This window comes from Frateuria edaphi (assembly GCF_021117405.1).
GTDB lineage: Bacteria > Pseudomonadota > Gammaproteobacteria > Xanthomonadales > Rhodanobacteraceae > Frateuria_A > Frateuria_A edaphi.
On record NZ_CP088251.1, the window covers coordinates 3,367,480 to 3,424,621 of the forward strand.

At 66.8% G+C, this 57,142-nt stretch carries 48 protein-coding genes and 1 pseudogene (1 of these 49 cut by a window edge); 26 read left to right on the plus strand and 23 right to left on the minus strand.

Features of this window, described 5'->3' with window-relative positions:
* The 6 genes from LQ772_RS15640 to LQ772_RS15665 form a co-directional block, all read left to right on the plus strand.
* A protein-coding gene (locus LQ772_RS15640; protein ID WP_231322104.1) for a ubiquinone biosynthesis accessory factor UbiJ crosses the window boundary here: on the plus strand, window positions 1-182 show its final stretch. The gene continues 469 nt to the left of window position 1, outside the view; only the last 182 of its 651 coding nucleotides appear in the window; its start codon lies off the left edge, out of view; its stop codon occupies window positions 180-182.
* The gene (gene ubiB / locus LQ772_RS15645; RefSeq protein ID WP_231322106.1) at window positions 179-1,825 is read left to right on the plus strand and encodes a ubiquinone biosynthesis regulatory protein kinase UbiB; all 1,647 of its coding nucleotides are present in this window, start codon (window positions 179-181) and stop codon (window positions 1,823-1,825) included. The genes LQ772_RS15640 and ubiB overlap by 4 nt, the downstream gene beginning before the upstream one ends.
* Before the next feature lie 145 nt (window positions 1,826-1,970).
* Entirely contained in the window at window positions 1,971-2,669 is a 699-nt protein-coding gene (locus tag LQ772_RS15650; protein ID WP_231322108.1) for a pseudouridine synthase, read from the plus strand.
* Between the two features lie 74 nt (window positions 2,670-2,743).
* Window positions 2,744-3,166: an alternative ribosome rescue aminoacyl-tRNA hydrolase ArfB gene (gene arfB, locus LQ772_RS15655; RefSeq protein WP_231322111.1), complete on the plus strand. Its 423-nt coding sequence runs from the start codon at window positions 2,744-2,746 to the stop codon at window positions 3,164-3,166.
* Window positions 3,163-3,780: a 1-acyl-sn-glycerol-3-phosphate acyltransferase gene (locus LQ772_RS15660; protein ID WP_231322113.1), complete on the plus strand. Its 618-nt coding sequence runs from the start codon at window positions 3,163-3,165 to the stop codon at window positions 3,778-3,780. Before arfB ends, LQ772_RS15660 begins: the two co-directional genes overlap by 4 nt.
* A complete protein-coding gene (locus tag LQ772_RS15665) occupies window positions 3,780-4,415 on the plus strand; it encodes a LysE family translocator (protein WP_231322115.1) in 636 nt (211 codons plus the stop codon). The genes LQ772_RS15660 and LQ772_RS15665 overlap by 1 nt, the downstream gene beginning before the upstream one ends.
* A 4-nt stretch (window positions 4,416-4,419) precedes the next feature.
* Here LQ772_RS15665 and LQ772_RS15670 read toward each other — a convergent pair whose 3' ends face one another.
* Complete coding sequence (locus tag LQ772_RS15670) at window positions 4,420-5,376, minus strand: LysR family transcriptional regulator (RefSeq protein ID WP_425600855.1); 957 nt, start codon at window positions 5,374-5,376, stop codon at window positions 4,420-4,422.
* A gap of 209 nt (window positions 5,377-5,585) precedes the next feature.
* On the opposite strand from LQ772_RS15670, the gene aceB reads away from it, so the two are divergent.
* Both aceB and aceA read left to right on the plus strand, forming a co-directional pair.
* Window positions 5,586-7,205, plus strand: a complete 1,620-nt coding sequence (gene aceB, locus LQ772_RS15675; RefSeq protein WP_231322121.1) for a malate synthase A — start codon at window positions 5,586-5,588, stop codon at window positions 7,203-7,205.
* 94 nt (window positions 7,206-7,299) lie between these two features.
* Window positions 7,300-8,595, plus strand: a complete 1,296-nt coding sequence (gene aceA / locus LQ772_RS15680; protein WP_231322124.1) for an isocitrate lyase — start codon at window positions 7,300-7,302, stop codon at window positions 8,593-8,595.
* Window positions 8,596-8,720: 125 nt separating this feature from the next.
* Here aceA and LQ772_RS15685 read toward each other — a convergent pair whose 3' ends face one another.
* The 3 genes from LQ772_RS15685 to LQ772_RS15695 all read right to left on the minus strand — a co-directional run bounded on the left by LQ772_RS15685 (window position 8,721) and on the right by LQ772_RS15695 (window position 12,867).
* Window positions 8,721-10,514 (minus strand): cation:proton antiporter, encoded by a 1,794-nt coding sequence (locus tag LQ772_RS15685; protein ID WP_231322126.1) that lies wholly within the window; start codon window positions 10,512-10,514, stop codon window positions 8,721-8,723.
* Window positions 10,515-10,852: 338 nt separating this feature from the next.
* A complete protein-coding gene (locus LQ772_RS15690; protein WP_231322129.1) occupies window positions 10,853-12,355 on the minus strand; it encodes a YifB family Mg chelatase-like AAA ATPase in 1,503 nt (500 codons plus the stop codon).
* 257 nt (window positions 12,356-12,612) lie between these two features.
* Window positions 12,613-12,867: an accessory factor UbiK family protein gene (locus LQ772_RS15695; protein WP_231322131.1), complete on the minus strand. Its 255-nt coding sequence runs from the start codon at window positions 12,865-12,867 to the stop codon at window positions 12,613-12,615.
* 173 nt (window positions 12,868-13,040) lie between these two features.
* Between LQ772_RS15695 and glnK the strand changes: the two genes are divergently transcribed.
* Window positions 13,041-13,379, plus strand: a complete 339-nt coding sequence (gene glnK, locus LQ772_RS15700; RefSeq protein WP_231322133.1) for a P-II family nitrogen regulator — start codon at window positions 13,041-13,043, stop codon at window positions 13,377-13,379.
* 71 nt (window positions 13,380-13,450) lie between these two features.
* Here glnK and LQ772_RS15705 read toward each other — a convergent pair whose 3' ends face one another.
* Together LQ772_RS15705 and gpmA are read right to left on the minus strand one after the other, a co-directional pair.
* Window positions 13,451-13,972 carry a CcdC protein domain-containing protein gene (locus LQ772_RS15705; RefSeq protein ID WP_231322134.1) on the minus strand — a complete coding sequence of 174 codons (522 nt, stop codon included), beginning with the start codon at window positions 13,970-13,972 and terminating at the stop codon, window positions 13,451-13,453.
* Window positions 13,973-14,073: 101 nt separating this feature from the next.
* Complete coding sequence (gene gpmA / locus LQ772_RS15710) at window positions 14,074-14,817, minus strand: 2,3-diphosphoglycerate-dependent phosphoglycerate mutase (RefSeq protein ID WP_231322136.1); 744 nt, start codon at window positions 14,815-14,817, stop codon at window positions 14,074-14,076.
* A 140-nt stretch (window positions 14,818-14,957) separates the two neighbouring features.
* On the opposite strand from gpmA, the gene LQ772_RS15715 reads away from it, so the two are divergent.
* Complete coding sequence (locus LQ772_RS15715; protein ID WP_231322138.1) at window positions 14,958-15,602, plus strand: DUF4097 family beta strand repeat-containing protein; 645 nt, start codon at window positions 14,958-14,960, stop codon at window positions 15,600-15,602.
* 66 nt (window positions 15,603-15,668) lie between these two features.
* Here LQ772_RS15715 and hemF read toward each other — a convergent pair whose 3' ends face one another.
* From hemF to LQ772_RS15730, 3 genes are all read right to left on the minus strand, one after another.
* Window positions 15,669-16,586 (minus strand): oxygen-dependent coproporphyrinogen oxidase, encoded by a 918-nt coding sequence (hemF, locus tag LQ772_RS15720; protein WP_231322140.1) that lies wholly within the window; start codon window positions 16,584-16,586, stop codon window positions 15,669-15,671.
* An 86-nt stretch (window positions 16,587-16,672) separates the two neighbouring features.
* Window positions 16,673-17,086, minus strand: coding sequence for a hypothetical protein (locus LQ772_RS15725; protein ID WP_231322141.1), 414 nt, complete (start codon window positions 17,084-17,086; stop codon window positions 16,673-16,675).
* A gap of 83 nt (window positions 17,087-17,169) precedes the next feature.
* Window positions 17,170-17,871 (minus strand): YdcF family protein, encoded by a 702-nt coding sequence (locus tag LQ772_RS15730; RefSeq protein WP_231322143.1) that lies wholly within the window; start codon window positions 17,869-17,871, stop codon window positions 17,170-17,172.
* A gap of 190 nt (window positions 17,872-18,061) precedes the next feature.
* Here LQ772_RS15730 and LQ772_RS15735 point away from each other — a divergent pair, with 190 nt between their 5' ends.
* The 4 genes from LQ772_RS15735 to LQ772_RS15750 all read left to right on the plus strand — a co-directional run bounded on the left by LQ772_RS15735 (window position 18,062) and on the right by LQ772_RS15750 (window position 22,555).
* On the plus strand, window positions 18,062-19,267 hold the full coding sequence (locus LQ772_RS15735; RefSeq protein ID WP_231322145.1) for a beta-ketoacyl-[acyl-carrier-protein] synthase family protein: 1,206 nt from the start codon (window positions 18,062-18,064) through the stop codon (window positions 19,265-19,267).
* On the plus strand, window positions 19,264-20,061 hold the full coding sequence (locus LQ772_RS15740; RefSeq protein ID WP_231322148.1) for a beta-ketoacyl synthase chain length factor: 798 nt from the start codon (window positions 19,264-19,266) through the stop codon (window positions 20,059-20,061). Before LQ772_RS15735 ends, LQ772_RS15740 begins: the two co-directional genes overlap by 4 nt.
* The gene (locus tag LQ772_RS15745; RefSeq protein ID WP_231322150.1) at window positions 20,058-20,855 is read left to right on the plus strand and encodes a glycosyltransferase family 2 protein; all 798 of its coding nucleotides are present in this window, start codon (window positions 20,058-20,060) and stop codon (window positions 20,853-20,855) included. Before LQ772_RS15740 ends, LQ772_RS15745 begins: the two co-directional genes overlap by 4 nt.
* Window positions 20,856-20,941: 86 nt before the next feature.
* The gene (locus LQ772_RS15750; RefSeq protein WP_231322153.1) at window positions 20,942-22,555 is read left to right on the plus strand and encodes an NAD(P)/FAD-dependent oxidoreductase; all 1,614 of its coding nucleotides are present in this window, start codon (window positions 20,942-20,944) and stop codon (window positions 22,553-22,555) included.
* Window positions 22,556-22,626: 71 nt separating this feature from the next.
* On the opposite strand, the gene LQ772_RS15755 is transcribed toward LQ772_RS15750, so the two are convergent.
* Window positions 22,627-24,951: a S9 family peptidase gene (locus tag LQ772_RS15755; protein ID WP_231322155.1), complete on the minus strand. Its 2,325-nt coding sequence runs from the start codon at window positions 24,949-24,951 to the stop codon at window positions 22,627-22,629.
* A 141-nt stretch (window positions 24,952-25,092) separates the two neighbouring features.
* On the opposite strand from LQ772_RS15755, the gene LQ772_RS15760 reads away from it, so the two are divergent.
* Window positions 25,093-25,836 (plus strand): glutathione S-transferase family protein, encoded by a 744-nt coding sequence (locus tag LQ772_RS15760; RefSeq protein WP_231322158.1) that lies wholly within the window; start codon window positions 25,093-25,095, stop codon window positions 25,834-25,836.
* A gap of 30 nt (window positions 25,837-25,866) precedes the next feature.
* Here the strand turns inward: LQ772_RS15760 and LQ772_RS15765 are convergent, their stop codons facing one another.
* Window positions 25,867-26,781: a LysR family transcriptional regulator gene (locus LQ772_RS15765; protein WP_231322161.1), complete on the minus strand. Its 915-nt coding sequence runs from the start codon at window positions 26,779-26,781 to the stop codon at window positions 25,867-25,869.
* Window positions 26,782-26,898: 117 nt separating this feature from the next.
* Between LQ772_RS15765 and LQ772_RS15770 the strand changes: the two genes are divergently transcribed.
* The 3 genes from LQ772_RS15770 (at window position 26,899) to LQ772_RS15780 (ending at window position 29,497) form a co-directional block, all read left to right on the plus strand.
* The gene (locus LQ772_RS15770) at window positions 26,899-27,891 is read left to right on the plus strand and encodes an aldo/keto reductase (protein WP_231322162.1); all 993 of its coding nucleotides are present in this window, start codon (window positions 26,899-26,901) and stop codon (window positions 27,889-27,891) included.
* 85 nt (window positions 27,892-27,976) lie between these two features.
* Window positions 27,977-28,801, plus strand: coding sequence for an NADPH-dependent 7-cyano-7-deazaguanine reductase QueF (gene queF, locus LQ772_RS15775; protein ID WP_231322164.1), 825 nt, complete (start codon window positions 27,977-27,979; stop codon window positions 28,799-28,801).
* A 102-nt stretch (window positions 28,802-28,903) separates the two neighbouring features.
* The gene (locus LQ772_RS15780) at window positions 28,904-29,497 is read left to right on the plus strand and encodes a hypothetical protein (RefSeq protein WP_231322167.1); all 594 of its coding nucleotides are present in this window, start codon (window positions 28,904-28,906) and stop codon (window positions 29,495-29,497) included.
* 177 nt (window positions 29,498-29,674) lie between these two features.
* On the opposite strand, the gene LQ772_RS15785 is transcribed toward LQ772_RS15780, so the two are convergent.
* Entirely contained in the window at window positions 29,675-30,121 is a 447-nt protein-coding gene (locus LQ772_RS15785) for a PA2169 family four-helix-bundle protein (RefSeq protein ID WP_231322169.1), read from the minus strand.
* 151 nt (window positions 30,122-30,272) lie between these two features.
* On the opposite strand from LQ772_RS15785, the gene LQ772_RS15790 reads away from it, so the two are divergent.
* Window positions 30,273-30,821 (plus strand): DUF488 domain-containing protein, encoded by a 549-nt coding sequence (locus LQ772_RS15790; RefSeq protein ID WP_231322172.1) that lies wholly within the window; start codon window positions 30,273-30,275, stop codon window positions 30,819-30,821.
* Here the strand turns inward: LQ772_RS15790 and LQ772_RS15795 are convergent.
* A complete protein-coding gene (locus tag LQ772_RS15795; protein ID WP_231322174.1) occupies window positions 30,818-31,771 on the minus strand; it encodes an alpha/beta hydrolase in 954 nt (317 codons plus the stop codon). The two genes, LQ772_RS15790 and LQ772_RS15795, sit on opposite strands and share 4 nt — an antisense overlap.
* Window positions 31,772-31,789: 18 nt before the next feature.
* Window positions 31,790-32,467: a hypothetical protein gene (locus tag LQ772_RS15800; protein ID WP_231322177.1), complete on the minus strand. Its 678-nt coding sequence runs from the start codon at window positions 32,465-32,467 to the stop codon at window positions 31,790-31,792.
* A 191-nt stretch (window positions 32,468-32,658) separates the two neighbouring features.
* Here LQ772_RS15800 and ompR point away from each other — a divergent pair, with 191 nt between their 5' ends.
* The 3 genes from ompR (at window position 32,659) to LQ772_RS15815 (ending at window position 37,016) form a co-directional block, all read left to right on the plus strand.
* Window positions 32,659-33,375, plus strand: coding sequence for an osmolarity response regulator transcription factor OmpR (gene ompR, locus LQ772_RS15805; protein ID WP_231322178.1), 717 nt, complete (start codon window positions 32,659-32,661; stop codon window positions 33,373-33,375).
* Window positions 33,372-34,661 (plus strand): ATP-binding protein, encoded by a 1,290-nt coding sequence (locus tag LQ772_RS15810; RefSeq protein ID WP_231322180.1) that lies wholly within the window; start codon window positions 33,372-33,374, stop codon window positions 34,659-34,661. Before ompR ends, LQ772_RS15810 begins: the two co-directional genes overlap by 4 nt.
* 141 nt (window positions 34,662-34,802) lie before the next feature.
* Window positions 34,803-37,016 (plus strand): ATP-binding protein, encoded by a 2,214-nt coding sequence (locus LQ772_RS15815; protein WP_231322182.1) that lies wholly within the window; start codon window positions 34,803-34,805, stop codon window positions 37,014-37,016.
* Window positions 37,017-37,640: 624 nt separating this feature from the next.
* Here LQ772_RS15815 and LQ772_RS15820 read toward each other — a convergent pair.
* From LQ772_RS15820 to LQ772_RS15835, 4 genes are read right to left on the minus strand one after another with little or no spacing between them, the layout of a single operon-like run.
* Entirely contained in the window at window positions 37,641-38,798 is a 1,158-nt protein-coding gene (locus LQ772_RS15820) for a Wadjet anti-phage system protein JetD domain-containing protein (RefSeq protein WP_231326079.1), read from the minus strand.
* Window positions 38,785-42,156, minus strand: a complete 3,372-nt coding sequence (locus LQ772_RS15825; protein ID WP_231322184.1) for an ATP-binding protein — start codon at window positions 42,154-42,156, stop codon at window positions 38,785-38,787. The genes LQ772_RS15820 and LQ772_RS15825 overlap by 14 nt, the downstream gene beginning before the upstream one ends.
* Entirely contained in the window at window positions 42,156-42,842 is a 687-nt protein-coding gene (locus LQ772_RS15830) for a DUF4194 domain-containing protein (RefSeq protein WP_425600809.1), read from the minus strand. Before LQ772_RS15830 ends, LQ772_RS15825 begins: the two co-directional genes overlap by 1 nt.
* On the minus strand, window positions 42,829-44,292 hold the full coding sequence (locus LQ772_RS15835) for a DUF3375 domain-containing protein (RefSeq protein WP_231322186.1): 1,464 nt from the start codon (window positions 44,290-44,292) through the stop codon (window positions 42,829-42,831). Before LQ772_RS15835 ends, LQ772_RS15830 begins: the two co-directional genes overlap by 14 nt.
* Window positions 44,293-44,532: 240 nt before the next feature.
* On the opposite strand from LQ772_RS15835, the gene LQ772_RS15840 reads away from it, so the two are divergent.
* A complete protein-coding gene (locus LQ772_RS15840) occupies window positions 44,533-45,120 on the plus strand; it encodes a hypothetical protein (protein ID WP_231322188.1) in 588 nt (195 codons plus the stop codon).
* Window positions 45,121-45,141: 21 nt separating this feature from the next.
* Here LQ772_RS15840 and LQ772_RS17445 read toward each other — a convergent pair.
* Window positions 45,142-45,791 (minus strand): annotated as a pseudogene (locus LQ772_RS17445) (DUF6988 family protein).
* Window positions 45,792-46,053: 262 nt separating this feature from the next.
* Here LQ772_RS17445 and LQ772_RS15850 point away from each other — a divergent pair.
* Window positions 46,054-46,647 (plus strand): hypothetical protein, encoded by a 594-nt coding sequence (locus tag LQ772_RS15850; protein WP_231322193.1) that lies wholly within the window; start codon window positions 46,054-46,056, stop codon window positions 46,645-46,647.
* Window positions 46,648-47,338: 691 nt separating this feature from the next.
* Here LQ772_RS15850 and LQ772_RS15855 read toward each other — a convergent pair.
* The 4 genes from LQ772_RS15855 to LQ772_RS15860 form a co-directional block, all read right to left on the minus strand.
* A complete protein-coding gene (locus tag LQ772_RS15855) occupies window positions 47,339-47,527 on the minus strand; it encodes a hypothetical protein (protein ID WP_231322195.1) in 189 nt (62 codons plus the stop codon).
* Window positions 47,528-47,897: 370 nt separating this feature from the next.
* Window positions 47,898-48,137, minus strand: a complete 240-nt coding sequence (locus tag LQ772_RS17390) for a BPSL0761 family protein (RefSeq protein WP_338029232.1) — start codon at window positions 48,135-48,137, stop codon at window positions 47,898-47,900.
* Window positions 48,138-48,252: 115 nt separating this feature from the next.
* Window positions 48,253-48,702, minus strand: coding sequence for a DUF2442 domain-containing protein (locus LQ772_RS17450; protein WP_425600810.1), 450 nt, complete (start codon window positions 48,700-48,702; stop codon window positions 48,253-48,255).
* A 169-nt stretch (window positions 48,703-48,871) separates the two neighbouring features.
* Window positions 48,872-49,117 (minus strand): hypothetical protein, encoded by a 246-nt coding sequence (locus LQ772_RS15860; protein WP_231322197.1) that lies wholly within the window; start codon window positions 49,115-49,117, stop codon window positions 48,872-48,874.
* A gap of 1,757 nt (window positions 49,118-50,874) precedes the next feature.
* On the opposite strand from LQ772_RS15860, the gene LQ772_RS15865 reads away from it, so the two are divergent.
* Window positions 50,875-53,271, plus strand: coding sequence for a hypothetical protein (locus LQ772_RS15865; RefSeq protein ID WP_231322198.1), 2,397 nt, complete (start codon window positions 50,875-50,877; stop codon window positions 53,269-53,271).
* A 167-nt stretch (window positions 53,272-53,438) separates the two neighbouring features.
* The gene (locus tag LQ772_RS15870) at window positions 53,439-56,243 is read left to right on the plus strand and encodes a site-specific integrase (RefSeq protein ID WP_231322201.1); all 2,805 of its coding nucleotides are present in this window, start codon (window positions 53,439-53,441) and stop codon (window positions 56,241-56,243) included.
* The last annotated feature ends 899 nt before the right edge of the window (window positions 56,244-57,142 follow it).

Here is a 57,142-nt window from a genome sequence, read left to right on the forward strand (position 1 = left end):
AGAGCACGCAGCATTTCACCGAGGACGGCGCCGACTGGCTGCGCGACGAAGCAAGGCTGACCCCGGCGATGGGCGAGGTGGACGATTTTCTCGACGGCGTGGACGCGCTGCGCGAGCGCGCCGAACGCCTGGAAGCCCGCCTGGCGCGCCTGCGCCAGCGCACGTCGGGGCCGCGCGCATGACGCCGCTCAAGGTATTGCCGGGTGCGCTGCGGGTCGCCTCGGTGCTGCTCGCATGGCGGCTGGACGAGCTGGTCGATGCGGCGCACCTGTACCGCCCGCTCAAGCTGCTGCGCCCGATCCTGGCCCGCACGCGCCCCGGCGCGCGCGAACTGCCGCGCGGCGCGCGATTGCGCATGGCGCTGACCGAGCTGGGGCCGATCTTCGTCAAGGCAGGCCAAGTGCTGTCGACCCGGCGCGACCTCATTCCCACCGACATCGCCGACGAGCTGGCCGAGCTGCAGGACCGGGTGCCGCCGTTCCCCGGCGCCGAGGCGCGCGCCATCGTCGAGCACGAGTTGAAGGCCAAGATTGGACGCCTATACGCCCATTTCGACGAAGTCCCCCTCGCTTCCGCGTCGATCGCCCAGGTGCACGCTGCCACGCTGCACGACGGCGCCGCGGTGGTGGTCAAGGTACTGCGGCCGGGCATCCAGGCGAAGATTGCCCGCGACGTGGCGCTGATGCGCTCGCTGGGTGAACTTGCTCAGCGCTGGCACCCCAATGCCGACAAGATCCGCCCGCTCGACGTCGTCGCCGAGGTGGAAAAGATGCTGGCCAACGAGCTGGACTTGCAGCGCGAAGGCGCCAGCGCCAGCCTGCTCAAGCGCAACTTCGAAAGCGGCGTGGATCTCTACGTGCCCGCCGTCCACTGGGACTTCACCGCCGAACGCGTGCTCACGCTCGAGCGCGTGCATGGCGTCAGCGTGGACGACGTGGCGGCCATCGATGCTGCCGGCATCGATCGCAAGGCGCTGGCCGCCAAGGGCGTCCGCGTGTTCTACGAGCAGGTGTTCCGCGACAACTTCTTCCACGCCGACGCGCACCCGGGGAACATCTGGGTCGACCTGGAGCGGCGCGAGGAGCCACGCTTCGTGGCACTGGATTTCGGCATCATGGGGTCGCTCCCCGAGGCCGACCAGTACTGGCTGGCGCAGAACTTCATCGCCCTGTTCGAGCGTGATTACGCGCGCATCGCCCAACTCCACGTGGCCGCCGGGTGGATGCCCGCGACGGTACGGCTGGACGAACTCGAAGCGGCCGTGCGCACGGTGTGCGAGCCCTACTTCACGCGCCCGCTGTCGCAGATCTCGCTGGCCGAGGTGGTGGTCAAGCTGTTCCAGACCGCGCGTCGCTTCGAGCTGACGCTGCAGCCGCAGCTGATCCTGTTGCAGAAGACCCTGCTCAACATCGAGGGTGTCGGGCGCATGCTCGATCCCGACATCGACATCTGGGCGGTGGCCCATCCGGTGTTGAAGCGCATCCTGCGCGAGCGCTACAGCGCGCGGCGCACGTTGCGCGCGGTGCGCCAGCGGCTGCCCGAATGGCTGCATGCCGCACCGCAACTGCCTGAGCTCGTGCGCGATGCCCTTCGCCAGACGGCCAGCGGCGAGCAGCGGCAGCTGACCGATCCGGCGGAGCTTGCGCTGCACGCGGAGCTCGCGCTGCGCCGGCGGCGCGCGCTGCTCGGCGGACTGTTCGGCACGGCGTTGCTCGGCTGCGCCACCCTGCTTTGGATCGCCGGTGGGCCGGATGGCTCCGATTGGGTCGCGCTCGGCTGCCTGGCCGCCGCCCTGCTCGCCTTCCTGACCAGCGCCCGCCGCTGACCCGAAGCGGAGGAAGCCTTGCATCGCCGACGTGCCGCCTGGGAGGCGCACCCTGGGCACGACCGCGCGCCTGCCGGTCCCCGAGCGCGATCGGCCGCAGCGCGCGCTCCTGCAGGTCGCCCACACCTAAGCTCCTGACGAAACCATGCTCGAGATTCTTTACCAGGACGACTCCCTGCTCGCGGTCAACAAGCCCGCGGGCTTGCCCGTGCACCGTTCGAAGCTGATCGGGCCCGCCGACGCCTTCCTGATCGACCTGCTGCGTGAACAGGTGGGCGGCGAGCTGTTCCTCGCCCATCGACTGGACCGCGCGACCAGTGGCGTGCTGCTGGTCGCCCGCTCGGCCGCCGTGGCCGCGGCGCTGGGCGAACAGTTCATGGGGCGCGAGGTGCACAAGCAGTACCTGGCGGTGGTGCGCGGCTGGCCCGAACCGACCGAAGGCCTGGTCGACTATCCGCTGCCAGGCTCGCGCGAGACCGGTCCGCGCCGCGAGGCGCGCACCCGCTACCAGCGCCTGGCCACGGTCGAGGTGCCGATCGCGCTGGGCCGCTATCCGCAGCAACGCTACGCACTGGTGCTCGCGGAACCCGAGACCGGCCGCTTCCGCCAGATCCGCAAGCACATGGCACACCTGCGCCATCCGGTGATCGGCGATTGCCAGCACGGGCGCAGCGATCACAACCGCCTCTACAAGCAGCACTTCGGCTGCCATCGCATGCTCCTGCACGCCTGGCGGCTGCGGTTCGCGCATCCGGCCATCGGCGCGCCGATGGCGCTGGAAGCCCCGTTGGACGACATGTTCCGGGCGATGCTGGCGCGCTTCGGCTGGGGGCTGGCGGGCTGAAAGCCCACCCTACCGGCCATCGCCACCGTCGGGCGGGCTTCAGCCCGCCAACCGCAATCCCCTAAACTGCGCCGATGCTGCAGATCAGCCGCACCCTCACCCTCCCTGATGCCGAACTGACCGAGCGCTTTCTGCGCGCGGACGGCCCCGGCGGGCAACACGTCAACCGCACCGAGAGCGCGGTGGAGTTGCGTTTCGATGTCGCTTCCTCGCCCTCGCTGCCGGAGCCGGTGCGTGCACGCCTGCTCTCGCGTCGCGACCGGCGCATGACCGAGGAGGGCGTGCTGGTAATCCAGGCTCGCCGCTTCCGCGAGCAGGCCCGCAACCGCGACGATGCGCGCGAACGCCTCGCCGACATCGTGCGCAGTGCGCTGGTGGCGCCAAAAAAGCGCGTCGCGACCCGTCCCACGCGCGCTTCGAAGGAGCGCCGGCTGGCCGGCAAGCAGCAGCGGGGCAAGCTCAAGCAGAACCGCACCCGCGACTGGAGCGGCGAATGACCGATTCCATCCTGCCGCCGGTGCCGCCGCAGGCCCCGCGGATCGACAGTCGCTTCTGGCCCTGGCTGATGCGGGGTCTGTTGCGCCTGTCCGGCTGGCGCCTGCTCGGCGAGCTGCCGGACGTGCCGAAGCTGATCATCATCGGCGCGCCACACTCGTCCTACTGGGATGGCGTGTGGGGCCTGATGATGAAGATCGCCCTGGGCGCGGACATCAAGGTCATGATCAAGCGTGAGGTGCTCGACAGTCCGCTCGGGCTGATCCTGCGCCCGCTGGGCATGATCGGCATCAATCGCAAGGCCGCGCTCAACGTGGTCGGGCAGATGGTGCGCCGCTTCGCCGATCATCCGCGCATGTGGCTCGGCATCACGCCCGAAGGCACGCGCAAGCACGTCATGCACTGGAAGAGCGGCTTCCTGCGCATCGCGCGCGAGGCCGAGGTGCCGATCCTGCCGGTGTTCCTGGACTATCCCACCAAGACTTTCACGCTGGGCACGCCGCAGTACGCCACCGACGATCCGGATGCCGACATGGCGCGCATCCGTGCGCTGTTCCGCGGCTACCGCGGCAAGCACCGGAATACCGAAAAACCCGAACCGGACCCGGACGTGTAATGGCCGCCCTGGGCATCGCGCATTTCGGCGCATTCCTGCTCGCCTGCCTGGCGCTCAACCTCACGCCGGGGCTGGACACCTTCTACATTCTCGCCCGCAGCGGGCGCGAGGGACGCGCGGTGGGTTTTGCCGCGGCGCTGGGGATCAACGCCGGTTGCGTGGTGCACACGGCGGCGGCGGTGCTGGGCGTGTCGGCAATCCTGATGACTTCCGCGCTGGCTTTCAGCCTGCTGAAGTACCTAGGCGCCGCCTACCTGGTATGGATTGGCCTGCGCATGCTGCTCGCGCGCTCCACCACGCGCCCGCCCGCCGCGACCCGTGGCCAGGGCATGGGCGCGGCCTTCCGCCAAGGCCTGCTGACCAACGTGCTCAACCCCAAGGTCGCGTTGTTCTACCTGGCGTTCCTGCCGCAGTTCGTCTCGCCGCAGGGCGGCCATCCGCAGCTGGCGCTGCTGGTGCTGGGCGTGAGCTTCATTGGCACAGGCCTGAGCTGGTCGCTGGTGCTGGCGCTGCTTGGCGGGCGAATCCACCGGCTGTTGCTGGCCCGCCCGCGCCTGGGCGGCTGGATGGACCGCTTCTGCGGCACGGTACTGCTGGGCTTCGGCCTGCGGCTGGCGTTGCAGCGGCAGGCCTGATCGCCTAGCGACCCGAGTGGCCCGACTCGTCGTGCTCGCGATGGGTCAGCAGGCCCGGCTTGACCATGTCGACGAACGCGCGCGCCTCCGGGCTCAGGAACTTGCCCTTGCGCATCACCACGCCGTAGCTGCGCTGGGGAAAGAACCGCTTCATGTTGCGCACGGCAAGGCGCGTGCGGTCGGCCTCGGTGATGCAAATGCCGGTGACGATCGAAATCCCCAGGCCTGCGGCGACGTACTCTTTGATCACCTCCCAGCCGCCGACCTCGATCGCCACCTGGTAAGGCACCTGGCGCTGCTGGAACACCAGATCGACCAGCCGATAGGTGGACAGCCGTTGCGGCGGCAGGATCAACCCGTAGGGCGAGAGATCCTCCAGTGCGATCTCCGCTTTGTGTGCCAGCGGGTGGTCCAGCGGCGTGATCAGCATGGGGTCGAAATGGCGCAGCGGCGCCCAGGCGATGTCGTTGGGCACGTCCAGCATCGAGCCGACCGCGAAGTCGGCCTCGTCCGCGCGCAGCAGCGCGAGCCCGTCGCGTCCGGTGACATTGGCCAGTTGCAGATGCACAGCCGGGAACGCCTCGCGGTAGCGGCGCACCAGTTCGGGCAGCAGGTACTGGATGGTCGAGGCCCCGGCGGCGATGGTCAGGCGACCCGCCGTGAGGCCCTTCACGCGCGCCTGGAAATCGCGATCCAGGTTCTCCCAGCCCTCGATCAGCGGGCGAGCCAGTTCGTACAACGCCTCGCCCGCATCGGTGAGGTTGATGCGTCGTCGCCGCCGTTCCAGCAGCGGCACGCCTAGTTCACGCTCCAGGGCCTGCAATTGCAGGGTGACGGTCGGCTGGGAGAGGAACAGCGACTCGGCCGCACGGGTGAGCGTCCCCAGCTTGACGATGCTGACGAAGGCGCGCAGCTGCTTGTGGCGATTGCCCTTGTAGTAGTAGCGCTCGGCAGCCTCCACTGCCTTCTGGCCCGTCGCGGCCGCTTTGCGCGCTCCGGCCCGTCGCGCCTGCCCCGTCCGATTCATGGCAACTTCCCTCACAAACGAGCGTGATAGCGAACTTTTGCTGACTAGTTTGAATTTTTCAATAAGAAAGATTGAAACATTCGCTTTGTCAAAGGCTGGCATGGAGGCCTAGCTTGGATGGACCCCTCCAAGGAGCTGCATCCATGGCCGTCCCGCAGGAACGACTCGACCCCGGCCCGCTGACCGTCCACGGCGATACCGCCGCCTACACCAACCTGCTCACCCCTGATGCGCTGGTCTTCCTGGCCGACCTGCACCGGCGCTTCGATGCCCGCCGGCAGGAACTGCTGGCCGCCCGCGCCGAGCGGCAGGCCAAGTGGGACGCCGGCGCCCTGCCCGATTTCCGCGCCGACACCCGCGCCATCCGCGAGGGCAACTGGCAGGTCGCACCGGTTCCGGCTGCGCTGCGCGATCGCCGCGTGGAAATCACCGGTCCGGTCGAGCGCAAGATGATCATCAACGCGCTCAATTCCGGCGCGAAGGTCTTCATGGCGGACTTCGAGGATTCGTCGACGCCAACCCTGGCCAACCAGATGGACGGCCAGCAGAACCTCATCGACGCGGTCGCTGGCACGATCGCCTGGCGCTCAACCGACGGTCGCGACTACAAGCTCGGCGCCAACCCGGCGGTGCTGGTGGTTCGCCCGCGCGGCTGGCACCTGCCCGAGCGGCACTTCGAGGTCGACGGCGAGCCGATGGCCGGCGCGCTGGTGGACTTCGGCCTGTTCGCCTTCCACAACGCCCGCGCCCTGCAGGCACGCGACCGCGGTCCGTACTTCTATCTTCCCAAGCTCGAGGCGATGGAAGAAGCCGCGCTTTGGGACGAGGTGATGGCACATGCCGAAAGCCGGCTCGACCTGCCGCGCGGGTGCATGAAGGCAACGGTGCTGATCGAGACGCTGCCCGCCGCGTTCCAGATGGACGAGATCCTGCACGCGCTGCGCGAGCGCATCGTCGGCCTCAACTGCGGCCGCTGGGACTACATTTTTTCCTACCTCAAAACCCTGCGCGGCCATCACGACCGGCTGCTGCCCGAGCGCGGCCAGGTGCAGATGACGGTGCCCTTCCTCAAGGCCTATTCCGAACTGCTGATCAAGACCTGCCACCGGCGCGGCGCCTTCGCGATGGGCGGCATGGCCGCGCAGATCCCGATCAAGGGCGATGACGCGGCGAACGAGGCGGCGCTGGAAAAAGTACGCGCGGACAAGCTGCGCGAGGTGCATGCCGGTCACGATGGCACCTGGGTTGCACACCCGGCGCTGGTACCGGTGGCGCAGGAGATCTTCGACCGCTACATGCCCGAGCCCAACCAGCTGCACGTGCTGCGCGAGGACGTCCAGGTCAGCCGCGACCAGCTGCTCGCCCCGGCCTGCGGCACGATTACCCGCGCCGGCTTCGACAACAACGTCGAGGTGGCGCTGCGCTACACCGCCGCCTGGCTCGATGGCCTGGGTTGCGTGCCGATCCACCATTTGATGGAAGACGCGGCGACCGCCGAGATCGCCCGTTCGCAGCTTTGGCAATGGCTGCATTACGCCGGCGACGTGATTTCGGACTGCGTACCGCTGGAGTTCCCCGACGGCGCGCCGATCGACATGGCGCTCTTCGACCAGGCACTCGCCGCGCACGCGCACCGCCTGCGCGAAAGCACGCATCCGGGCGCCCGTCGCGCCGACGACGCCGCCCGCCTGCTCGGCGAGCTGACCCACGCCGACCAGCTCGGCACCTTCCTCACCCTGCCCGCCTACGACCAATTGGCCTGACCGCCGCCTTTGCAGGAACGCACGTGTGCGACCGCCATGTTTCCGGTCGCGCACACGCTGCCTCCTGCAGGAATCCCTCACGGAGCCTGAGAACATGAAAACCACCCTCCCGACCGCCGAACAGATCACCCTGGACTGGACCAACAACCCGCGTTGGGCCGGCGTGCGCCGCAACTACAGCGCCGAGGACGTCGTGCGCCTGCGCGGCACCGTGCCGATCGAGCATTCGCTGGCCCGCCACGGCGCCGAGAAGCTCTGGCACTCGCTGCACAAGGAGGACTTCGTCAACGCGTTGGGCGCGCTGACCGGGAACCAGGCGATGCAGCAGGTCAAGGCGGGCCTCAAGGCCATTTATCTTTCCGGCTGGCAGGTCGCGGCCGACGCCAACGTCGCCGGCGAGATGTATCCGGATCAGTCGCTCTACCCGGCCAACTCGGTGCCGCAGGTGGTCAAGCGCATCAACAACACCTTGCTGCGCGCCGACCAACTGCACCACGCCGAGGGCAGCGACGAGATCGACTGGCTTGCGCCGATCGTGGCCGATGCGGAGGCCGGCTTCGGCGGCGTGCTCAACGCCTTCGAGCTGATGAAGGCGATGATCGAAGCCGGTGCCGCCGGCGTGCACTTCGAGGACCAGCTCGCCGCAGTGAAGAAGTGCGGACACATGGGCGGCAAGGTGCTGGTGCCGACCCGCGAGGCCATCGACAAGCTCACCGCCGCACGCCTGGCCGCCGACGTCTGCGGCGTGCCGACGCTGCTGGTGGCGCGCACCGACGCCGACGCGGCCGACCTGCTCACCTCCGATGTCGATGACAATGACAAGCCCTTCCTCACTGGCGAGCGCACCGTCGAAGGCTTCTTCCGCGTCAAGCCGGGCCTGGATCAGGCGATCAGCCGCGGCCTGGCCTACGCGCCTTACGCGGACCTGGTCTGGTGCGAGACCAGCAAGCCGAACCTGGAGGACGCACGCCGCTTCGCCGAGGCGGTCCGTGGCAAGTATCCGGACAAGCTGCTGGCCTACAACTGTTCGCCCAGCTTCAACTGGCGCAAGAACCTGGACGACGCGACCATTGGGAAATTCCAGCGTGAGCTCGGCGCGATGGGCTACAAATTCCAGTTCATCACGTTGGCCGGTTTCCATAGCCTCAACTACGGCATGTTCGAGCTCGCGCACGGCTATGCGCGCCGGCAGATGAGCGCGTTCGTGGACCTGCAGGAGAAGGAATTCGCCGCCGCCGAGCGTGGCTTCACCGCCGTCAAGCACCAGCGCGAGGTCGGCACCGGGTACTTCGACCAGGTGACGCAGGCGATACAGCAGGGGCAGTCTTCGACCGTGGCGCTGAAAGGGTCGACCGAGGAAGCACAGTTCCAGCGCGCATCGGCGGCCTGAGGCCAGCTTCCGTACCCGCGTTCGGGCAGCTTCCCCGCAGGACGGGGGAGGTAACCAAGCAGCCGCCTACTCGGGCCTTCTCCCACTCCTCGGGGACGGTGCGACAGGCGGCTGGAGGGGCCGACTCAGCCCATCGGTTCCATTGGCGGCGTCAGCGCAATCGCCGACCAGCCTGCCTTCGGTTCGAGCAACCGCTTGGCCGACACCACCCGCAGATTGCCCTTTTCGTCCATGCCAAACAGCAGTACCGCCTGGGCGCCGTTGCGCTCGATGAAGTCGCTCCAGCCGAACGTCTGGCTCAGGCGGGTCGACTTGATCCGCCATCCGGCCGACAGCAGCTCGGCGAAGCGCGCATGCGTCATCTCCTCGCCGAACAAGGGCGGCGCCAGCAGATTGCCCGAGATCGCCGCGCGGTCCGTGGCCTCGTGGGGCGCGAGGTTGCGCAGCCGATAGACCTTCTCGCGCCCGAACTCACGCCGGTAGTGCACGCAGGCCAGCGAGTTGCGCTCGCGATGGGTCGACATGGCCAGTAAGCGGCCCAGTCCCGTCAGGTCGAGGTTGCGCTCGGCATGGGGCGAGGCCGGATTGCCGAAGAACGTGGCCAGCCCATCCATGCGCGCGCGACGGATGCCGTCCCACGCATCGTCCGCCAGCACGATCCGGCAACCGGCATCGGCCAGCGCCTTGCCGATCGCGCGCGCCACCTCGTCGGACCCGTAGATCAACACTCCGCGCGGCTCGGGCTCCGCCACGCCCAGCCAGCGCGCCAGCGGCCGCGCGGTCGCGCTTTGCAGCACCACCGTGCCGATGATCAGGATGAACACCAACGGCACCATCGCATCGGCGCCGGCCACGCCCAGCTCCTGCAGGCGCAGCGCAAACAGCGCCGAAACCGAAGCGGCGACTATGCCGCGCGGCGCCACCCAGGCGATCAGCGCGCGCTCGCGCCAGCTGAGCGAACTGCCCACGCTGGCGAAGACCACCGTGAGCGGTCGCACCAGGAATTGCGCGACCAGGAACACCGCGATGCCCGCCCAAAGCATGCCCTCCGGCAGCGGCCACTGCAGTCGCGCGGCGAGCAGGATGAACAGGCTGGAGACCAGCAGCGTGGTGAGGTTTTCCTTGAAATCGATAATGTCGTCGATGTGGACGTTGCGGATGTTGCCCAGCGAGATGCCCATGATCGTCACGGCCAGCAGGCCCGATTCGTGCGCGATCGCGTTGGACAGGCTGAAAGCCAGCAGCACCGTCGCCAGCACGCCGAAGTTCTGCAGGTACTCGGGGATCAGTTGCCGCCGCAGCAACCACGCCAGCGCCCATGCCGCCAACGCGCCGATGCCCGCGCCGCATGCGATGGTGCCCAGGAAGACGCCGACCGTGTGTCCCTCCTGGTGCGAGACGATGGCTTCGTAGATCAGCACCGCAAACAATGCACCCAGCGGATCGATCACGATGCCTTCCCAGCGCAGCGTGTTGGCGATGCGCGCATTGGGCCGCAAGGTGCGCAGCATGGGCGCGATTACCGTGGGCCCGGTCACGCAGGTCAGTGCGCCGAACAGCAGCGCCACGTCCCAACCGAGGCCCGCGATGAGATGCGCCGCCAGCGCCAGCAGCAATAAGGCCGCGATGGCGCCATAGCTGACCAGGCCGCGCACGGCGCGGCCGATCCCCGGCAGCTCGTGGAAGCGCAGCGTCATGCTGCCTTCGAACAGGATCAGCGCCACCGCCAGCGAGACCAGCGGGAACAACAGTCCGCCCAGCATCGCGTCCGGCCGGAAGATGCCGGTCGCGGGGCCCAACACGATGCCGGCCAGCAACAGGAACAGGATCGCCGGCAGCTTCACCCGCCAGGCGACCCATTGCGCGAGAAAGCCGATGCCGAGCATGCACGCCAGCATCAGCCCGGGCTGTAGCGTCATGCGCCGTCCTTCGCTTCCGGGTCGCTCATTCTGCCTGAGGGCTCCGGATGATTCGAAAGCATGCGGACGGCCTTTCCCGAAAAGGCAGCGCCAGCGCACCGGTGCCGGGTGGCCCGCCCTCTGTACGCGCCCACGCGTGGCGGTGCCCTTAATGGGGTCGCTGCCTTCCTTTGAAGGCGCTGGCGTATCGCGGCGGAAGATGAAGAGGCCAGCCCCGGTATCGGGCGGGGGGAGGGGGGAACCGATACCGGGGCGGCAGGCCGGAGGCATTTAAGTACCGGCGAGTGCAGATATTAATCCGTGCCACCTGGAAGTCAATACCCGCCAGTTCAGAAAATCTAGAAACGCCGGTATTGCAGGGCCTCAGCCAGGTGTGCGCGATCGAGCAGAGCCGCGCCGCCGTCGAGGTCGGCGATCGATCGGGCCACGCGCAGGATGCGGTGATAGGCCCGCGCGGACAGCCCCAGTCGCTCCAGGGCCGCCTCGAACCAGCGCCGCTCGGGCGCGCCCAGCGCGCAATCGCGTTCCAGCTCGCGCGTATTGATCTCGGAATTGGCACGCCCTGCCCGGGCCAGCGCCCGCTCGCGGGCCTGGACCACGCGCGCGCGCACGGTGGCCGAGTCTTCGTCGTACACACTGCGCGGAGCCCCCAGCTCGGCGAGCGGCACGCGCGGTACTTCGACACACAGGTCGATGCGGTCCAGCAACGGCCCGGAGATACGCCCTCGGTAGCGCTGGATCTGGTCGGGCGTGCAACGGCAACGTTCGCGGGCGTCGCCGGCATAGCCGCAGGGGCACGGATTCATCGCCGCGACCAACTGGAACTGGGCCGGGAAGGTCGCCTGCCGCGCGGCGCGCGACACCAGGATCTGGCCGGACTCCAGCGGCTCGCGCAGCACTTCGAGTACGTGCCGGGTGAACTCGGGCAGTTCGTCGAGAAAAAGCACCCCGTTGTGCGCCAGCGATATCTCGCCCGGCCGCGGATGCGAACCGCCACCGACCAGCGCCACCGCCGAGGCGGTGTGATGCGGCGCGCGGAATGGCCGCTGGCGCCAGCGCGCCGGATCCACACGCTGCCCGGCGACCGACAGCACGGCGCAGGTTTCCAGCGCTTCGCTCTCGCTCAGCGGCGGCAGGATGCCGGGCAGGCGCGCGGCCAGCATGGTCTTGCCGGTGCCTGGCGGACCAATCAGCAAAAGGTGGTGGCCGCCCGCAGCGGCAATTTCCAGCGCGCGGCGCGCCTGCAACTGGCCGCGCACGTCGACCAGGTCGGGAACGTCCGGATCGGTTGTCTGCCCATGGTCGGCCGGGCCCGGCAGGGCGAGTTCCTGCGCGTCGCGCAACCAGCCACAGACGTCCGCCAGCGTATCGGCCACCAGTACATTGGCCTCCGGCACCAGCGCGGCCTCGGCGGCATTGGCGCGCGGCACCACTACGCGCCGGCCGCGCGCCCGCGCGCGCAGCAGCGCCGGCAACACGCCCGAGACGCCACGCAGATCACCCGACAGCGCCAGTTCTCCCAGGAACTCGCACTCGTCCAGCTTTTCGCGTGGCACCTGACCACCCGCGGCCAGGATGCCCAGCGCGATGGCCAGGTCGAAGCGGCCGCCGTCCTTGGGCAGCTCGGCCGGCGCCAGGTTCACGGTGACCTTGCGGTTGGGGTATTCGAACGCCGCGTTCTGGATCGCCACTCGCACGCGGTCACGCGCCTCGCGCACCGCAGCTTCCGGCAGGCCGACGATATGCGTGCCCGGCAGGCCGCCGGACAGATGCACCTCGACCATCACTTGCGGTGCGGAAACGCCTTCCTGGGCACGCGTGAGGGTGACCGCCAGGCTCACGGCACGACCCGGGCTGACCAGGACGCGGTCGTCCCTGACCGCAACGGCTGGAGAAACACGAATGGCGGGCTCGGCCGACTTGGGGTGCCGCGGGCAGCTGGTCGCACGGTCGCGCATGACGCGTGCCGGCCGTAAGCGATGGAGTCGCCAGAATGCATGATGAAACGCGACCCCATCGACGTCAGGCAAAAAATAACCGCCCCCGATCGCTCTCGGGGTGAGGTGACGGATCGGGGGCGGCTCCCGGGAGCTGGCAGCTAGGGTCCGCGGGCGGCGTCCGCCTCCAGTTCGGCGACGCGCCTTTCCAGTTCGTCGACCTTGGCGCGGGTGCGCGCCAACAGTTGGCTCTGGACTTCGAACTCCTCGCGGGTGACCAGCTCGAGGCGACGCAATCCTTGCATCAGGACATCGTGGAAGTTGGTTCGCAAATCCTGCTGCGCCTGTGCCAACCCTGGCGGTACCAGCGACACAAGTCGCAGGGCAATTCGGTCGATTTCCTGCCGATCCATCATGGACGGCGCCTCGAGCGGGTCGGAAGGAAGTCTAGGTAACGTGAAAGGGGGTGCACCATCGGCCGGCTCCGCCAGAGAATGTAGGGATTGTCCTACACGGCCCACTGGGGCGACAGGCCAGGGGCTGGCAGGCACAATGAAGGCGATCTTGGGAAAGTTGGCGAGGAGCATCCATGAAGCTGGTCGTGGCGGTCATCAAGCCGTTCAAACTGGATGACGTGCGCGAGGCCCTGGCCGAGGCGGGCGTCCAAGGCATCACGGTGACCGAGGTAAAAGGCTTCGGGCGGCAGAAAGGGCACACCGAACTCTACCGGGGCGCCGAATACGTGGTCGATTTCCTGCCCAAGATCAAGCTGGAAGTAGCGGTGGCCGACGATCAGCTCGAACGCGTGATCGAGGCAATCCAGCAATCGGCGCGCACCGGCAAGATCGGCGACGGCAAGATCTTCGTCAGCCCGCTGGAGCAGGTGATCCGGATCCGCACCGGCGAACTGGATAACGACGCCCTCTAGCCGCGTCGGGTGGGCTTCGGCCCACCAGCGTCGCAGCGTGTGGTGGGCTGAAGCCCGCCCTGCGTCTGGCGTCAGGCTTGTGTCCGCTCGAACCGCCGGTGGTGTACCAGCAAGCCGGCGTAATAGCTGACGTAGTAACCGAGCATGAGGCCGACCACCAGCAACGTCAGCGGGCTGTTGCCCAGTGGCGGCACGGTCGCAGCCATCGGGCCGGCGATACCGTCATGCGGTACCAGCACCAGGAAACGCCAGGCCAGCCGGCCCACCAGCACGGCCGTGATAGTGGCGCCGATCCATGGGTTAGGCAGGTAGAGGTCGCGACCATCGGCGCCCCGTTCGAAGCGGGTCAGGCGCAGGCCGAGCAGGCCCAGCGCGATGCCGCCAAGCAGGCCGCCTGCCAGGCCTTCGAGCAGACGCGGGTTATGCAGACCGGCAAGCGAAAGCAGGCCGGTGACCGCGAGGAGGATGGCCACGCGGGTGATCATCGCGCCGCGCCGCACCAGCTGGCGGCCAAACTGGCGACGCACGCGCCGCCACACCATGAAGGCGAGCAGCGGCGACATCAGTGCGGGCATGAGAAGGTTCGGCGCCATGGTGAGTCTCCCTGGAGTGGCTGGGCGAAGACTAACGGTCCGTACAGTCCGATGCGATGTGGCCGATCCGGGGCCACAAATGGATTCCTGCGAAGAGCGTCCTACTTCGCCTTGCCCTGGTTCGCCACCGCGGCCATCTTCGCCGCGATCGCCTCCGCATCGCCCAGGTAGTAGCTGCGCAGCGGCTTCATCTGGTCGTCGAACTCGTACACCAGCGGCACGCCATTAGGCACGTTCATCTCGACGATCGCCTCGTCGGAGATGTTGTCCAGGTACTTGATCAGCGCACGCAGCGAGTTGCCGTGCGCGGCCACCAGCACGCGCTGGCCGGAGGCCACCGACGGCGCCAGCACGTCGTGCCAGTAGGGGAGCACGCGGGCGACGGTGTCCTTCAGGCACTCGGTATCGGGAATCATCGACGGATCGAGCAGCGCGTAGCGCGGATCGCGCAGCGACGGGTTGTCGGCCCGCTCCAGCGGCGGCGGCGGGATGTCGTAGCTGCGGCGCCAGACCTTGACCTGGTCCTCGCCGTACTTCGCCGCCGTTTCTGCCTTGTTGAGGCCGGTCAGTCCGCCGTAGTGGCGTTCGTTCAAGCGCCAGTCGGTGACCACCGGAATCCACATCAGGTCCATCGCATCGAGCACGCCCCACAGCGTGCGCACCGCGCGCTTGAGCACCGAGGTGTGCGCCACGTCGAAGGTATATCCGCCTTCCGCCAGCAGACGCCCGGCTTCCTTTGCCTCGGCCATGCCCTGCTCGGTCAGGTCGACGTCGGCCCAGCCGCTGAAGCGGTTGTCGAGGTTCCACTGGGACTGGCCGTGGCGGATCAGGACGAGCTTGTGCATGGCGGCAACCTGGCAGCGGAAAACGCGAAATGGTGGGGCGCGCTCGCGACGGCGTCAAATCGCCCCATGCCGAAGGTCACGCTAAACCGCGGAGCGCGGTGGTGCATCTGATGTCCTATTCCCACGAAAGGAGCACCACCATGCGCCACCTGCTCATCGCCCTCGTCCTGGCCCTGCCGCTGGCGGCGGTCGCATCGGACAACGACGTCGACAAGATCAACGGCGATATCCGCATCGATGCCGGGCAGACCGCCGGTGAACTGAGCACCGTCAACGGCGACATTTCGCTTGCCGACGGCGCCAGCGCGCGCAAGGCCGACACGGTCAACGGCGGCATCACGCTGGGCCAGCGCGCCACCATCGGTTCGCTCAACACCGTCAACGGCGGCATCGAGCTGCGCGAGGACGCCAAGGTCAACGGCGAGATCGAGGCAGTCAACGGGCACATCGAGCTGGCCAAGGGCGCCGACGTGAGCGGACAGGTATCCAACGTCAACGGCCGCATCGAACTGGATGCAGCGCACGTGGGCGGCGGCGTGGAAACCGTGGATGGCGACATCGACATCGGCGCCAATTCGCGCGTCGAGGGCGGCATCCTGGTCGACAAGCCCAACGGCGGCTGGTTCCACCACAACCGTACGCCGCACATCGTGATCGGCCCCCATGCCGTCGTGCAGGGCACGCTGGAGTTCCGCCACGAAGTGGTGCTTGAGGTCAGCGACAGCGCGCAGATCGGCCCGGTGAAGGGCGCCACGCCAGTGAAGTTCAGTGGCGCGAAGCCCTAAGGCTCTGCAGGGTGGACTTCAGCCCACCGGCCGCCTGTCGCAAATCACGGCGAGCTGGAGCCCACCCTACGCGTCGGTTGCGGACAGCCAATCGCGCGGTTTGAGGTAGTCCTGCAATCGCGCCTCGGGCGAATCCGGCTCGGGCGCATAGGCATACTCGTAACGCACCCGCGGCGGCAGGCTCATCAGGATCGACTCGGTGCGCCCGCCCGACTGCAGGCCGAACAGCGTGCCGCGGTCCCAGACCAGGTTGAACTCCACGTAGCGGCCACGCCGATAAAGCTGGAACTCGCGCTCGCGCTCGCCCCAGGGCATGCCACGGCGGCGCTCGGCGATCGGCAGGTAGGCATCCAGGAAACCCTGCGCCACGTCGCGGGTGAAGGCGAAACAGCGCTCGAAGCCGCCCTCGTTGAGGTCGTCGTAGAACAGCCCGCCCACGCCGCGCGTCTCGTCGCGGTGCTTCAGATAGAAGTAGTCGTCGCACCAGCGCTTGTAGCGGGGGTAGACGTCTTCGCCATAGGGCGCGCACAGGTCGCGTGCGACCTCGTGCCAGTGCACCACGTCTTCGTCGAACGGGTAGAACGGAGTCAGGTCGAAGCCACCGCCGAACCACCACACCGGTTCGACGCCCGGCTTGCTGGCTTCGAAATAGCGCACGTTGGCGTGCGTGGTGGGCACGTACGGATTCTTCGGATGCAGCACCAGCGACACGCCGGTGGCGATGAAGCTGCCGCCGGCGAGGTCCGGCCGGTGCGCGGTGGCGCTGGGCGGCAGGGTGTGGCCGAAGACTCGGGAGAAGTTCACGCCCGCCTGCTCGAACAGGGCGCCGTCGCGCAGCACGCGGGTACGTCCGCCGCCGCCCGCCTCGCGGGTCCAGCGGTCCTCGACGAAGCGCGCGCCGCCATCGAGGCGTTCGATCGCGCTGCAGATGCGGTCCTGCGTCTCGCGCAGGAAAGTTTCGGCCTGGTCGGCTTGCTGGCTCATCGTAAGGATCGGCGGGGTGACCGCCCAGAGCTTAGCAAGCGGGCCCGCGCCGGCGCTGTGGCGCGTCGACGCGGGCGCTTGAGCGATCAGCCCGCGGTAGCGGAGATCAGCTCGAGGTTGCGGCCGATGTCGCCGGAGAGGTACTGCATCCAGCCCATGTAGTTGGAATGGATCAGGCGGGTACCGTCGCGCTTGACCTCGTACTTGAGGTTCTTGCTGTCGACGTAGCGGATCTGCACCTGTTTGGTATCGAAGTCGACGCGGATCTTGGCGACCCATTCGTCGCGGCTGAGCTGGGCGCTGGTGCTGCCGGCCTGCTCGTCGGTGACGGTCCAGCCACGGCCGAGCAGCGCGGCCTTGACCGCCTTGCCGACCTGGACGTCGTTCATGCCGGCCGGTACGGCGATCGGCGCCGGATCGACCAGCGGCGACTGGCGGAACGCCATCGTCAGCAGCAGCAGCGGGAGCAGCAGGACCAGCATGAAACGGGAACGGAACATCGGGACTTCCCCTGTCTTGAGATACGCCGCCGAGCGCGGCGGGGCGAGTCTGCCGCGCGCGATGGCGCCGCACAAGACGCGTCTCAGCTGATCCGCGCGGCCATGCGGCGGTGGCCAGTCAGCCGCGCCCAACGCACGCCCAGGTCTATCCACATCAGATAGGTCGCTTCCATCAGCAGCAACGCCAGGTAGCGTGGCGTGCGGGGCAAGGCATCCTCGGCGGCGACGGCATGGCCGTCGAAGCCCAGTCGCCGCGCCAGCAACAGGCAGCGTGCCAGGTGGTAGCGGCTGGTCAGCAGCGCCACCGGCGGCAGCACCTCGGCCCGGTCGCCACCCTGCAGCAGACCACGTGCGTGGCGCAGGTTCTCGAGCGAATCGACCGATTCCTGCTCCAGTTCGATGGGCACGTCGGCCGGCAAGCCCTGCCCTTGCAGCCACGCATGGCCGGCTTCTGCCTCGCTGCGCGTGCCGCTGCTGTGTCCGCCGAGAAGCAGCACGCGGCTGGCGATCCTTCCGCGCAAGAGCGCCAGCGCCCGGGCCAGCCGACCGCGGTAGTCGTGCTCGGGTTCTTCGGCGACCAGCTGGCGGCCGAACACCAGTACGACCCAGCGTCCGGGCAGCGTCGTGGGAGCCCGCCGCGCCGTACGCCATACGTGCACGACGTAGCCGATCCACACGATGCCGGCGCTGAGCATGATGGCGAACAGCGTCACCACGGCGGCATGCAGCACGTCGGAATCGCGCAGGTAGCGCCAGGGATTGCGTCGGGAGGAAGGCGTCGGCACGGCGAATGGGCAGCAGATAAAACGCCAGTGTGCGCAGCCGGACGGATCGCCGCAATCGCCTGCCGCGTCCACCCGCCGAACGGCCCGTGTCCGGACTGGACTTGCAGTCACGCCGCGGAAGGATGAACCGGGCCCTCGCCCCCGAAAAGCAAGGCTAGGCAAGCCCGCGGCCCGCCGCTAGGCTGATTCGATGTTGCAACCCATTGCTCCCCTGGCAGTCAGCGCCTACACCGCCACCTCCGCCCTCGGCCGCGGCCGCGAGGCGCATCGCCGCGCCATCGAGACCGCCCGCACGGGCCTGCGCCCCAACGATTTCAGCCTTGCGCCGCTGGAATGCTGGGTCGGGCGCGTCGATGGCGTCGAAGACGCGCCGTTGCCCACGCCGCTGGCGGTCTGGGAATGCCGCAACAACCGGCTGGCGTGGCTGGGCATGAACCAGGACGGCTTTCTCGACGCCGTGCATGCCGCGCGCGAACGCTACGGTGCCACGCGGGTGGCGCTCCTGATGGGCACGTCCACGGCCAGCATCGGCGCCACCGAGGAGGCCTACCGCCGACTCGATCCCGACGGCGGCTTCCCGGAAGACATGCTGCGCCCGCCGATCCACGCGCCGCACTCGCTGGCCGGCTTCCTGGCCGAAGCGCTGCAACTCGAAGGGCCGTGCCTGACCGTCTCCACCGCCTGCTCCTCCAGCGCGAAGGTTTTTGCCAGCGCCGAGCGCATGATTCGCCTGGGGCTGGTGGACGCCGCGCTGGTCGGCGGTGTCGACACGCTGTGCGAAAGCGTGCTGTTCGGCTTCAACGCGCTGGAGCTGGTGTCGCGCGCGCCGTGCCGGCCGTTCGACCGCGAACGCAGCGGTATCTCGATCGGCGAGGCCGCCGGTTTCGCGCTGCTCGAACGCGTCGAGGCCGCGCCGGACGCGCCACGCCTGCTCGGTTACGGCGAGGCCAGCGACGCCCACCACATGTCCACGCCGCACCCCGAAGGCCTGGGTGCCGAACTGGCGCTGCGCGACGCGCTGGCGCGCGCGGGGCTCGCGCCAGCGCAGGTCGACTACATCAACCTGCACGGCACGGCGAGCCTGAAGAACGACGAGGTGGAGGCCGCGCTGATCGCCCGCGCCTTCCCACCGACCACGCGCGCCAGCAGCACCAAGGGTTTCACCGGCCACACGCTCGGCGCCGCCGGCATCCTGGAGGCGGTGGTCGCCCTGCTTTCGGTCGAGCATGGCCTGGTGCCCGGCAACCTCGGGGGCGAAGATCCCGACCCGGCCTGTGGCCCGCAGTTTGCCTGGTCCAACGAAGCGCGGCCGGTCGAGGTGGCGCTCAGCAACTCCTTCGGTTTCGGCGGCAACAACGCCTGCCTCGCGTTTGCCCGTGCGGAGCGCACGGCATGAGCGCGCTCACCGTTTACGTCGACGGCGCCGGCCTGTGGTCGCCGCATCTGGCGGACTTCGCCGCCCTGCGGGGCGCGTTGCAAGGCGAGGCCGCAAGCCCGCCACCCGCACGCCCGCCAGCCACGCTGCTGCCCGCCGCGGAGCGGCGCCGCGCGCCGGAAAGCGTGCTGCTGGCGGTCGAGGTGGCTGGCCAGGCCGTGGCAATGAGCGGACGCGAACCGGCGTCGCTGCCCTGCGTGTTCGCCTCCTCGCATGGCGACCAGCCGATCATGGACTACATGTGCACCGTCCTGGCCAGCGCGCCGGCGGAGCTTTCGCCCACGCGCTTCCACAATTCGGTGCACAACGCGCCGGCCGGCTACTGGACCATCGCCACCGGCTGTCACGCGCCGTCCAACGCGGTGTGCGCACAGCGCGCCAGCTTCGGCGCAGGGCTGCTCGAGGCGGCGAGCCTGGCGCTGGCCGACGCGCAGCCGGTGCTGCTGGTCTGCAGCGATACCGCCGGCGCCGGCCCGCTGACCGAGGTAACCGCCAGCGCCGCGCCGTTCGGCTGCGCCCTGGTACTCAGCCCCCAGCCTGGCGCCTGCACGCTGGGCCGACTTGTTCTGCACCTTTGTCCCGGTAGCATCGCCGACGCATCGGGCGAATCCGCGGTGCCGGCCGAATGGATCGCCAGCAGCCCGTCGGCCGTGGCGCTGCCGCTGCTGGCACTGCTCGCGCAAGGCGCGGGCCGCTGCCGACTGATGGCGGCCGGCTCGCTCGGCATGGATGTCCACCTGGAGGAATGTGCGTGAAACCCAACCCGCCGCGCTGGTGCGTGCTGATCCCCTGCCTCAATGAAGAGGCGGCGATCCAGCAGGTGGTGGAATCGGCGCTGGCGCTGAACGTGCCGGTGATCGTGGTGGACGATGGTTCGGACGACCACACTCCCGACATCGTCGGCGCCCTGCCAGTCACGCTGTTGCGCCACGCGCAGCGGCGCGGCAAGGGCGAGGCCCTGCGGCACGGCTTCCGCGAGGCGCTGAAACAAGGCTTCGATGCGGTGGTAACGATGGACGGCGACGGTCAGCACCTGGCCAGCGACATCCCGCGCATCGTCGCGGCGGCGCAACGCTATCCGGACCACATCGTGATCGGCGCGCGCCTGCTCGAGCGCGAACAGCAGCCCAAGGGCCGCCGCCGCGCCAACGCGGTGGCCGATTGGGGCATTTCCTGGGGCTGCGGCGTGCCGGTCGCCGATACGCAGAGCGGCCAGCGCTGGTATCCGCGCGCGGCGCTGGAACTGGTCGACCTGCCCGCCGAGAACTTCGTGTTCGAGGCGGCGATCCTGATCGCCGCCTGCCGCGAGAAGGGCTTGGGCGTGGTTTCGGTGCCGATCGCCTCGCGCTACCACGGAGAGTTCCGGCTGAGCCACTTCAGCCCGGTGCGCGACGTGGTGCGCATCACCACCTACACCTTCGGCCGCATCGTCCACTACGGCCGCATCGTCGACAGTTATCGCCGCTCGCACGACACGCCACCCATCGTCATCGACGATGAGGGCTTGCTCGCGATCGAAACGGGCGAGCCGGCGCGGGCGACCCGCTGAGCGTCCTCCCGGGGCGCTGCGACTCGACGGGATGCATGCGGGCCGCATCCGAGGCACCATCGACCGATCAGTCGGGGGAGAGCGGCATGGCGGACGCCCACACAACGCATGATGCGGTGATTCTCGGCGGCGGCCTGGCCGGGTTGTGTCTGGCCCTGCAGCTGCGCGGCGAGTTCCCCGACATGGACATCGTGGTGCTCGAGCGCCAGCGGCACCCGCTGCCGCTGGCCGCGCACAAGGTCGGCGAGTCGACCGTGGAGATCGCCGCCCACTACTTCGACCAGGTACTGGGCCTGCACGAACACCTGCAGCAGGCGCAGTTGCGCAAGTTCGGGCTGCGCATGTTCTTCAGCGAAGGCCAGGACCGCCTGGACCAATGCACGGAACTCGGCGTGAGCCGCGTGCTGCCCACGCCCAGTTACCAGATCGACCGCGGCCTGTTCGAGAATTTCCTGGGCGAGGAAGCAAGGCGGCGTGGGATCGACTTTCGCGATGGCGCGCGCGTGCGCGGTTTCGAGCTCGGGCACGAAGGCGGCCTCCACGGCGTCAGCTACAGCGACCATGCGGGCGAGCACGCCCTCGCCTGCCGCTGGCTGCTCGACGCCTCCGGCCGTGCGGGCCTGCTGCGCCATCGCCTCGATCTGACGCGCGACAACGGCCACCACGTGAACGCCGCCTGGTTCCGGCTGGACGAGCGCCTGGTGCTGGACGAATGGTGCCGCGACAACGCCGCCTGGCACGATCGCTGCGAACCGCCCGAACGCTGGCGCTCGACCAACCACCTGTGCGGCGACGGCTACTGGGTGTGGCTGATCCCGCTTTCCAGCGGCGCCCACTCGATCGGCATCGTGGCCGACGAGGCGATCCATCCGCTGGAGTCGTTCCAGGATTTCGCCCGCGCCCGGGCCTGGCTCGCACGCCACCAGCCGGCACTCTCGCGGGCCGTCGAGCGCTGCGCGGATACGCTGATGGATTTCCGCTTCCTGCGCGGCTGTTCCTACGGTTGCGCCCAGGTATTCAGCGCCGACCGCTGGGCGCTGACCGGCGAGGCCGGCCTGTTCCTCGATCCCTTCTACTCGCCCGGCGGCGACTTCATCGCCATCGCCAACACCTACATCTGCATGCTGGTCGCACAGGACCGTGCCGGCGGGCCACTGGCGCCGTACGTGCGGCTTTACCAGCGGCTGTACTTCTCTTTCTACGAGAGCACCCTGGCGCTCTACCGCGGCCAGTACCCGCTCTTCGGCAACCCTGTGGTGATGCCCGCCAAGGTGGCCTGGGACTACAGCTATTACTGGGGCGTGCTGTGCCAGTTGTTCTTCCAGAAGCGGCTGGGCGACGCGACGCTCTTCGCCGAGCTGGCCCCGCAACTGACCGCCGCGCAGCAATTGAACGAACGCATGCAGGCGTTCTTCGGCCGTTGGCACGCCTGCTCGGGCCAGGGCAATCCGCCCGGGCTGCTCGACCAGTGCCAGGTCCCCTGGCTGATGGAGATCAACCGCGGACTGCGCGACACGCTGGACGATGCCGGCATAAGGTCGCGGCTGAACGCCAACCTGGCGCTACTGCATGAAGTGGCCGGCGCGATCGCCGCGATGGCCGCGCGCGACGGCATGTCCGTGGAGGGCCTGCCCGCCTGCACCGGCCCGGAGCCGGCGCTGTTCAATCGGGCGCCCGCGCAGGTGACCACGGTCGCCTAGTACCCGCAAGGCAATGCAGGACACTGTGCTCCGGGCGCGACCGGAAACCGGCCGCGCCACGGATCGATCCCTCAGTCCTTCGGCACCGTGATCGCGTAATCCTTCGGCGGCGTGTTGCCGGCGAGGTTCGTCACGAAGTAGTCCCAGCGCCGGCGCATGGCGTAGGAGCCCTTCTCCTTGCCGTAGCCGTGGTGCACGTTGGGAATCAGCAGCAGGTCGAAGTCCTTGTTCGCCTTGATCAGCGCATCGGCGACCAGCAGCGTGTTGGACGGCGGCACGTTGTCGTCCAGCGTGCCGTGCACCAGCATCAGCTTGCCCTTGAGGTTGGCCGCGTGGTTCTGGTTGGCCTGGTCGTCGTAGTTGGTGGTGCCGTCCTTGTTCGTGACCAGCGGGCCCTGATACTTCTCGGCCCAGTCGTCCTCGTAGTTGCGGTTGTCGTGGTTGCCGCTCTCGGACCAGCCGACCTTGAAGAAGTCGGGATAGCGGAACATCGCATCCGCCGTGGCGTTGCCGCCGCCGGAATGGCCCCAGATGCCCACGCGGCCCAGGTCGATCCATGCATAGCGCTTGCCCAGTTCCTTGAGGCCCGCGACCTGGTCGGGCAGCGTGTTGTCGCCCATGTTGCCGTACCAGGCGTCGTGGAAGGACTTGGAGCGCCACGGGGTGCCCATGCCGTCGATCGCGACCACGATGAAGCCGAGCTCCGCCAGCGACTGGTTATCGCCCCACGACGAACGGAAATTGCGGCCGGGGACCGAGCCCGTCTGCGGGCCGGGATAGATGTAGTCGACGATCGGGTACTTCTTGTGCGGATCGAAGTGGGTTGGCTTGAACATCACCCCGTAGAGATCGGTCTTCCCGTCACGCGCCTTGACCGTGACCGGAACCGGCGGCACCCAGCCGGCCGCGCGCAGACGGCTGATGTCGGCCTTGGCAACGGTGGCGAGCGTGTGGCCATCACCGCTGTCGCGCAGCACGGTCACCGGCGGCTCGGTCGGGGTCGAGTACGTGTCGACGAAGGCATGGCCGTCGGGCGAGAGGGTGATCTCGTGGTTGGCCGCCTCCGGCGTCAGCAGCACCGGCTTGCCGCCATCGAGGCCGACCTTGAAGAACTGCTGGTAGTACGGATTCACGCCCGGGGTGCGACCGACCCCGCGGAACCACACGGTGCGCGTCTTTGGATCGACCTTGAGCACCTCGGTAACGTTGCCTTCGCCGGTGGTGATCGCGTGCTTGAGCTTGCCGGTCTGGAGGTCGTACAGGTACAGGTTGCCCCAGTCGTTGCGCTCGGAGAACCAGATCGCCTCGTGGCTCTCGGGCAGGTAGAACCAGTTGACCTGGCCGTTGCCGCTCTCGTAGTAGGTCGGCACGTGCTCCTCGAACACGGTGCGCACGTCACCGGTCTTCGGGTCGGCGATGCGGAACCATTCGTCCTTGTGGTAGCGCGAGGTGGACACGAAGGCCAGCGTCTTGCCGTCGGGCGCCCACTTCACGTCGTCCCAGCCGCCTTCGGGACCGCAGCTGACGTCGTCGCACAGCGTCGAGCGATGCTGGTCCGGCGCCATCTTCAGGCGCACGACCTTCTTCGAGGGCACGTCGATGACGACGCGCTCGATCATGGTCACGTCCTTGTCGCCCGCCAGCGGGCCCTTCCACTGCTGCAGCTCGGAGTGGCCGACCTGCGTCTTGAGCAGGTACATGTCGCCGGTCTTGCGCTCGTCCTGCTGGAAGGTGGCGATCTGCTTCGAATCGGGCGACCACACCAGGATGGCGTTGTCGGTGTGCTTCCAGCCGGCGTTGTCGGTGGCGTAGCCGAAGTTCTTCACCCCGTCGGTCGTGAGCTGGGTTTCCTTGCCGCTGGCGACGTCGCGCAGCCACAGGTTCCAGTCGCGGATGAAGGCTTCGCTCTTCTTGTCCGGCGAAAGCACGCCAGGCTCCTTGCCGGCCTTCTTCGCCACGCACTCGCCCTGGGCGGACTTGAGGTCGCACAGGTAGTGCTTGCCGCTGAACTGGACGTCCAGGCGGCCGTCGGCGGCGACCACGTACTCGCGGATGCCCAGCTTGTCGGCCTTCACCGGCTTGGCCAGCGCCTTGCCCAGCGCGGCGGCCAGCCGGGGATGGTCGAACGCGTCGGACGCCTTGCCGGTCGCCGCATCCATCACGCGGTAATGGTCGCCCTTGGCATCGTGGTCGACGTACCAGAAATGGCCATCGTCCAGCCACGTCACGCCCTGCAGCGCGTGATCGACCAGCGGCGCGGTGGTGGTGCCGAGAAAGCGCTCCGCGCGTGCGTAGTCGTCCCTGGTCAGCGTGTGGCCCTGCGCCAGTGCGCCGGTGGCCACCAGGGCCAGTGCCAGCGCGCCTGCCAGGCGCGAGCTGCCGATCATCGATGCCATCGTGTCTTCCCCTTTTGAGGACCTGCGAAATAGGCCGATCGTAACGTGCCCAAAGTCATGGCACCCATGCCATTAGTGGGGGGCGTTGACGTCGCGGACGTCGCGCCGCCACGCTCTCGCCTTCCCCTCCCGGAGCGCGCCATGGCTTTCACCGTGATCGGCAACTACGTCTCGCCCTACGTGCGCAAGGTGCTGGTGTGCATGGAGCTGAAGGGGCTCTCCTACGAGATCGACCCGATCGCGCCGTTCATCGGCGACGAGGCCTTCGAGCGCATGAGTCCCCTGCGCCGCATCCCGGTACTGATCGAGGACGGGCGCGTGTTCAACGATTCGACGGTGATCTGCCAGTACCTGGAGGACATCCATCCGCACCCCGCGCTCTATCCGGCCGATGCGGCCGATCGTGCGCGTGCGCGCTGGCTGGAGGAGTACGCCGATACCGCCCTGGCCGATGCGCTGATCTGGCGACTGTTCTATCAGAAGGCGATCCGCCGCTACGTGTTCGGCGAAGCCACGGACGAGGCGGTGGTGCAGGAGACGCTGGAGCGCCACATTCCGCGCGCACTGGATTACCTGGAGGCGCAGTTGCCGGCCGACGGCTTCCTGTTCGGCAGCCTGTCGATCGCCGACATCGCGATCGCCTGCATGTTCAGGACGGCAGCGTTCGTGCGCTTTGCCATCGATGCCACGCGGTGGCCGCGCAGTGCCGCGTTCGTGGAGCGCGTGCTGGCGCTCGAACCTTTCCGCAAGCTGGCGCAGTTGGAGGACGCGATGCTGCGCCAGCCGCTGGCCGAGCAGCGCTCGGCACTGGCCGCGGCCGGCGCGCCGTTGACGACGCACACCTTCGGCACCGCGGTTCCGCGGCATGGCTTGCCGCGCATGTGACGCGCCCTCGCGAGGATGGCCTCACCCGCCCTACCGGCCGCGGTCGCCGAACTGCAGCGCCGCCCGCTCGACCAGCCAGTCGACGAATACCCTCAACCGCGCGGGCATCTGCCGTTGCGGCGGATAGAGCACCGTCATCGGCAACGCCGGCGGCCGGATGTCCGGCAACAGCTCGCACATGCGCCCATCGGCCAGTTCGTCGGCAATGCGGTAATGCGAGAACTGCGCGATCCCCAGCCCCGCACGGCAGCACGCCAGATACGCATCGGCGCCATTGACCGTGACGCGCCCGGGCAGCTGGATCTCGCGTCGTCGCCGGCCCACCACGAACTCCAGCGGCTCGGGCCGGCGCGTGGTGGGCGAAGCCCAATGCACCGCGTAGTGCCCGTCCTGCAGATCTACCAGCGCCTTCGGCTTGCCATGCCTTCGCACGTAGTCGGCGCTGGCCACGGTGATCTGCGGCAAGGTCGCGATACGCCGCCCGACCATGCCGATGTCCCCCGGGTCACCTACGCGTAACGCGCAGTCCACGCCTTCGCGCACCAGGTCGACGAAGCGGTCGCCGGTGCCCAGGTCCAGTTCGATCTGCGGGAAACGCGCGAGGAATTCCGGCAGCGCCGGGATCACCAGCAGCCGCGCCAGCGCTGCCGACAGGTCCACGCGCAGCCGCCCGCGCGGCACGATCGCCGCCTCGCGGAAGTTCGCCTCCACCTCGTCCACGTCCGCGAGCAGGCGCACGCAATGCTGGTAGTAGGTCTTGCCTTCGCAGGTCACGCGCACGCGACGGGTGGTCCGCTGCAGCAGTTGCGCACCCAGCCGTGTCTCCAGCGCCTTGATGGTGTGGGTGACGGTGGCGCGCGGCAGCACCAGGTCGTCCGCCGCGGCGGTGAAGCTGCCCAGCTCGACGATGCGGGCATAGAGCCGCATGGCATGCAGGCGATCCATTGTTGTTCTCGATGGAAAGGTGTTGTCGATTATTGAGCATTTATCGCAGCGCCGCCGGCGCGCACGATGTGCACACCTTCCACGGCGTAGGTTCGCCATCCCACCAGGAGCAGTCTTATGGAAATGCGCACGCTCGGCCGCAACGGCCCCCAGGTTTCCGCCCTCGGCCTCGGCTGCATGGGCATGAGCGACTTCTACGGCGCGCACGACGACGCCGAGTCGATCGCCACCATCCAGCACTCGCTCGACCGCGGTGTCACGCTGCTGGACACCGCGGACATGTATGGCCCGCACACCAACGAGGAACTCGTCGGCCGTGCGATCAAGGGTCGCCGCGACCAGGCCTTCATCGCCACCAAGTTCGGCATCGTGCGCGATCCGGCCAATCCGTCGGCGCGCGGCGTCAACGGCAGCCCGGAATACGTGCGCTCTTCCTGTGAGGGCAGCCTCAAGCGCTTAGGCGTAGAGACGATCGACCTCTACTACCAGCACCGCGTCGATCCCAGCGTGCCGATCGAGGAAACCGTCGGCGCCATGGCAGAGCTGGTGAAGGCGGGCAAGGTACGCTACCTGGGCCTTTCCGAAGCCTCCGGCCAGACGCTCACGCGTGCCTGCACGGTGCATCCGATCGCCGCGCTGCAGAGCGAGTTCTCGCTGTGGACGCGCGACCCGCAGGAGAACGGCATGCTCGCCGCCTGCCGTCGGCTCGGCGTGAGCCTGGTTGCCTATTCCCCGCTGGGGCGCGGTTTCCTCACCGGCGCGATCCGCTCGCCGGACGATTTCGAAGCCGACGATTTCCGCCGCCACAACCCCCGCTTCCAGGGCGAAAACTTCGTCCGCAACCTGGCGCTGGTCGACGAGGTGAAGAAGCTGGCCGCCGACAAGGGCTGCTCGCCCGCGCAACTGGCGCTGGCCTGGGTGCTGGCGCAGGGCGAGGACGTGCTGGCCATCCCGGGCACCCGCCACCGTTCACGGCTGGACGAGAACCTGGGTGCGCTGGACGTGCGGCTTTCCACGAGCGAACGGGCGGCAATCGATGCCGTGTTCCCGCCCAACGCGGCGGCAGGCGAGCGCTATGCCGGTCCATCGATGCAGATGATCAACGCCTGACACTGCCTTGAAGCCCTCTCCCCGCCGGGGAGAGGGTTTGCGTGAGGTGCCGGAGGGGACAGGGCTAAAAGCTACACTTGCCGCCATGAGCACCCCCGAACATTCCCCTCTCGGCAAGACCACCCTCTACGCCGACCGCTACGACCCTTCCCTGCTGTTCCCGATCCCGCGCGCACAGAAGCGCGTCGAAATCGGCGTGATCGAACCGCTGCCGTTCAGCGGCGTGGACATCTGGAACGCCTACGAGCTTTCGTGGCTGGACGCACGCGGCAAGCCGCAGGTAGCGCTGGCCGAATTCCGCGTGCCGGCCGCCTCGCCCGACATCATCGAATCGAAGTCCTTCAAGCTGTATCTCAATGGCTTCTCCCAGGAGCGGACCGAAGCCGCCGCCCTGCACGACACGCTGGTGCGCGATCTTTCCGCCGCCGCCGGCGCTCCGGTGGAAGTCGCCTTGCGCGCGCCCTCCGCGCAGGGCCACGCGATCACCGACCTCCCAGGCACGCTGCTCGACGACCAGCCTCTGGAGATCGACGACTACGGCCCGCCCAATGCCGGCTACCTGAGCGCCGACCACAATGCCGCCCCGGTGGAGGAAGCCCTGCTCTCGCACCTGCTGCGTTCGAACTGCCCGGTCACCGGCCAGCCGGACTGGGGTAGCGTGCAGATCGCCTACCGCGGCGCGCCGATCGACCAGGCCGGACTGCTGCGCTACCTGGTGTCCTTCCGCACCCATAACGAATTCCACGAACAGTGCGTCGAGCGGATCTTCGTCGACCTGATGGCGCGCTGCGCGCCCGAGCGATTGACCGTCTACGCGCGCTACACCCGTCGCGGGGGGCTGGACATCAACCCCTTCCGCAGCACCGATCCGGCGGCCATGCCGGACAACCCGCGCACGGCGCGCCAGTAGCACGCAGGCGGGCGCCCGGTAATCGGCGCTTCAGATCGGGGGCGCTAGCCTTTTTGCCTGGCCGTTTTTTAGGCCCCTCGATACTTGCCACGGGTACCCGCCATGAAGATCCAGACTCGCTCGCTCGCCCTGCACGGCATGGCCTTCGCCGGCCTGTTGCTGCTCGCCGCCTGCGGCAAGCATGAGAACGAAGCCGCCACCACGCCGCCGGCCGCGAGCACGGTGCCGTCGCCGGCCGTGGCGCGCACCGCCCCCGCACCGGCCACCTCCACCCCGGCGCCCGCCGCTGCGCGCAGCACCGCCGCACCAGCGGCTGCAGGCACCAGTGCGGCTGCCGCCCCTGCGGCCACCGACGTGTTCAAGGTCGACCAGGTGCAACTGGGCGAATCGGTCACCGCCGGCTACAAGATTGCCAAGCCGACGACCTCGTTCGACGCCTCGCAGAACACCATCTACGCCAGCGTCGCCACCATCGGTACCACGACCGGCGCCACCCTGAGCGCGCACTTCAGCTATCTGGAGGGCAAGGGCCAGGACGTGACCACCATCAGCCAGACCATCGCCACCGATGGCCCGGCCACCACCACCTTCAAGCTGCGCAATCCGAACGATTGGCCGGCGGGCAAGTACAAGGTGGAGATCGCCATCGACGGCAAGCCGGTGACGAGCGAAACCTTCGAGGTGAAGGCGGCCTGAGGCGGCCGCCAGGCAGTGCTCTTTGCGTTCGCTTCCTCTCCCCTCAGGGGAGAGGATTGAGGTGAGGGGGCCGGGGCTCGCTGGGAACCGCAACGCGCAACGCCCCGATCGAGCCTTCGACTCAGGCTGCCCCTCTTCCGACTCCCCTTTACGAAAGGGTGAGAGCGAGAATCTCGGCTAGTGCGTGCGATGCGTGGCTCGCTTGAGCCCGCGCATCTGGTCATGCCCCGAGCGTACCGAACGGAACGTTTCGGCAATCAGCGCACGGATGGGCGGACTGACGTCCCCATCCTCCAGCGCATCCTCGAACTTGTGCTTGATGTGATCCTCGCCGCGCTCGACCTCGTCGATCACCGCGGTTTCGTCGTGCAGGCTCTTGCGCAGGTTGGTGAACATGCGGTGCGCCGAGGCCAGCACGCTGCCGTCGTCCTCGGGCGTGCCGCCCAGTTCCTCCACCTTCTGCTGCAGGCGCGTCGCGACCAGGCGGCGTTCGCTGGCGCGCTCGCGGAAGGTCACGCTGAAGCGGGGGCTCTGCGTTTCCCGGGCGGCCTCGGCATAGCCTTCGGCGCTGTCGATGGTGGTTTCGATCAGGTCATTGAGTACGCGGATGTCGTGGTTCTGCATGGGAACAACTCTCGTCATCGGAGTGGGCGGTACGCGGGCGGTCGATGGACGACGGGGACGCCGCAAGACCATCGTAAGAACTGGCGGCGATGGCCCCGTGAAGTGACACGCCATCGCGCGGCAGCCACACACATGGGCGCATGCTTGGCCCATGCATGGGCATGCTCCTCTTCCGCCGGTGTTCGGCATCGGCCATTCCACGCACACGCTGGAGGCGTTCGTCGCGCTGTTGCAGGCGAACGCGATCGATTGCGTGGTCGACGTGCGGCGCCTACCGGGCTCGCGGCGCTTTCCGCAGTTCGACGGGCCGGCGCTGGCCGCGTCGCTGCAGCCGCTTGGCATCGATTACCTCCACCTGGTCCCGCTCGGCGGCCGGCGCGGACGCAGCCTGCCGACGGGCACCTCGCCCAACGGTTTCTGGCAGAACGCGAGCTTCCGCCGCTATGCCGACTACGCGATGGGCGAGGATTTCCACGCGGGGTTCGCGCAGCTGCTCGAGCTGTCCTCGGCCCGGCGCTGCACGCTGATGTGCGCCGAGGTGCTGTGGTGGCGCTGCCATCGGCGGATCATCATCGACTACCTTCTCGCCGCGGGCCGCACTGCCTGCCACATCGACGGCAACGGCCGCGCCGAGCCGGCCAGGATGACGCCGGCGGCCACGCGCGAGGGCGATCACCTGGTCTATCCGCCCGATCCCTAGCGCGGACCGTTGAGCCGCTGCGCCACCACCGGGTCGAGCGTGGCGAGGAACGTCTCCACCTGCGCGGTGTAGTCGCCGGGCATGCCGAGCTGTTCGTTGATCTCCCGGTGCGAGAGATCCTCGCCCAGCACCTGCGCGCGCATGTGCAGACCGTTGGCCTTCGTCGCGAAGTTGCGCGCCTGCGGGCAGGACTCCCGCCGACGCGTCGAACATACCGCAAGGAAAGGTGCGCCGCGGGTCTTCAGCTGCTGCAGCGGCGAAGCCGCGCGCCAGTACGCCGGATCGTCGCCGAACGCGGCGTCGTAAAGCGGCAGGTGCGGGCCCTGCATGATCGCCACCACGTTGAGCGCGGCGCTGTCCAGCGACACCGTGCCCAGCCACGGCAGCGCGCCTAGGTCGTAGGCCAGTTCCGGCTCGGCCGCCAGCAGCCCGACCAGGTGCGCGCCGGCGGAATGGCCCATGAGGACAAAGCGGTCGCGGTCGGCGCCCCACCCGGCGGCACGTCCCTGCGCCACCGCCAGCGCGCGTGCCACGTCGCGCGCCTGCTCGATCGGACGCGTGCCGGGCAGCATGCGGTAGTTGATCGAGATCACCACGAAGCCGCGCGGCACCCAGCGCGCGACCTTGTTCTGGACCACGCTGCGCATGGCCTTGTCGCCACGCGACCAGCCACCGCCGTGGACCATGAAGATCACCGGCGCGCGCGCGATACCCTGCGCCGGAAGATAGACGTCCATCCGTTGCGCCGGGTCGCCGCCGTAGGGCACGTCGCGCAGCACGCGCACGCCCGGCGGGATGACCGCGGGCGTGGTGTCCACCGCATCCAGGCCTGCGGCGGCACGGCACTGGGCGAGGCGCTCGCGCAGGCTGCCGGCCGCGGCCGGCAGGCAAAGGGAGGCCAGCAACATGGCCAGCAGGCCGGTGCGTGGACGGGTCTTGGTCGGTTTCATCGCATCCGCTCCCTGGGGTTACCTGCACTCGAAGGTCTGGCCCTGCGCATTGGTGCAGGTGCCACTGTGGCTGAGGCCTTCGCCGCGCGTGACACGGGTCTGGCCTTCATAGGTGTTGCCGTTGGCGCCGATGATCGTGCTGTCATGGTCCAGCATGCCGCCGGCGCGGGTGGTGCTGCCCTCGTAGCTGCCGCGCACGCCGCTGGCCTCGGTCTGGCGGCTGGCCGTGCGTTCGCCGTCTGCGCCGCGCGTGCGACTGCCGCTCTGGTTGAAGCTGCCGCCCGCGGCGCCCTGGTCGCTCACCGCATAGTCGGCTTGCATCGAGCCATCCGGGTTGCGCTGTACGTTGCGCCCGCCCCGCATCGTTCCCCCGTTGGCGCCCAGCGCCACGACGCCACCCTGGCGGGCGATCGTACCGTCGCCGTCCACCGTGGTGCGATGGCCACCGGCGATGCGGCCGTTGGGGCCGGCCACGCCGCTGGCGCTCGCGTGGCCGAGGTCGCCTTCGCCACCCCGCACGGTGCCGCCGGCATGCCAGGCGCGGCGGCCGCCCGGCCCGTTGGCCAGGGTGCCGTGCACGCGCGCGACGCCGCCATCGCCCGTGCGGTGGGCTGCCGCGCGGTGGTGCACGCGGGCCGGGGATGGCGGGGCGACGAGCAGGCAGGCAAGACCGAGCGGCAGGATCGACAGGCGCATGGCGGACTCCTTGGATGGACGCGTCCGGGCTGGACGTGGGGCGATCCTCCGCCCTCCGGGCGCCACAGGTGTGTCGCCTGCGCACGTCGATGTGAGCGGGTGTTGCCCCGGCCCGTCGCGGAAATACCCGCTTACAAATCGGGCACCCGCCCGCTTGCCGCCCGGGCAGCGCCACGCGATAGTCCGCGCCCATGGACCCGGCCCACATCCTGGTCGTCGACGACGACCTGCGCCTGCGCGACCTGCTGGAGCGCTACCTCGAGCAGCAGGGCCTGCGCGCGTTCGGCGCCGCCAACGCCGCCGGCATGCGCCGCGCGCTGGCCGCGCATCACGTCGACCTGATCGTGCTGGACCTGATGCTGCCCGACGCCGACGGCCTGGAGCTTTGCCGCAGCCTGCGTGCCGAGGGCGTGGACACGCCGGTGATCATGCTCACCGCCAAGGGCGACGACGTCGACCGCATCGTCGGCCTGGAACTGGGCGCGGACGATTACCTGCCCAAACCGTGCAACCCGCGCGAGCTGGTCGCGCGTATCCGCGCCGTGCTTCGCCGCCGTCCGCGCGAGGCGGTCGGCGCGCCACAGGCCGAACAGGCAACGGTATCGTTCGGCCGCTTCGTGTTCGATCCGGCCACGCGCCAGCTGCTGGATGGCGAGGCGTTGGTGAAGCTCACCAGCGGGGAGTTCGCCGTGCTCGCCGCGCTGGTCGCCCACCCGTTCCAGACGCTCAGCCGCGAACGCCTGATCGCGCTGGCGCGCGGGCGCGGCCACGAGGCCTTCGACCGCAGCATCGACGTAATGGTCTCGCGCCTGCGCCGCTGCCTGGAGGACGACCCGCGCCAGCCGCGCTGGCTGCAGACGGTGTGGGGCGAAGGCTACGTGTTCGTGCCCGACGGCGGCCGCGCATGAGGCGGGCGCCATCGACCTTCGCGCTGGTGTTGATGCTGGTGGCCGCGGCACTGCTGCTGGCGCTCGCGCTGTCGGGCGGGTTGCAGCGGCGCTTCGGCCGGCAGGTGGTGAGCGACAGCTACGGTCGCCTTGCCATTGCCACGGTGCTGGCCACCGACGAACTCGCAACACGCCCGCAGGATCCGGCCGCACGCGAGGTGCTCGGCTCGCTGCACCTGCTCGGCGTGCAGCTGAGCAACGCCCAACCGCCCACGCCAAGCGTGCGCCGCCTCGCACCCGCACTGGCTGCGGTGGCACGCACAATCGGCACCATGCTGGGCGACCCCACGCGGGTAGTGGCCACGCAGACGCCCGATTCGCAACTCTGGATCCGCAGCGCGCACGATCCGGCCCGCTGGATCGTGCTGCGGACGCCAAGCTACCGCCCTCGCCTGCTCGACTCGGCGCTGCTGCTCAGCGTGCTCGCCGGATTGATTGCACTGGCCGCCGCAGGCCTCGCCGCACGCCTGCTGACCCGCCCGCTCGAACGTCTCGCCGCGCAGGCATCGGCGCTGCTCGCTGGCGCACCCACCGATCCCGGCCTGGAGGGCAGCCCGCGCGAAGTGCGTCGTCTGGCCGACGCCATCGGCGACGCCGGCGAGCGCCTGCGCGGAGTCGCCCGCGAACGCGAGCTCATGCTCGCCGGCATCTCGCACGACCTGCGCACGCCGCTCGCGCGCCTCCGCCTGGCGCTCGAACTGGGCGACGCCGGCGACCCAGGCCGCCGCGCCGCCATGGTCGCCGACCTGGAAGAGCTCGACAGCGCGCTCGAGCAATGCCTGGCGTTCGTGCGCGAAGGGCGCGACGAAGTGCTCCAGTCCACCGACCTGTCCACTCTCGCAGGCCAGTTGCTGGCCCTGCGCTTGCAGCCGGACGAGTGGCAGCTGGAAGGGCCGGGCGAACTTGTCGCGCCGGTTCGGCCGATCCTGCTGCGGCGCGCCTTGGGCAACCTGATGGACAACGCCGAACGCTACGGCGCACCGCCCTTCGCCGTGTCGCTCGCCCGCGAGGCCAGCGCCATCGAACTGCGCGTGACGGATCACGGAACCGGCGCCGCTCCCGAACTGTTGCCGCGGCTCGGCCAGCCGTTCCTGCGCGGCGACGCGGCACGCCGCGGCGAGGGCAGCGGCCTGGGCCTGTCCATCGCGGGCCGCGCCGCCCGCCTGCACGGCGGCGAGCTGCTCCTGGCCAACCGCCCCGGCGGCGGCTTCGTCGCCGCCGTGCGCCTGCCCATTCCACCCCGCTGAGCCACGCGCCACCAGGCCAGTCCGGTGCAGCGAGCCCTTCCCGCCTAGGAATCATTCCGGGGCCCGCCAAGCCCGACTGCGCGTACAATGCGGCCCAGCGGCACCGGCTCGCCGGCGCCTGCCAAGCAGGGGGAACCACCTATGAATCCTGGGACTGCGGAAGCGCCGCCCAGCTCGCTGCGCCTCATCGCGCAGCGTTTGCGCGACGGTCGGCTGGCCCGGCTGGTCGCGAGCTACGGCGAATACCACGTCTCGGTGCGCCGTGCCCTGCTGCTGGCCCTGACCCTCCTGTGGTGCCTTTACTGGCAGTACCTGGCCGGCCCCTCGCATTCCAAGGTCGTGCTGACCCGCGAGGCCCTGCTGCTGCGCCCGTGGGCGGAGCTGTTCTTCGCACTCAGCCTGGCGTGGATGGGCGCCGTGCGCCTGCGCGTGGTGCACACCACCGAGCTGGTCGACGGCATCGGCGCGGCGATGAACGTGCTTGGCATCGGCGTGCTGCTCGGCCTGGCCTGGAACCTTTGCATCTCGATGATCACGCTGCTGCCGCTGGCGACCATCATGGTCGGCACGCGTTTCGGCCGCCGCATGTTCTTCGTCTTCATGGCCGGCTCGGTGCTGGTACTGGGCATGGCGGCGCCGCCGCACTACTGGGTCGACCGGCCGGCGTTCGTGCCGTTCGCGCTGGTGCTGCTGGTCGGCCTGCCGCTGACGGTGTACCGGCTGCTCGGCACGATCTCGGCCATCTCGCAGTCGGCGCTGCACTCACGCGATGCGCAGAGCCGCTTCATCGCCACCATGAGCCACGAGCTGCGCACGCCGCTCAACACCGTGGTGCATGCCGCCTCGCTGATCGACACCGCCGCGCTGGAGGCCTCCGACCGCCAACTGATGCACGCGCTGCGCGCCAACGCCACCGCGCTGCTGCAGCGGGTCAACGACGTGCTCGACGTGGCGGCGATCGACGCCGGCCGTCTGCACTTCGCCCGCGAACCGTTCCTGGTCGCCAATGTGCTCGGCCAGGTGCGCGACGTGGTCGGTCCGCTCGCGCACCAGCGGGGCGTGCGCCTGCGCACCGTGCAGGGCCGCGGGCTGGACGACGCCATGCTGGGCGATTCCGGCCGCATCGCGCAGGTACTGATCAACCTGGGCACCAATGCCGTCAAGTTCACGCCGGCCGGCGGCGACGTCACCATCGAACTGCGCCTGGCTGACAACGGCCTGATCCAGCCACGCCTGCTCTGCACCGTCACCGACACCGGCAACGGCGTGCCGGACGAAATGAAGACGCGGATCTTCGACCCGTTCTACCAGACCAGCGACGGCCTGGTTCGACGCCACGACGGCACCGGCCTGGGCCTGCACATCGTGCGCAGCATCTGCCAGCAACTGGGCGGACGCGTGGCGGTCGGCGACAACCCCGGCGGCGGCAGCATCTTCACCGCGGCCATGCCGCTGGAGCGCGCCGCGCCCGAGCAGGCGGTCACCGAACCGCTCGACACCGTCAGCGCGCTCGACGCCCACCGCGCCCGCGTCCCGGCGATCACCTGCCTGGTGGTCGACGACAACCGTTCCAGCCGCGACACCCTGGGCCACCTGCTGCGCCGCGCCGGCCACCGCGTCATCTTTGCCGGCAGCGGCGAGGAAGGCCTGCAGGCGATGGAAGGACCGCACCGCCCGCAACTGGTGCTGCTGGACATGCACATGCCCGACCTCTCCGGCCTGGACGTGCTCGCCCGCTACCGCCAGCGCCATCCCCACGACGGCATGGCCATCGTGGTGCTGAGCGCCGACTCCGATCCCGACGCGATCGAACAGGCCCTGGCCCAGGGCGCCAGCGCCTACCTCACCAAACCGGTCTCGATCGAACGTCTGCTGGGACTGCTGCGCCAGGTCGGCACCAGCGCGCCGAACGTCACGGCCAGCGCGCCATCGCCCGCCGCAGCGGTCGCTGCGCCGCTCGATCCGGGCACGCGCCCGGCCGAAAGCTCGCTCGCCCTGATTTGCCGCATCGCCACGCCCGAGCAACGCCGCACCTACCTGCAGAGCTGGCAGAGCGAGCTGCAGAATGACAACGAAGAGTTCCTCGTCGCCCTGCGTGCGCACGATCACGCCGCCACGTCCGCACGCCTGCATCGTTTGCAGAACGCATTCCTAGTGATGGGACGGAGCGAAGGTGTTCGCCTCTGCTCCCTGCTTCGTGAAACGATCCGCGCGAACGGCGGCGTCGAACCGGCATTGGGTGCGCTGCAGGCCGAGTTGCTCGCGACGGCCTCGATGCTGCGCGACCTGCTGGCGGAAACCCCGCCCGCCAGAAAGGTCGATAACCCCGCGAACCTGCGTCCGGCATCCCTTTAGCAGGCCCTTGCCGCGATCGGTTCAACCTACCCGGGACGCGACCCTCCGTGCGGTGAGGCGATCGGTCTTCACTCGGAAGGCACCCGGGTCCGGTGGTGTGTCACCGCCGCAAACTCTTCCGAAAAGCTCGCGTCGCGCCGAGCGCGGTTTGAGATTCAAGGGAAGGAGTGACAGCAGAAGATGGCGCGCCTGGAGGGATTCGAACCCCCGACCCTTCGGAAGGCATAAGAGGACGCGGCCGGACATCGTCCCGAGCGCCTTGATGTGTTCTTAATCAACACCTTGCGCTCTTCGCGGCCGATCACTCGGCGCGTGCACTGACGCCATTGGAACAGTCCCGGGACACACGGGGTTTTGCGCGGATCGTTCGCAAAACGACCAATGGCCTGCATGTTCGTGCGGCTCTTTGGAGGGTTCCTGACTACCCGCTCGCGGATCCACGAGATATAGGCGGCACGCCAGCCACAGGGGTCCCGGTGATTCACTTTGCCGGTCATACCCGGAATGAGACAGGTCAGCACGTGGGCAGCCAATAAGTACGGAGCGAGGAAGCCAGTCCTCGCCACCCATGGAAACGTGGACGCGCAGCGGCTTACAGACCGGCGGCGTCTCTCGGTGGAACTCCTATTCTCTTAGCGCAAGGAGACGAGACCAGACGTAATCCCAGTTAATGCGCTCCTGTTCCAGGCGCAAGCGCACGCCCCAGCGTCCGGTCGTCAACCCGTGGTAGACGGCCTGCTCGTGGGCGTGGAGATGCTCTATTTCGGTAGCGCGATGAGGGTCTGGCTCGGTGACACAGAGTTCGCGATGTGCCTGCAGCGTCGCCTCATCCATCATTAGCGAATGCACCTGCGGCAGGTGACTGCGCAGCCTGCCGAGAATGGCCAGGCCATGAGTGTCGATGTCACCCCAGTAATACACAGCTTGGGCCTGACGCACCCAAGGGAGTGCGGCTAGCTGCTCCACGGCGTACCCCCGCGCCATCAGCACCACTGCGTCTGGCAGGTCCTGGAAGGCCAGCCCGGTTTGCTTGTTTTCTACGATGAACACACGCCGCACCGGCCACGGCAACGCCGCCAGTTGCTGCCACGGTGCGTGGATGTCGCCCAAGCCGCCGACACATGCCCGCAAGCCTGGATCGAGGATACGAAGGCGCAGCCTGTCGGCATCACGCCGCAGCCCGCTCAGCACCCAGAAATCGGTCTGCGCTTCGGCCGACGGGTGCAACAGGCGAAGCCATTCTCCGATAATGCCAAGATGGCTCTCCAACCATTTGCTGTCCACGCCTACGACCGGGAGTTGGCGCAGGAACAAGCCCGACTGGGGGTGTGCCAGTAGCCAAGTCAGCATATCGATTAGACGGCGATAGTCATCCCCGCCCATGTCGGCAAGCAGGTCGAACTGGCGCCTCAACCGCAGCACCAATGCTGGCCAGCGCGACGCCAGTATCCCGAAACGGGTCTCGGCGCGCTCCCAGCGCTCGCCTTCCCCCAGAATACTCGCCACCATGTCGGCGCCATGCAGCAGCCAGACATCGGGTAGGGACTGGGTGCCGAACAGCGGCCAGCGTCGCTCGATCCAACGCACGTCGCCGCCTCCGCCCCACTGACGCCACAGGCCGCGCCACCGCTCGAAATCCGACCAGGCCGCGCCCGCCTGCTGTTCGCCAGGGGCTCGCAGCGGTATGCGCAGCGGCCATGTGCCAGCGCCCCCTAGCCACTCGCCAGCGCGACGGCACCAGACGGCACGCAATTGCTCTAGTGCCTGCTCAGGATTCCGCATCGGCGCTTTCACGTGCAACGCGCGGCAGGTTTAAGCGTTGGCTTTCGGGGTCGTACTCGATCATCAGCAAGCGCGAATCGTGACGGCCATCGATCTCGACGAAACAGGCGCCGCCGATGAACGGCTCCAGCGTCATCACCGACTTCAACGGCGTGGCCACGATCATCTGAAAGCCGAAGTTCTCGAAGATGCGCATTGCCATGGCCGTAAACTCGTTGTCGGCTTTGTCGAACGCCTCGTCCAGTACCACCGCCGCGTACTGCGGCAGACCGCCGTCGTCGTCGCCGAGCTGATAGCGCAGCGCGGCGGCCAGGCAGGTGGTGGCCAGCTTCTGCCGCTGACCGCCGGACTTGCCAGCACCGCTGCGATAGACCTCCAGTTGGCGACCGCTTTGCGCGTCAAGCTCTTCGCCGATGAACTCCACGTGCAGGCGCACGTCCAGCACCTGCTCACGCCAGCGCTTATGCTCAGGATCGGTCGAGGCCAGCCTTGCAACCAGTTTGCGCAGGCCCTCGAACTGCGCCTCGGCGCGCTCGTGATCGTCGGTTTTCTGGTTGCCCAGGACGGTGGCCAACTGCTGGCGGAACTCGACCACCTCCGGCAAGCGGCGATCTTCCGGCTTGATCTGCAAGATGCTGCCGCGGTTGAACGGCACGGTCTCCAGGCTGGCGTTAACATCCTCCAAGCGCGCACGGATCGCCGTATGCGCCTGCTTGATGTATTGCTGCAAGGCGACCAGGTTCTGCCCGCTCTGGGTACGCAGCATCTCGAAGAAGCGTGCCTCGTGCGCGGGCAAGCCGTCGCGTTCGAGGCGGTCCAGTCGGGAAAAGAAGTCCGCCGCGCTTTCCAAGTTGGCCTGTACGTCGCCGGCGTCCTGCGCCCAGCGGCGGCGGAAGGTTTCGAAGCAGGTGACGATGTGATGGGTGTGCTCGGCGGCTTCGGCTTCCAGCGTGCCGATGCTTTGGTTGAGCGCGCGTTCCATCTCCAGCGTGCGCTCGGCCAAGTTACCTAGAGTGAGTGGCGTACCCGCTTGACAGCGGGTATCCAGGCCTTGTTGCTGCAGCGGCGTCAGCGGCTTGGCCACCACGTCCTCGGCGCAACGGGCACGCTCCTTGTCCAGCCGGCCATGTTCACGCTGGTGGTCGCGGCGCTGGTCCCGTACGTCGTCGAGAAGGCGCTTCGCATCGGCGGCCTGCTTTTCCGCCACCTCGATGCGCTTGCCCAGATCGCGGAGCGCCGTATTGCCTTCGCGCAACTCGTTAAGCGCGGCCTCGATCGTATCCAGCCGCGTGAGCAGGGGCGCAACGTCGATATCGCTCCAGCGCAGGTTGGCCAATGATTGCGCCGCAGCAGCGTGGCTGGTTTGTTGCTTGCGCTCGGCATTGACCAGCGCAATCTCGTGGTCGGCGTTGGCGATCTGCCGCGCCAGCGTGCCAGCCTCGGCCTTGTACAGCGCTAACTTGGCGCGGTTGTCGAAGCCTAGCGCCCACTGGCGGCGGTCATCGACGGCGTGACGGTCATCCTTCTCGTGCCGGCTGCGGCCATGCTTGATCTGGCCTTGCGCGGTGATCGCGCGCTCGGTACGTTGCAACGCCTGCACATTGTCTACGCAGGCGTAGTCGTAGCGGCGCAGCAATTCGCCATGCAGCCACTCTTGGTGCGCGTGCGGCGCAAGTTCCAGCTTGTGGATCACAGAGCGTGGCGGCGCTGATACGTTCATGGCGTTGGCCGCTCCGATCCGGTGATAGACCAGCTTGCCGCCGAGGTGGGTGGCATCGACCCAAGCAGCCACTTTCGCGTAATACCGTTCGTCCACTAGCAGCGACAGCGCGAAGCCGTGCAGCAGGCGTTCGATCGCGCCGCTCCATGGCTGCTCGTCCGCGCGCACCTGGATCAGTTCGCCGGCAAACGGCAGCGCAGTCTCTGCCAGACCCACTGCGGCACACAGGCGGCTGCGCAACGCCTGCAAGTGCGCGGGCATGTTCGATGGATGCTTTTCCAGCACGGCGATCTCGGCACGCGCCTTGGCAAAATCCAGCTCGGCCTGCTTCTTCGTCATGCCCAGCTCCAGCATGCGCTGGTCCGCGCTGGCGGCGGCATCCTGGCCGGCGTCGAGCAGGCTGCGCGCCTCGGCGAGCTGTTCGGCGAAACCCTGCGGGGTGGCGGCGAGCGGCCAGTCCAGCTGCCGGCAGGCCGCCTCGGCCACACCGCGGTGGCGCAGGCAAGTCTCGCGTTTCCCCACGACCTCGTCTCGGTCGCGTTGCAGTTGCTCGATCCGCTCGCCGCCCTGTTCGCGGTGGCGCGCCTCCAACTCGCCAAGTTCGCGCTGGTGTTGTTCCAGCGCCTGCTGACGACGGCCTTCCTCGCCTTCGAGGCCACGATCAAGCGTGTCCAGCTCAGTCAGCCTTGCGTCTAGCAGGCGCAGTCGCTGGCGCTCGCGGTAGCCGTCCATGCCGGCCAGGAGTTCGTCCAGTTCGCTCCGCTCACGGCGCACGCCCATCAGGCGGTCGTGCGCCGTGCGTGCTGGCGCCAGGGTTTCGATCTGCTCACGTGCGGTGACCACCGCCTTGTGCGCCTCGTCCAGCTCGGCGAACTCGGCCACCAAGCGGTCGGCCACGGCAAAGGTTTCCGGGCGCTCCAGCATGAAGTCGCGCAGGAAGTGGTTGAGGTCGCCCAGATTTTTCGCCGACTGGGTCTTGTGCAGAAGGCGCAGCGCGGTGTCGTTGCCGATCCCCAGCAGGCGGCGGAAACGCTCGGCGTAGGCACTGAAGCTGTCATGGTGGTACACGTCGCCCAGACGCTGCTTGAGCCGGCGGAGATCAAGATCAAAGCCCTCCAGCTCGGCGGCCAGGTCGAACGACCGCTCGGCGACGATGAAATGCTTCTGCACATCAGTGGCTGTGGAACTGTTGCCGCGCATCCACAACAGCCTCACCAGAGTCACGCAGCGGCCCAGCGCATTCTGATATTCCAGTGCCAACGCCGACCACACGGGACCGCGGCGCAAGTACTGGGTGGCGACCTCGCCGGAATCCTCATCGTGCTGGTCAGCCCAGGCGCCTCGTACGTAGGACACCAGCGAGCGATCGCGCCCGCTCCTTTCGGCCTCGCGCGCGGCGGCATTGAAATCAACCAGCGCGGGCGGCACCAGCAGCGCGGACATCGCATCGAGGAGAGTCGACTTGCCCGAGCCGGAACGGCCCACGAAAAGGAAACCACGCTCGGCGATCGGGACTTCGTGCAGACCGCAAAACGTTCCCCAGTTGAAAACCTGCAGGCGACGCATGCGGAACTGTTCCTCACGCGGCGTGGGTAGGTCGCCCAGGAACAGCGACGCGCTTGTGTCGACCTTGGCCATCAGTCGTCCTCCTCTGGCACAACCTCATCGCCCGGGCGAGGGCCAGCCAGATGTTCGCGATAAACCGCTCCCAGTGCTTGCACGTCCTCGGCGGAAAACAACAGCTTCAGCGTGGGCGACACCTCGTGGCGGCCTTCGCTGCCGCGTATCGGCTGCAGAACGTTGTTCTTTTTCATTTTTTCGATGGCAGCGTTGAGCTTCTTGGTGAAGCCGGCGCGGTCGGTGCCCTGCGGCGGCTCGTACACCCCCAGCTGCGCGTGCAGTTCGTCCACCTCCACCACCGCACGTTGGCCTTGCGCCTCGGCTTCGGCCAGGCGCTGGCGCAGGGACAACAGCAGAACCGAGTCGATGAATGTGAGTGGGCTGGAACGCAGCAGAGTCGGCGCTTCCAGCTCGCCAGTATCGGCCTGGCGCACGAACGCTACGCGTAGGTCGCGATCCAGCACCAGGTCCAGGAACAGCTCGCACAGGCGCGCGCGGAGGGTGGCCTCCTCACGCAACAACACCGGCCACAACAGGGCGTGGCGTTCGGCGTCCAGGCTGGGGCCGGCCAGCAGCTGACACAGCACCCGCCGCGCATCGAACGGCAGACTGCCGCTGTCGCCGGGAAATAGGCCGGCGTCGCTGGCGCGTTCCGATGCTGGGCTGGCCAGGTCCGGCGAGGGCATGTCTTCAGACCAGCTCATCGCGCTTTTCCTTTAGGAAATACAGCAAGGGGATGCGGGCGCGGCGTTCGCTGCCGTCCTCGCCACACCAGCTCACCGGCTCGAAGCGATTGGGCACCCGCATGCCATGACGGCTGCCCAGGGCCACATAGCCGATGACGCTGCCAAGACCCTGTTCGGCGGGATAGTGATGCAAGACGGCGCCAATGGAGCATTGAGCATGATCGCCCAACAGCGCATGCACGTTCTGTTTCAGGGTGCGGAAATCAATTTCGGATTGCCCCACCAGCTCACCCACATTCTCCAGCGTGATCGCCGCACCCTCCGCCCGCACGATGGCACCGTCGACCTGACTGGTACGAGGATCGTTGAGGCGCCATCGCGACAGCGAGTGCAGCCGAGCACTGCTCAGTACCAAGGTGTAGTCGATGCCCTCATTGCTGCGTACCCGGTCGCGCAACTTGAGCGCCTCGGCCTCGGTCTGCTTCAGCAACTGATGCAGGCGGCGTTGCTCCAGGTAGGCGCGGCTCTGCACGAAGCCCTTTAGGTTGCGCGCGAAGTGTTGCAGCACGTCGTGGACGTGGCCGCCGCGATCGAGCAGGGTGTGTGTTAGGTGCAGCAGGAAGCTACGCTCGCGCCGATCCAGTTTGCCCGCGAATTCGCGGCCGGTCACGGCATCCACCGCCGCTTCGAGCTGGCCGCTCTGCTCAGCGTCGGTGAGCAGGCGCCAGAATGCATCGAAGCTGCGGCCCGATTCGCTTTCGGCGATCAAGTCGACGCCGGCGAAGAGTGCCTCCAACAGCTCACCGCGCTGGCGCTCGTCCTCAATGATGCGCTCGCGAAAGTCGCGGTCCAGCTGCTGGAAATCGTCCCGCACGTGGCGGAAGTCCTCGGCCAGCTCGTCCGCCAGCGCAATGATCTCGCGCGCCCGCTCCAGCGCACGGGTATCGTCGAGCACCTCGATCCGGCCCTCGGTGACCTCGGCTATTTGCGCGTCAACACGCTCGCGCTCGGCTCGCAGTTCGGCTAGCCGGCTATGCGGGTCGCCGTCGGTCTGCCGGGCCAGTTGCACCAGTTGCTGGATGACCAGCGCGAGCCGGCTTTCGGTCGCCACGCTACGGCTGCTGTCCAGGCTGCCCAGAAAGCGCAGCGCGCCGATCGCCTGGGTAGACAGCTCGTACTGTTCCTCGCTGGCGCCTTCCGGAAAGCGGCGCTCCAGCCATCCGGACGCTAGCCATTCGGCCACGTAGGCCTGCGCGTGGCGCGGCACGGCATGACCATGCGCACGCAGCTCCTCCAGCTCGCGCGCCAACCGCTCGTGCAGGAGGGACGCCGGGACTTGGCGCTCAGCGTCGAGCAGTAACCCCTGCAGCAGCGCGGCGATCAGCGGCGCGTTGTCCGCCGCCAGCAGCTTCCAGGTGGGTTGCTGGCGTAGGCGTTGCCAGGCAGCAATGCGGGCGTGGGGTTTCACGGGGGGGGGCGATGCGCCTGGCCTGGAAAGCCACGAGTGTAGCTTTGCTGTGGTCTCATCTCGCGCGATAGCGTTGGCCCTGGCGCTATGGGATCAACGAGAATGTGGTTAGCCCGGGGACGGGTTCGTACACCACGCAACCCTAACCATTTCGCCTTATCGGCCCGGCTTTACTCCACTAGTGTCCCGGTGCGAAGGAAAGCAGCCCTAGCTTGCGAGGTACCGCCACCCCGAGTCACCATGGCCCGCTGGCATCAGCCGATGGGGGTATCCGTGCGCCACCAAAAAGTCCTCGACAAGGTCCTCAATGGCTCGTTCTCACGTGCTGACCTCGCTCGCCTGCGGGTGAACGCACTTGAGCTCGTACGCAAGGGCGACGGTGAAGCGCAAGCCGTTGTGGACGCCATCATGAGCGCGTGCCCATCGGATACGCGCGTGGTCTTTATGGGCTTTTGCCCCGGTGCGGACTTCAACAACCGGCTGGACATCGAGTGGAAGGCGAAGGGCGTGTGCACCTTCAGCTTCCTCGACAGCGACCAGCAAGTCGCGCGCTTCAATGAGATCTGTACGGGTGACCTGATCGTTCTGAAGAAGCGCCATGTGTTTGGGAAAACGATGCGCCTCTTCGGCCACGGGCGGGTCAGCAGCATCGCTTTCGATGAGAACGGCAAGCGCTACTTGAACATGAGGTGGTCGGCACAGGACGAAGAAATCGAAGTCCCGCTGATGGCCGCCAACTCCACGGTCGATATCAGGTCCATGGAGCAGGTCGAGGCTGATATGCCGGACGAATTCTTCAAATGGCTGGCTACGCCCGAGTTCAGCTGACGACGTTCCCCATGAGCGTCCTCAACCGAGCGGCTCGAGCGCTGGCAGAACATCCTGATAGGCCTCATTGAGTGCCAAGAGGACCTTGTGAACCTCAGCGTCTTCGGCAAGAGCCGACAAGACTGCCAGGGTAAGAACGGCAAGGGCGGTGGAGTTCATCAAGATTCCCCGCAGAAGCGCGACGGGGTATCCCTCGCGCTGTCGCGTCAATGGGTGGATGCCTCCATGAACGAACGAGTTCAGCCCCTCTCCTAGACGCACACGGGCCCGCCCCAACAAGGCGGCCGCTCCCCAAGGGCCTGTCTTGTCAATTGCTTGCAGCATGGCGGAACGCCCGGGAGCTTCTTGGCGGCCTGCTGACTCTCCATGGACAGAGGTGCCAGTAGCCGCGCCAGTTCGGAATCGCTTGCCGAGTGGGCTACCCACACCGCCCGCACCAACGCCTCGTACTGGAGCCGGACCAAAGCAATCCCGGAAGCCGGCAAGGCACTCAGAAGCGCCTGGACGGCACAGCCGTGTTCGAGGGAAAGAGAAGCAAATTCTTCCGCTACCCGTTGCCGAGGGTCCTGAAATGAAGCCACCGCATTCCAGGTCTCCCTGACCAAGCTGACCAGCTCGGAGGACCGCCTTAGAGCCGCGTCTAAGCCAACAGGTTCGCGCTCGCCGTCCATGCAGCGTCTGTCCTCTGGTGTACACACGACCTCGGGGGCCGAGCTCCGAACACACGGCCTCGGCCATCTCTCGTGGGAGCCATTGGGGCCCTAGGTCCAACTTAACCCACGCGAGGCTGCGCGCTAAGGGGCACTCGGGAAGGTGGAAACTACCCCATCATGCAGCACACTTTTGGCTCGGCGTGCCTCGCTGGCTGACGCGGGTACGATAGCTCGCCCGCGCCACGCGCGGTTGCCGGGTTGGTTCGGTACAGGGGTATGCGTGAACAAGGTCGAGTCGCATGTTGAGTTAGAGGAACTAGCGCCGCTGCTCCAAGCGTGGACGAGGATTGCCCAGAAGGACGTCCGTGTGGCGCCCGGGGTAACGAACCCTTGGTGGATCGACCACCAATCATGTTTGCGTTCGATCGCTCAGGCCGCCCAAGACTCGTGGTGGATGGTGTCGATGCCAACGGACGATGCGGAGTCTGCTTGGGATCTGCGGCTTAAGCACGGGCAGCGGACGCTGCTCTTTCGTGTGGTGTGCGCGCTTCAGCCTCTCGAAGAGGCTGATGTGGCACGGACCTTGAGGGATGCGCAAGCAGTGGCCGACGAGGACCTTAGCGGCATGGTGGATCGCGATGGTTGCGAGCGGCTCGCTGTCACCGTTGTTGCCCCAATTGCGGACGCGGGGGCAAATGACGATCGGGTCGACGGCCTGCTTAGCCGATGGCTGGAGCAGGAGCCTTTCCACTTGGCTGATCTCGCGCCATGGGCTTTCGCCTACGTGTCGTTGGCAAACGCTCCTCTTCGCCGAAACCAAGCAGGTACTGCGTTTCCAGGTCTTGCGTTAGTGATACGCAAGGCCAGCGTATGAGTCAGGCAACCGTTCCGGCTTCAAAGAGAGTGCCTTCCTTTTCGCCATCGTAGGCGCGGAGGCTGGCAACTACAAACGTTGCTGTGCGCTGGTCCGGATCGGACCAGCCACCGCGAAAAAGGAGCCGCGGTCAGGCTGCCGTTGTGCTGTTTCCCAATGGGAAGCTCTGATTGCGCCACTCTGGTCCGGAACCACCACCGGTGCAGCAATTCCGCAGGCGCTCATGGCGATGTGCACTCGTGGCCTTTGGCCGGGCCGCCGCAACATCGGCGGGCGTCAAATCGTTTCCCGTCCGGAAACCACGAACGCCGCTGTACGCTGGTCCGGATCGGACCACCCGCCGGGAAAGGGGGCGTTGCCCTAGTGCCGATCCCCGGTTGGAAAACCATGATCACGCTACATCACGGTCCGATCGGACCATCGCTGGTGCAACAATCTGGATGCGCTCATGACGTTTGGGCATTCCTCGACGTTCACCCGCCTTTGAGGGGCACATCGGTTCGGAGTCCAACTCCCCATCCGAACGAGCTTGAGAAGCCAGCGATCCGCGGGCGTTCATGGCGATAACCACTCGTGCCTTAGAACGCGGCCACCGCAAGATCGGCGGGCGTCAGTCCTGATCGTTTCCCGAATCGGAAAACCACGAACCTCGCTATGCGCTGGTCCAAATCGGACCACCCGCCGATGGGCCTTAGCTTTGGTGCGACGCCATGGGCAGATCGTCGTGCGACGACTGTGCGTGGTGGTGCTTCAGCCGAACCGACTCAGTGACCTGATACATCCAGGCAAGCAGGGTAGTAACGGGCGCGAAGTACAGGCGCGGGGTCTCTCGAATCCCTTGCAGACTTCCGTCCACAGCGGCCTTGAGATACGTGTTCATCGAAAGAACTCCTTCTCTGGCAGAGGTTAGCAAAAACCAGAGGTACAGCACGAAGTCAATAGACTTTACGGCCGCTTCCGTGTACTGGAGGTCGGCCCACATCCGACCTGATCTTTTCCAGAATCGGGAAACCACGAACCCCGCTGTACGCTGGTCCGGATCGGACCACCGCACCCTGATCCGATCGGGCCACTTCTGGTGCAACAATCGGGAGGCGCTCATGACGCTGGAGCACTCCGCGACATGTTGATTGTGCCCGAGGCACACAGCACCTGTGCCGAATGCCGCCTGGACCTGGGACCGATAAGTTCTGCCAGATTCTCGAACGCCTTCCCTGTTACTCAAGTAACGGATCAGACGTAGCGTCAATCTAGGACGCCTCGGTGTCAGTGCTAAGGAGGTTTGAGCCGAAATGCTTAGCCTCCATACGTGCAAGAAGGCGCACTGTGCTGGCTTTGGGAAAGTGCCTTAGCAACCGCGAGGCTTCCTGACGGATGGCAGGCGGCACCAAGGGATCTGTGGCCAACTCCTTGAGAAAGGCGCCGGCTTGCAGCAGGCTCCTGGTACGTTCGTCGGGTGTAGTCATCGAATCTTCTTTGCTGTCACGCATTCATCAAGGCTTGCGCTGTGGCAGCCGATTGGGAGGGTGAAAAACTCCCATCTTGCAGATCTCCAACTGCGCGAGCCATCAAACGAGAGCTTGGTCTTCCGAGAGCTTAAGAGGCCTACCCCCGCGGAGCTGCGGACGCCTCCTGCCGGGGCTGAACGCGACCCGCCAGCCAGTGTTTGGAACCAAAGACGCCAGTCAGCAACGCCGGGAGAAAGAGGTCGACGCCACACACTGGCCAGTGGAGTGCGAGCCCAGCGGGGCTTATTTCAATCTCTTCCAAGGCATCAGGCGAAGCGTCGACCAAGCCTCCGACCAGATCGCGCGGAAGTTCGATCTGGACGCCAGTGTTCAACTTGATCACGACACGGTCTTGTTGACGCTCATAGCGGGCTTCAACAGCGTGACCATATTCCCGCAGCGTTCGTAGGTTGCCCTCTGCCCGCTCGATCTGCCGTCGGAGGACTCCGGATGATCCATCCCAGCCACGTCGCCGCGTTCGGCTATCGAGCACAACTAAGCCAACTGCCGTGAGGCCTATGACGGCGACGAATATGTAAAAGGCCATTTCTACGGCTTCCGTCGGTAGCAAAACTTACGAGTGATGTGACGATCCAACCTGATCGCGCGCGAAGAAGCACTGCCTTGGTGGCGCTTGACAGCTTGCCAGCGGGGTTGAGCACTCGCCTTTAGCGTCGTCCATATCGTGCCCACCGTTCTGCCCCGCGGCCAGCTGCTCAGCGACGGGGCACCCCATCGAAAATGTCTGACACAGATACACCCGCACCGGATGGCTCTGAAACGCTTCGGTGTGCGTCGATTCGCCGGACATCCTTGCCTTCGTCGAACAAGCTCACGTGTAGCCGCGCGACGGCGCGATTGAGAGCTTCCTGGACTGACACACCGAGCTTGTCCGCGCACTGCACGAGGAGCGTCATGTGCGCACAAGGAAGGATCTTCTGGATCTCGTGTTCCTGATTCATGAGCGCCACTTCCTAGAAGACGCCGTGCTGGGCCCGAGCCAATGCTCGGTGGAGATGTTGTGCGCCATCGACTGAGCGAGCCAGGTCCGCGGCTGTGGTCGGCGCACGGTCGCTGTACCACGCGATCTTCGCAGTCATCCACGCCACCGCCTGAGACCGATCCTCGTGAAGCTCCATTGCGTGGCTCCAAACACTCAGCACGCGCAAGAGCTGGAGGGCCTCGCTGCGACCAAGGCACTGCTGCCCTTCTCTCGCCCGGCCGCGCAAGCGCCAGGGACGCAAGGGCAACCCTGAGTGTCGCAGCGCCGCCCTAGCGACCGTAACGGGTAGCCCCCGAGACGCCAGGTCGTCCAATGAGGCCTCATCTTTGAGTAAGGCCCCGAGCACGTCAGTCAGGGAATCGTTTCCCAAGCCCCCTTGCATACCAGGTGCGCTCGCTTATTAGCGATAGTTAGTGCCGAGGACTTTTATAACCTCGATCCGCCACTTAATTCAAGCGATTTTCGAGCTCTGCCTTGATTACATGGTCGGCATCCGCTTGATCTTCCGTTTACGTGCAACGCTTTTCCCTCCACGCCCCGACCTTCGGGCGGCTTAGTGATGACCAAAGAGAGGTAGATTGCCATGCCAAACAGCCTGTTACACCCATGAAGAAGCGCCCGATTCGTGCCCACAAAATGTACATAGGCGTTGCGCCTCCTAATAAGCCTCGCCTCCGTTATCACGCAACGGATTAGCTGCGGATTCCGTTTATCTATGACGTAAGTCTTTCCGTCATACGACAACGGATTGGCCGTGTAATCTGGATTAGCTGAACTTTTGCGATAACCATCACTAAATTGGCTTCTGCGCCTTTATTTCCGGCGCTATCTTGCCGTTTCATTGGTACCGCGCCCGATCCTGCGGCGCAGCCATACATCCCTACCCCCTAAAAGCTGCTGCTACCTGGCCTGCGTCCCGTCACGCACTCGCCGCCGTGGCGGCGACTAACGGTGAGATCAAGCATGCAGTCTTCCCGCCGCGCTCCCCGGCACAAGCGAGGACCAGCCGGTTTCCGCGTCAGGGTCGCCCAAGTACCTCTCGATCGCATCCGCATACCACTAAGGACACAGGCCGTGCTGGGCCAGCAAAAGCCGCTTCCGTCGTTGGTGCCCTCCCACGACGCAGCCGAAGCCATGTCGCTCATCCGGCCGCCACTGCTCACGGCTGACGCCTCGGCCGAGGGGTTCTATGTGGTGCTGGCTAACGCCCGTGTGATCCAGTGGTACCTGCAGGAGGCTGGGCAGGACCCTGCGTTCCTTGCACCGGTTCATTGCTTGCTCCTTTCGGGTGACCTCCGCTCATTGGAAAGGCTAGGGGACATCGAGACCCACCTTGTGCCCCTCCTTCTTGGGGAAATGAGCGTGCGGGCTACGCAGATGGCAAGAAGGAAGTTGAGGGAGGCGGGCGTTGCGCGACCACGGAAGAAAATCGCCCGCGATCGCCTGCAACAGAGCCTTGTGAAACGCTGAGCGGCTGGCATGGCGAAGACGGCTAAGGCAGCCTCCGCTCTCAAGTGCCTCATACGGCAGTTCCCCGGTGGGGCCAATGCAACTGCCCGCATCAGCGCGCTTGCCACGCAGCTGGGCCTGCTCCCGGATCTCAGGTATCTGCTTGAGGGCCTACAGCGCTCGCGCCAGTGCATCTCGACCCATTCAGCCGAACTCACCGAGTGCCTTCGGGCTGTGCCTGGCGCACGCCTGGAGCCACAAGACTTGGTGGACACCATCGACGTCCTGGTGGACGTGGTCCAAGCGCAAGCTTGGCCCGTTGATGATCTCCGGATGCTTCCCATGGCGCGCACGAACGCATCCGCCAAGCACCCACTCAGCGGCTACTGCCTTTCGGTCTCCTTCCACTGGGCGAACCTGTTCTACACGCTGGAGCCAAGTGTGGGCACCAGCACCGGGCCAGCGGATGCGCCACTTCCTTTTGAGGACTTGATGGCCGAATTTTCGACCTACGTCCTTGCCGCCCAATCCAGCATAGAGCCCGGGGCGTACCTGGCGTTCTGCCAAAGTTGGTGGTCCTCGGGCCAGCTCCCATCGCGTGCGCCCTACACGTCACGCCGTCTTGCAAGCCGCGTGGCCGCTGCCTCACGCGCCATGCGTCAGATCACGCTGGCGGAACATGGCGAGCTCTTTAGCTATCTGGCAGATAGAACGGCTGGTGACCCGCTCTACGAACGAGTGGACTCGGCGCAACGGCTTGGATGGGATGAAGACAACGAAAGGGTGATCGATGCAATCGCACGCCTGCTCGAGGATGTTCGCCTCGGCTGGTCCAGATCGCCTGGCCCCCCTCGGCGCTCAAGCACGGGAAAGGCCACATCCAGAAAGGTGGTGCATCGGAACTTCCGCGACGGATTTGTTCGGGTATCCGAGCAAGAGGCCATCCTGCTCAAAGACACCACCGAAGAGGGGTGGGCTTTCGAATACATGCTGGTTGCGCCCGAGACCATGGAGGGCGCAACAAGGGAAAGGTTGCAGGAGCTGATAGATGCGACGCCTGTGTCAGACAAGGGCGAGGAGAGCAACGGCGGAGCTCCAGACGAGGACGATAGCTCCGCAAGCGAGGACCTAAAGGAACGAGCTCGGAACGAAGCCGAAATTCGTCTGGACGGCAGTGAGTGGATCCCAGCAGAGGAGGCAGCGGGCAACGATGGTCTTGAGGCCATCCGCCTGGATACTTCCGAAGACGCACCTGCTGTGACCTCCACGGGCACCAGCTCGCGCGCTGCCGCCGAACACATTCGGCGGCACCACTTCGCTCATCGGCTGGCAAAGAATCGGCTGCTGCTCAACGAGGCACAGCAGCTGTTGGCGGCCTTGCGCGAGGAGCCGGCTGAGTCCGACGACAGGGAGGTGCTCATGGGCGTTCACGCCTGCCTGGCACTTGGGCGACCGATCCACGAGATCGTGAGCAAGCTTTGCATTCACGAAGGCGGCGCGCGACTTGGCCTGAATCCGGAAGAGATCCATTACATGTGCGAGTCGAGGCAATGGATTGTCCCCTGCCCTGCGCCCGCGTGGCAGGAATTGGATAGAGACACCGACGAGCGTATCCAGTGGCCGCAAATGTGGCTCAACGATCAGACCGGCTTCGGGGCGCTGCTTCGGCATTTCGGCCTAGCCACGGATGGGCGCCCGCTCCAAAAGCTGACCGTCAATCGAAAGCGGGCTGCAAATGGCTTCCTCGCGCGCGCCTTGCCCAAGGCCGATACGACGCTCGAGCAGTGCGCCAACTTCCTCTTTCATCAGATCCTCGCCACCAGCCAAGGCGATCTTGGCCTGGCCTGCCTGATCACCGGGCAGCGCCACTCGCACGGGTCGTCGGTCGGGCACTATGCCAATTACCGCCCGCAGACCGTGTGGCGCGCCTACCGTCGCGCCTGGGCGGGTTCGTCGGTGGTGCCGCCGGCCGCTGCGTACCCGATAGATGAAGCGCAGGGTGGGTATGGCGCCAAACGGGTTCCCACCACAGAAGCGGTTAGGCGCTTGCTGGCAACGCTGCGGTCCCAAGCCGCGTCCGGCCAGGACCCGCAAAGCTGCAATGCATATGTCGCCTACACTCTAGCCGGCCTGGTGCTGGGACTGGGTATGCGCCCAGTTGTCGAGCCGCGGATCACCGACGTGGCCGAGAGCTTTGGCAAGAAGCTTTTTTTAAGTCTCATTGATAAGGCCCGGACGGACTATCACCGGCGCATCAATGCCATCCCAGCGCGATTGGCCAAGCACCTGCTTCACTATGAGGTGTTCGGCTCAGGCACGCGGCAATGCCTGCTGACCTCCGAGGACAGCCCGCTGTTCCCTTACATCGAGCCGGGCACGGGTGCACGCGTTTGCTTTCGGCCTAGCCACCTCCAGGCGATTGCCGCCCCGCATTTCGCCCTGGAACTCTACGCGTTGCGACGCTATGCACGTACGCACCTGCGGGAGGCTCGAGGTGTTCACGCGGAGGATCTGGACGCCTACATGGGACACTGGCTGCACCGTGTCAGTCCGCATGATCCACTCTCGACCTACCCCATGCGGCGGTTGGCAGAGCTCGCGGAGGGACCGGTAGAGCGCATGCTCGATGCCGTCGGGTTCGAGCCTCTGAAGCCGAAGGCATGAGCAGGGCAATCCACCCCCTCTGGGAATCGCCGCCATCTGGGGCGCCCGACCTGCAGAAACAGGCCCACCGCTACATGATGCAAACGCTCAGGGGTCTCCACTCGCGTTTGCCAGGTGTGCTAACCGACCCTGATCAAGCAGGCGGCGCCAAGGTCATGGAGGCCGCCATGGCCGCGACCTTGAACCCCAAAGTGCCGGGTGAACTGCGCGTCGCGATGCTCACCATGCTGCAGCGGCGGATGAAGCAGGTCGATCCGTCGACGCCTCAGCGCCTGTTCCTCATGCGGGCGGAACATCAGAGCGCGGTTTCCAGCCGCTTTGGCGACGAGCTGGCGGCGCTGGGGGCTTTTGAACAAGCCATCGAAACCTACGTTATGGCCAAGCGTCCTGCGGCGGCCGACTTGGCATTGGCTGACCCGGGCCCCGCTGAAGCCATGGAGGCCATGGGACTGCTACTGGCGCTCCTGATTACGCGCCTTGGGCTTTGCTCGCCGGCGTTGCTCGGGAAGGCGGTCCAGGCGGTTGGCTGCACCCCCTGGGTGGGAGGGCCGTGGGCATGGGTAGATGTGGATCTGTCCGAACCCGCCCGTGGCACGAAGCAGCTACGGCGCTTGTTCCTCGACCCGATCACGCTCGCGACCTGGATTCGAGCCAGCCAGTACGAACACCTTCTCCCGCGGCCTAAGGATGGCCTTAAGGCCGGCAAGCGGGTTTCGTTCTACCGAACGCTGGCGCGGCGAGCCTTTCGAACCCTACGAAGGAACCTGGAGGCGTCGGGTGGCAGTCTGGCGATCCGATCCCTGGACGATCTCTGCCATGCGCAGGCGCAGCGAATCCATTTGACCACCATGCCGCTGCTAGCCACCTATGCGCAGGGAAACATTGCAAGTTCCTCACTGGAAATCGGCACGTGGCTTCGTCTGATCGGTTATCAGGCGCCGGCTCAGCATCCGCCGTCGGCGTCGGATTTCGAGGCCACTGGCGAGAGTGAGGGGGCGGACGCTGCGGACGATGATCAGACGCTCGTGCTTGACGGTATCGATCCTGGCGGGGACAAGAGCCTTGTCGAGCAGATCGAACGAGGAGACTTGGAGGAGCACGGGCTCGTGGCGACCCTGCGTATGGCCATGGCAGGCCCCCGTTCCACCTGGCGGGAGCATCTGGACGCTCTCATCGACGGGCTGCAGGCCCAAGGTCCCGAGCAGGAAACCGCGCGCTTGGTGGTTTGCTGGCTCCGCTACCTCGCTTTCGAGCGCGAAGGCAAAGGCCATACCCTTGAGGACGGCACGGTCCAGAACTACCGCGGCATGCTGGGCAACCGCCTGCTGCAATGCCTGCCGCCGCAACTGAGTGAGGTGGACACCGAAGAACTGCAGGATGCCTACCTCGACGTCATCATGAGCCGGCGCTCGCTCGAGCAAACGGGGCGTATCAAGCGCGCACTGGTCGCCTTCGACCGATACGTGCGCACCGCGCACCTGCCGGACCTGCCACAGGTGGAGCTCCCTGGCTTTGAGACCGGGTCTTATGCCATCAGCAGCCGGATCATTGCCGAGCAGGAGTTCCAGCGCGGACTCGACCTCATCAGCCAAGGCGAGGTGGCTTTCGGCGACCTTGTGCTTGCCAGGCAGACCGAGGCGTTCTGGGTGCTGGCTTATCGCTTTGGCCTGAGGCGACGGGAAATTCTGGGTCTGCAGGCGCGCGACTTGGACCAGCACATCGTGCGCATCCGTCGCAATGACGCTCGCAAGCTCAAGACGGGCAATGCCCACCGGCTCGTGCCGATGCATGTACTCGCGCCACAGGAACGTCACCGGGTGCTGCGATTGGCCGAGGGTCGCTCGCTGGGCGATTTCGTATTCTTTGGGGACACCGTACCAACAGCCAAGCTGTTTGATGCTCACCCGGTCATTCCCAAGATCAACGATCTCTTGGAGCGCGTGACGGGCGATTGCCGGCTCCATCCGCACAATCTCAGGCACAGCTCTGCCACCCTGACGTTGCTCGGAGCCCTGGGTCGAGACCTGGGTCTCGGAAGCCACCCGTACGCAACGCGGTGGATGAAGTCCTCGCTGTACGCTGGAACGAGAGTTGAGGAAGCTGTCTCGGGCCAGCTGCATCGCAAGGGCGCCCGTGGGTCTGCGCTGGCTGTACTCATGGGCCATGGCTCGGAGCTCACCACCTACGAGCACTACGTCCACAGCCTCGACCTGCTGCTCTTCCTCGCCTGCTGGAGCGGGCGTTTCAATGACCGTGCTTCGGCCCGACTCGGGCCCGCGCGCAAGAACAATGCCCTGCTGGTGGCCATGCTTGGGTACGCCCCCTCTACGCGCGTGGATACCAAGGACATCCCTGCCCTGCTTCGCCGCATGTGCGATCGGTATCCGGGAAGCCTAACCTTGCTTGCGCCGGTCGTGGATCATGCCCGCGCCCAGGTTCCCAGTACTCAGACCGCCCCTGCAGCGCAGCCATGGACCCTGCAGCGGCTGCGCGACCTTCCGGGCGCGAGCAACTGGCGTGGGTTCCCTTCGACGCAGGCTGAACTCGATAGTGTCAACCTGCTAATCAAGCAGCTGAGCCGCATCGGGTCGGAGGACCGCCCGCGACTGCGCTCGGTGCTGGCGCGCTGGCTCGACGCCCAGATCAAGAATTCGGAGTGGGCATCCTTTGCCCCTGATGCTGCGCACCTATGGGTGCAGGAGCTCACGGCGCTTGCTCCAGGAATCAGCTTGGAAGCGATGCATGTCAGTCAGGAGTATCGCAACAAAAAGCGAAAGGTTCCGGTTGCGGCTCCCGAGGACAGCTCATCCTATGTTGAGAAGGATGGGCGCTATTGGATACGCCTCGCAGACAGGCGGCCCAAAATAGATGAACGCAAGCGACAGACTGAGCGGCGCCGATCGCGGACCCAAGAATGCGTCAGTTGGCTGCTTCGGGCCCTCGCGACTTCAAAGGATCCTTTCCCGAATTAACCATGGATGGTTACGGCCGCCTCACCCGCGGCGGCGGCGATTACCCTGGGTGGCTCCCGTGCCAGCACATCTACGGGCGACGCTGCCAAGGCAGGGCATGGCCGCTTTCGGCCAGGAGCGGACATCAACGCCTGAATTAAGCCGCGCCGCGAAGCGGCGTCGGCTTGAATGAATTGTTAGGCCGCAAGTCAGTCATGGGAGCGGCCATACTTGCGTAGGGTTTGCGACAAACATTGGAACAACGGCGGAAACCGGATCACTTTTGGTGCAGTCACTCGCAGCTTTTTTCGACCAATCGTTGTCCATGGGTGAGAACGCCGAAGGTAGGCGCGAAACAAGCTCGCGCCAGCCAGCAACGCCCTCATTAACTACTACCTGATCTTCCTTGTCCCTTAACCGCGAAGGAAGAGAAAAAGCTAAGCAAAGATTGCCGTGTCCATGAATAACTCGCGTGTACGCAAAGATGGATTGGACCAACTCCCACAAGACTACGGCAATAGTTTCTTCGCCGAGGCGAACCTTAAACCCGTTGTTCGTTAGTTCAATGCGGGCGTCTTTTGGAGTCAGCGTGCGTCTCACGTCCACAAGTCGCTTTGGCTTAGATGGCGGCATACTTCCCTCTGCGGCCTAACTATTGAATGTACGGATCCACGGGTCCGGTTATACATTCGCTGACTGCAAGCGCAAAGGGACGCAACACGTTGTTCTCCAGACAACTTCCGCTCGATGGGTCCGGCTAAGCGATCGTTGTATAGCTGGCCCCAGCCGATGATGGCTCAGGGACGTCGGGTGCCCGCTTTGGGTCGAAAGCAGTCCTAAGTATTCCCAGCGAGAGCCCGGGCACATGCCAACGCCCTGCCACGCCCGCCTTGCTTTCATCGTCCATCGAATCTGTCACG

Excerpts from the sequence above, each read along its gene's own strand:
- ubiB (WP_231322106.1), top strand. The coding sequence starts at position 179 with ATGACGCCGCTCAAGGTATTGCCGGGTGCGCTGCGGGTCGCCTCGGTG.
- LQ772_RS15650 (WP_231322108.1), top strand. The coding sequence starts at position 1,971 with ATGCTCGAGATTCTTTACCAGGACGACTCCCTGCTCGCGGTCAACAAG.
- arfB (WP_231322111.1), top strand. The coding sequence starts at position 2,744 with ATGCTGCAGATCAGCCGCACCCTCACCCTCCCTGATGCCGAACTGACC.
- LQ772_RS15660 (WP_231322113.1), top strand. The coding sequence starts at position 3,163 with ATGACCGATTCCATCCTGCCGCCGGTGCCGCCGCAGGCCCCGCGGATC.
- LQ772_RS15665 (WP_231322115.1), top strand. The coding sequence starts at position 3,780 with ATGGCCGCCCTGGGCATCGCGCATTTCGGCGCATTCCTGCTCGCCTGC.
- aceB (WP_231322121.1), top strand. The coding sequence starts at position 5,586 with ATGGCCGTCCCGCAGGAACGACTCGACCCCGGCCCGCTGACCGTCCAC.
- aceA (WP_231322124.1), top strand. The coding sequence starts at position 7,300 with ATGAAAACCACCCTCCCGACCGCCGAACAGATCACCCTGGACTGGACC.
- LQ772_RS15685 (WP_231322126.1), bottom strand. The coding sequence starts at position 10,514 with ATGACGCTACAGCCCGGGCTGATGCTGGCGTGCATGCTCGGCATCGGC.
- LQ772_RS15695 (WP_231322131.1), bottom strand. The coding sequence starts at position 12,867 with ATGATGGATCGGCAGGAAATCGACCGAATTGCCCTGCGACTTGTGTCG.
- glnK (WP_231322133.1), top strand. The coding sequence starts at position 13,041 with ATGAAGCTGGTCGTGGCGGTCATCAAGCCGTTCAAACTGGATGACGTG.
- LQ772_RS15705 (WP_231322134.1), bottom strand. The coding sequence starts at position 13,972 with ATGGCGCCGAACCTTCTCATGCCCGCACTGATGTCGCCGCTGCTCGCC.
- gpmA (WP_231322136.1), bottom strand. The coding sequence starts at position 14,817 with ATGCACAAGCTCGTCCTGATCCGCCACGGCCAGTCCCAGTGGAACCTC.
- LQ772_RS15715 (WP_231322138.1), top strand. The coding sequence starts at position 14,958 with ATGCGCCACCTGCTCATCGCCCTCGTCCTGGCCCTGCCGCTGGCGGCG.
- hemF (WP_231322140.1), bottom strand. The coding sequence starts at position 16,586 with ATGAGCCAGCAAGCCGACCAGGCCGAAACTTTCCTGCGCGAGACGCAG.
- LQ772_RS15725 (WP_231322141.1), bottom strand. The coding sequence starts at position 17,086 with ATGTTCCGTTCCCGTTTCATGCTGGTCCTGCTGCTCCCGCTGCTGCTG.
- LQ772_RS15735 (WP_231322145.1), top strand. The coding sequence starts at position 18,062 with ATGTTGCAACCCATTGCTCCCCTGGCAGTCAGCGCCTACACCGCCACC.
- LQ772_RS15740 (WP_231322148.1), top strand. The coding sequence starts at position 19,264 with ATGAGCGCGCTCACCGTTTACGTCGACGGCGCCGGCCTGTGGTCGCCG.
- LQ772_RS15750 (WP_231322153.1), top strand. The coding sequence starts at position 20,942 with ATGGCGGACGCCCACACAACGCATGATGCGGTGATTCTCGGCGGCGGC.
- LQ772_RS15755 (WP_231322155.1), bottom strand. The coding sequence starts at position 24,951 with ATGGCATCGATGATCGGCAGCTCGCGCCTGGCAGGCGCGCTGGCACTG.
- LQ772_RS15760 (WP_231322158.1), top strand. The coding sequence starts at position 25,093 with ATGGCTTTCACCGTGATCGGCAACTACGTCTCGCCCTACGTGCGCAAG.
- LQ772_RS15765 (WP_231322161.1), bottom strand. The coding sequence starts at position 26,781 with ATGGATCGCCTGCATGCCATGCGGCTCTATGCCCGCATCGTCGAGCTG.
- LQ772_RS15770 (WP_231322162.1), top strand. The coding sequence starts at position 26,899 with ATGGAAATGCGCACGCTCGGCCGCAACGGCCCCCAGGTTTCCGCCCTC.
- queF (WP_231322164.1), top strand. The coding sequence starts at position 27,977 with ATGAGCACCCCCGAACATTCCCCTCTCGGCAAGACCACCCTCTACGCC.
- LQ772_RS15780 (WP_231322167.1), top strand. The coding sequence starts at position 28,904 with ATGAAGATCCAGACTCGCTCGCTCGCCCTGCACGGCATGGCCTTCGCC.
- LQ772_RS15785 (WP_231322169.1), bottom strand. The coding sequence starts at position 30,121 with ATGCAGAACCACGACATCCGCGTACTCAATGACCTGATCGAAACCACC.
- LQ772_RS15790 (WP_231322172.1), top strand. The coding sequence starts at position 30,273 with ATGCATGGGCATGCTCCTCTTCCGCCGGTGTTCGGCATCGGCCATTCC.
- LQ772_RS15795 (WP_231322174.1), bottom strand. The coding sequence starts at position 31,771 with ATGAAACCGACCAAGACCCGTCCACGCACCGGCCTGCTGGCCATGTTG.
- LQ772_RS15800 (WP_231322177.1), bottom strand. The coding sequence starts at position 32,467 with ATGCGCCTGTCGATCCTGCCGCTCGGTCTTGCCTGCCTGCTCGTCGCC.
- ompR (WP_231322178.1), top strand. The coding sequence starts at position 32,659 with ATGGACCCGGCCCACATCCTGGTCGTCGACGACGACCTGCGCCTGCGC.
- LQ772_RS15810 (WP_231322180.1), top strand. The coding sequence starts at position 33,372 with ATGAGGCGGGCGCCATCGACCTTCGCGCTGGTGTTGATGCTGGTGGCC.
- LQ772_RS15815 (WP_231322182.1), top strand. The coding sequence starts at position 34,803 with ATGAATCCTGGGACTGCGGAAGCGCCGCCCAGCTCGCTGCGCCTCATC.
- LQ772_RS15820 (WP_231326079.1), bottom strand. The coding sequence starts at position 38,798 with ATGCGGAATCCTGAGCAGGCACTAGAGCAATTGCGTGCCGTCTGGTGC.
- LQ772_RS15825 (WP_231322184.1), bottom strand. The coding sequence starts at position 42,156 with ATGGCCAAGGTCGACACAAGCGCGTCGCTGTTCCTGGGCGACCTACCC.
- LQ772_RS15830 (WP_425600809.1), bottom strand. The coding sequence starts at position 42,842 with ATGAGCTGGTCTGAAGACATGCCCTCGCCGGACCTGGCCAGCCCAGCA.
- LQ772_RS15840 (WP_231322188.1), top strand. The coding sequence starts at position 44,533 with ATGGCCCGCTGGCATCAGCCGATGGGGGTATCCGTGCGCCACCAAAAA.
- LQ772_RS15855 (WP_231322195.1), bottom strand. The coding sequence starts at position 47,527 with ATGAACACGTATCTCAAGGCCGCTGTGGACGGAAGTCTGCAAGGGATT.
- LQ772_RS17390 (WP_338029232.1), bottom strand. The coding sequence starts at position 48,137 with ATGCGTGACAGCAAAGAAGATTCGATGACTACACCCGACGAACGTACC.
- LQ772_RS17450 (WP_425600810.1), bottom strand. The coding sequence starts at position 48,702 with ATGGCCTTTTACATATTCGTCGCCGTCATAGGCCTCACGGCAGTTGGC.
- LQ772_RS15860 (WP_231322197.1), bottom strand. The coding sequence starts at position 49,117 with ATGAATCAGGAACACGAGATCCAGAAGATCCTTCCTTGTGCGCACATG.
- LQ772_RS15870 (WP_231322201.1), top strand. The coding sequence starts at position 53,439 with ATGGCCGCGACCTTGAACCCCAAAGTGCCGGGTGAACTGCGCGTCGCG.